This window comes from Bacillus sp. JJ1562, assembly GCF_036962705.1.
Classification (GTDB): domain Bacteria; phylum Bacillota; class Bacilli; order Bacillales; family Bacillaceae_L; genus Ferdinandcohnia.
The window spans coordinates 1-53,992 of sequence record NZ_JBALOQ010000016.1 but is presented as its reverse complement, the minus strand read 5'-3'; the positions used below and the strand labels follow the sequence as shown (position 1 = coordinate 53,992).

General features: G+C 37.8%; 59 protein-coding genes and 2 pseudogenes. 48 read left to right on the top strand and 13 right to left on the bottom strand.

Features of this window, described 5'->3' with window-relative positions; all coding sequences use genetic code 11:
• Positions 1–460: 460 nt before the first annotated feature.
• From V7097_RS10055 to V7097_RS10025, 7 genes are all read left to right on the top strand, one after another.
• On the top strand, positions 461–1,540 hold the full coding sequence (locus V7097_RS10055) for a PRK06851 family protein (protein WP_335703477.1): 1,080 nt from the start codon (positions 461–463) through the stop codon (positions 1,538–1,540).
• A gap of 451 nt (positions 1,541–1,991) precedes the next feature.
• Entirely contained in the window at positions 1,992–3,080 is a 1,089-nt protein-coding gene (locus V7097_RS10050; RefSeq protein WP_335703476.1) for a type III polyketide synthase, read from the top strand.
• A 1-nt stretch (position 3,081) separates the two neighbouring features.
• A complete protein-coding gene (locus V7097_RS10045; protein WP_335703475.1) occupies positions 3,082–3,627 on the top strand; it encodes an isoprenylcysteine carboxyl methyltransferase family protein in 546 nt (181 codons plus the stop codon).
• Positions 3,628–3,748: 121 nt separating this feature from the next.
• Positions 3,749–7,429, top strand: a complete 3,681-nt coding sequence (locus V7097_RS10040) for a dynamin family protein (RefSeq protein ID WP_335703474.1) — start codon at positions 3,749–3,751, stop codon at positions 7,427–7,429.
• Positions 7,430–7,435: 6 nt separating this feature from the next.
• Positions 7,436–7,627, top strand: a complete 192-nt coding sequence (locus tag V7097_RS10035) for a hypothetical protein (protein WP_335703473.1) — start codon at positions 7,436–7,438, stop codon at positions 7,625–7,627.
• Positions 7,628–7,629: 2 nt separating this feature from the next.
• Positions 7,630–7,887: a YpbS family protein gene (locus V7097_RS10030; RefSeq protein WP_335703472.1), complete on the top strand. Its 258-nt coding sequence runs from the start codon at positions 7,630–7,632 to the stop codon at positions 7,885–7,887.
• A 297-nt stretch (positions 7,888–8,184) separates the two neighbouring features.
• Positions 8,185–9,048 (top strand): 5'-3' exonuclease, encoded by an 864-nt coding sequence (locus tag V7097_RS10025; RefSeq protein ID WP_335703471.1) that lies wholly within the window; start codon positions 8,185–8,187, stop codon positions 9,046–9,048.
• A 198-nt stretch (positions 9,049–9,246) separates the two neighbouring features.
• On the opposite strand, the gene sspL is transcribed toward V7097_RS10025, so the two are convergent.
• Positions 9,247–9,384: a small, acid-soluble spore protein L gene (gene sspL, locus V7097_RS10020; RefSeq protein ID WP_335703470.1), complete on the bottom strand. Its 138-nt coding sequence runs from the start codon at positions 9,382–9,384 to the stop codon at positions 9,247–9,249.
• A gap of 99 nt (positions 9,385–9,483) precedes the next feature.
• On the opposite strand from sspL, the gene V7097_RS10015 reads away from it, so the two are divergent.
• Entirely contained in the window at positions 9,484–9,945 is a 462-nt protein-coding gene (locus V7097_RS10015) for a divergent PAP2 family protein (protein WP_335703469.1), read from the top strand.
• A gap of 64 nt (positions 9,946–10,009) precedes the next feature.
• On the top strand, positions 10,010–10,285 hold the full coding sequence (locus tag V7097_RS10010; RefSeq protein ID WP_438824222.1) for a DUF6123 family protein: 276 nt from the start codon (positions 10,010–10,012) through the stop codon (positions 10,283–10,285).
• A gap of 36 nt (positions 10,286–10,321) precedes the next feature.
• Here the strand turns inward: V7097_RS10010 and V7097_RS10005 are convergent, their stop codons facing one another.
• A complete protein-coding gene (locus V7097_RS10005) occupies positions 10,322–10,714 on the bottom strand; it encodes a reverse transcriptase-like protein (protein WP_335703468.1) in 393 nt (130 codons plus the stop codon).
• A gap of 172 nt (positions 10,715–10,886) precedes the next feature.
• Here V7097_RS10005 and V7097_RS10000 point away from each other — a divergent pair, with 172 nt between their 5' ends.
• Positions 10,887–11,546 carry a ribonuclease H family protein gene (locus V7097_RS10000; protein ID WP_335703467.1) on the top strand — a complete coding sequence of 220 codons (660 nt, stop codon included), beginning with the start codon at positions 10,887–10,889 and terminating at the stop codon, positions 11,544–11,546.
• A gap of 108 nt (positions 11,547–11,654) precedes the next feature.
• Entirely contained in the window at positions 11,655–11,831 is a 177-nt protein-coding gene (locus V7097_RS09995; protein WP_335703466.1) for a zinc-finger domain-containing protein, read from the top strand.
• 91 nt (positions 11,832–11,922) lie between these two features.
• On the opposite strand, the gene cspD is transcribed toward V7097_RS09995, so the two are convergent.
• Positions 11,923–12,123 carry a cold-shock protein CspD gene (gene cspD / locus V7097_RS09990; protein ID WP_335703465.1) on the bottom strand — a complete coding sequence of 67 codons (201 nt, stop codon included), beginning with the start codon at positions 12,121–12,123 and terminating at the stop codon, positions 11,923–11,925.
• Positions 12,124–12,447: 324 nt separating this feature from the next.
• Between cspD and V7097_RS09985 the strand changes: the two genes are divergently transcribed.
• From V7097_RS09985 to V7097_RS09955, 7 genes are all read left to right on the top strand, one after another.
• A complete protein-coding gene (locus V7097_RS09985; protein WP_335703464.1) occupies positions 12,448–13,401 on the top strand; it encodes an HD-GYP domain-containing protein in 954 nt (317 codons plus the stop codon).
• A gap of 15 nt (positions 13,402–13,416) precedes the next feature.
• A complete protein-coding gene (locus V7097_RS09980; RefSeq protein ID WP_335703463.1) occupies positions 13,417–13,698 on the top strand; it encodes a hypothetical protein in 282 nt (93 codons plus the stop codon).
• A gap of 124 nt (positions 13,699–13,822) precedes the next feature.
• Positions 13,823–16,003: a DNA topoisomerase III gene (locus tag V7097_RS09975; protein ID WP_335703462.1), complete on the top strand. Its 2,181-nt coding sequence runs from the start codon at positions 13,823–13,825 to the stop codon at positions 16,001–16,003.
• Between the two features lie 134 nt (positions 16,004–16,137).
• Positions 16,138–16,749, top strand: coding sequence for a TetR/AcrR family transcriptional regulator (locus V7097_RS09970; protein ID WP_335703461.1), 612 nt, complete (start codon positions 16,138–16,140; stop codon positions 16,747–16,749).
• An 89-nt stretch (positions 16,750–16,838) separates the two neighbouring features.
• On the top strand, positions 16,839–17,201 hold the full coding sequence (locus tag V7097_RS09965; protein WP_335703460.1) for an SCP2 sterol-binding domain-containing protein: 363 nt from the start codon (positions 16,839–16,841) through the stop codon (positions 17,199–17,201).
• A gap of 52 nt (positions 17,202–17,253) precedes the next feature.
• Positions 17,254–18,315 (top strand): SDR family oxidoreductase, encoded by a 1,062-nt coding sequence (locus V7097_RS09960; protein ID WP_335703459.1) that lies wholly within the window; start codon positions 17,254–17,256, stop codon positions 18,313–18,315.
• Between the two features lie 72 nt (positions 18,316–18,387).
• Positions 18,388–19,068 (top strand): class I SAM-dependent methyltransferase, encoded by a 681-nt coding sequence (locus V7097_RS09955; RefSeq protein ID WP_335703458.1) that lies wholly within the window; start codon positions 18,388–18,390, stop codon positions 19,066–19,068.
• A gap of 38 nt (positions 19,069–19,106) precedes the next feature.
• On the opposite strand, the gene metA is transcribed toward V7097_RS09955, so the two are convergent.
• On the bottom strand, positions 19,107–20,012 hold the full coding sequence (gene metA / locus V7097_RS09950) for a homoserine O-acetyltransferase MetA (RefSeq protein ID WP_335703457.1): 906 nt from the start codon (positions 20,010–20,012) through the stop codon (positions 19,107–19,109).
• Between the two features lie 334 nt (positions 20,013–20,346).
• Between metA and V7097_RS09945 the strand changes: the two genes are divergently transcribed.
• The 3 genes from V7097_RS09945 (at position 20,347) to V7097_RS09935 (ending at position 23,611) form a co-directional block, all read left to right on the top strand.
• Positions 20,347–22,035: a formate--tetrahydrofolate ligase gene (locus tag V7097_RS09945; protein ID WP_335703455.1), complete on the top strand. Its 1,689-nt coding sequence runs from the start codon at positions 20,347–20,349 to the stop codon at positions 22,033–22,035.
• Between the two features lie 95 nt (positions 22,036–22,130).
• Complete coding sequence (locus V7097_RS09940; RefSeq protein ID WP_335703453.1) at positions 22,131–22,640, top strand: hypothetical protein; 510 nt, start codon at positions 22,131–22,133, stop codon at positions 22,638–22,640.
• Between the two features lie 125 nt (positions 22,641–22,765).
• On the top strand, positions 22,766–23,611 hold the full coding sequence (locus tag V7097_RS09935; RefSeq protein WP_335703452.1) for a DegV family protein: 846 nt from the start codon (positions 22,766–22,768) through the stop codon (positions 23,609–23,611).
• A 1-nt stretch (position 23,612) separates the two neighbouring features.
• Here the strand turns inward: V7097_RS09935 and V7097_RS09930 are convergent, their stop codons facing one another.
• A complete protein-coding gene (locus V7097_RS09930) occupies positions 23,613–23,858 on the bottom strand; it encodes a hypothetical protein (RefSeq protein WP_335703451.1) in 246 nt (81 codons plus the stop codon).
• A gap of 139 nt (positions 23,859–23,997) precedes the next feature.
• Between V7097_RS09930 and V7097_RS09925 the strand changes: the two genes are divergently transcribed.
• Both V7097_RS09925 and V7097_RS09920 read left to right on the top strand, forming a co-directional pair.
• Complete coding sequence (locus tag V7097_RS09925) at positions 23,998–24,645, top strand: HD domain-containing protein (protein ID WP_335703450.1); 648 nt, start codon at positions 23,998–24,000, stop codon at positions 24,643–24,645.
• Positions 24,642–26,528 (top strand): ABC-F family ATP-binding cassette domain-containing protein, encoded by a 1,887-nt coding sequence (locus V7097_RS09920; RefSeq protein WP_335703448.1) that lies wholly within the window; start codon positions 24,642–24,644, stop codon positions 26,526–26,528. The genes V7097_RS09925 and V7097_RS09920 overlap by 4 nt, the downstream gene beginning before the upstream one ends.
• 144 nt (positions 26,529–26,672) lie before the next feature.
• Here V7097_RS09920 and V7097_RS09915 read toward each other — a convergent pair whose 3' ends face one another.
• A complete protein-coding gene (locus V7097_RS09915) occupies positions 26,673–27,707 on the bottom strand; it encodes a C40 family peptidase (RefSeq protein ID WP_335703447.1) in 1,035 nt (344 codons plus the stop codon).
• 597 nt (positions 27,708–28,304) lie between these two features.
• Here V7097_RS09915 and V7097_RS09910 point away from each other — a divergent pair.
• The 9 genes and pseudogenes from V7097_RS09910 to V7097_RS09870 all read left to right on the top strand — a co-directional run bounded on the left by V7097_RS09910 (position 28,305) and on the right by V7097_RS09870 (position 34,698).
• Complete coding sequence (locus V7097_RS09910; RefSeq protein ID WP_335703446.1) at positions 28,305–29,429, top strand: conserved virulence factor C family protein; 1,125 nt, start codon at positions 28,305–28,307, stop codon at positions 29,427–29,429.
• Between the two features lie 114 nt (positions 29,430–29,543).
• Entirely contained in the window at positions 29,544–29,978 is a 435-nt protein-coding gene (locus tag V7097_RS09905; protein ID WP_335703444.1) for a BrxA/BrxB family bacilliredoxin, read from the top strand.
• Positions 29,979–30,023: 45 nt separating this feature from the next.
• Positions 30,024–30,800, top strand: a complete 777-nt coding sequence (locus V7097_RS09900) for a class I SAM-dependent methyltransferase (RefSeq protein WP_335703443.1) — start codon at positions 30,024–30,026, stop codon at positions 30,798–30,800.
• A 52-nt stretch (positions 30,801–30,852) separates the two neighbouring features.
• Positions 30,853–30,984 carry a YuzL family protein gene (locus V7097_RS09895; protein ID WP_335703441.1) on the top strand — a complete coding sequence of 44 codons (132 nt, stop codon included), beginning with the start codon at positions 30,853–30,855 and terminating at the stop codon, positions 30,982–30,984.
• Between the two features lie 364 nt (positions 30,985–31,348).
• Positions 31,349–31,942, top strand: coding sequence for a YpjP family protein (locus V7097_RS09890; protein WP_335703440.1), 594 nt, complete (start codon positions 31,349–31,351; stop codon positions 31,940–31,942).
• A gap of 203 nt (positions 31,943–32,145) precedes the next feature.
• Positions 32,146–32,862: an anthrax toxin lethal factor-related metalloendopeptidase gene (locus V7097_RS09885; protein ID WP_335703439.1), complete on the top strand. Its 717-nt coding sequence runs from the start codon at positions 32,146–32,148 to the stop codon at positions 32,860–32,862.
• Between the two features lie 57 nt (positions 32,863–32,919).
• A pseudogene (locus tag V7097_RS09880) lies at positions 32,920–33,579 on the top strand (thymidylate synthase); the annotation flags it as partial.
• A 256-nt stretch (positions 33,580–33,835) separates the two neighbouring features.
• On the top strand, positions 33,836–34,135 hold the full coding sequence (gene thyA / locus V7097_RS09875) for a thymidylate synthase (protein WP_438824221.1): 300 nt from the start codon (positions 33,836–33,838) through the stop codon (positions 34,133–34,135).
• A 68-nt stretch (positions 34,136–34,203) separates the two neighbouring features.
• Positions 34,204–34,698, top strand: a complete 495-nt coding sequence (locus V7097_RS09870; RefSeq protein WP_335703438.1) for a dihydrofolate reductase — start codon at positions 34,204–34,206, stop codon at positions 34,696–34,698.
• Between the two features lie 19 nt (positions 34,699–34,717).
• Here V7097_RS09870 and trhA read toward each other — a convergent pair whose 3' ends face one another.
• Positions 34,718–35,392, bottom strand: a complete 675-nt coding sequence (gene trhA / locus V7097_RS09865; RefSeq protein ID WP_335703437.1) for a PAQR family membrane homeostasis protein TrhA — start codon at positions 35,390–35,392, stop codon at positions 34,718–34,720.
• A 205-nt stretch (positions 35,393–35,597) separates the two neighbouring features.
• Between trhA and ilvA the strand changes: the two genes are divergently transcribed.
• The 3 genes from ilvA (at position 35,598) to V7097_RS09850 (ending at position 38,492) form a co-directional block, all read left to right on the top strand.
• Positions 35,598–36,869 (top strand): threonine ammonia-lyase IlvA, encoded by a 1,272-nt coding sequence (ilvA, locus tag V7097_RS09860; protein WP_335703435.1) that lies wholly within the window; start codon positions 35,598–35,600, stop codon positions 36,867–36,869.
• 389 nt (positions 36,870–37,258) lie between these two features.
• Entirely contained in the window at positions 37,259–37,510 is a 252-nt protein-coding gene (locus V7097_RS09855) for a DUF2535 family protein (protein ID WP_335703434.1), read from the top strand.
• 139 nt (positions 37,511–37,649) lie between these two features.
• On the top strand, positions 37,650–38,492 hold the full coding sequence (locus tag V7097_RS09850) for a DegV family protein (protein ID WP_335703433.1): 843 nt from the start codon (positions 37,650–37,652) through the stop codon (positions 38,490–38,492).
• 439 nt (positions 38,493–38,931) lie between these two features.
• Here the strand turns inward: V7097_RS09850 and V7097_RS09845 are convergent, their stop codons facing one another.
• The 3 genes from V7097_RS09845 to V7097_RS09835 all read right to left on the bottom strand — a co-directional run bounded on the left by V7097_RS09845 (position 38,932) and on the right by V7097_RS09835 (position 41,170).
• Positions 38,932–39,411, bottom strand: coding sequence for a PCYCGC motif-containing (lipo)protein (locus V7097_RS09845; protein ID WP_335703431.1), 480 nt, complete (start codon positions 39,409–39,411; stop codon positions 38,932–38,934).
• A 233-nt stretch (positions 39,412–39,644) separates the two neighbouring features.
• A complete protein-coding gene (locus V7097_RS09840; RefSeq protein ID WP_335703430.1) occupies positions 39,645–39,932 on the bottom strand; it encodes a hypothetical protein in 288 nt (95 codons plus the stop codon).
• Between the two features lie 14 nt (positions 39,933–39,946).
• The gene (locus tag V7097_RS09835; RefSeq protein WP_335703569.1) at positions 39,947–41,170 is read right to left on the bottom strand and encodes an MFS transporter; all 1,224 of its coding nucleotides are present in this window, start codon (positions 41,168–41,170) and stop codon (positions 39,947–39,949) included.
• 268 nt (positions 41,171–41,438) lie between these two features.
• On the opposite strand from V7097_RS09835, the gene V7097_RS09830 reads away from it, so the two are divergent.
• From V7097_RS09830 to cysC, 5 genes are read left to right on the top strand one after another with little or no spacing between them, the layout of a single operon-like run.
• Positions 41,439–42,206: a phosphosulfolactate synthase gene (locus V7097_RS09830; RefSeq protein ID WP_335703429.1), complete on the top strand. Its 768-nt coding sequence runs from the start codon at positions 41,439–41,441 to the stop codon at positions 42,204–42,206.
• Positions 42,191–42,751 carry a histidine phosphatase family protein gene (locus V7097_RS09825; protein ID WP_335703428.1) on the top strand — a complete coding sequence of 187 codons (561 nt, stop codon included), beginning with the start codon at positions 42,191–42,193 and terminating at the stop codon, positions 42,749–42,751. Before V7097_RS09830 ends, V7097_RS09825 begins: the two co-directional genes overlap by 16 nt.
• Positions 42,732–43,439, top strand: coding sequence for a phosphoadenylyl-sulfate reductase (locus tag V7097_RS09820; RefSeq protein ID WP_438824220.1), 708 nt, complete (start codon positions 42,732–42,734; stop codon positions 43,437–43,439). Before V7097_RS09825 ends, V7097_RS09820 begins: the two co-directional genes overlap by 20 nt.
• Before the next feature lie 25 nt (positions 43,440–43,464).
• The gene (gene sat, locus V7097_RS09815) at positions 43,465–44,613 is read left to right on the top strand and encodes a sulfate adenylyltransferase (RefSeq protein ID WP_335703427.1); all 1,149 of its coding nucleotides are present in this window, start codon (positions 43,465–43,467) and stop codon (positions 44,611–44,613) included.
• A 10-nt stretch (positions 44,614–44,623) separates the two neighbouring features.
• Complete coding sequence (cysC, locus tag V7097_RS09810; protein WP_335703426.1) at positions 44,624–45,223, top strand: adenylyl-sulfate kinase; 600 nt, start codon at positions 44,624–44,626, stop codon at positions 45,221–45,223.
• Between the two features lie 30 nt (positions 45,224–45,253).
• Here the strand turns inward: cysC and V7097_RS09805 are convergent, their stop codons facing one another.
• On the bottom strand, positions 45,254–45,874 hold the full coding sequence (locus V7097_RS09805; protein ID WP_335703425.1) for a YitT family protein: 621 nt from the start codon (positions 45,872–45,874) through the stop codon (positions 45,254–45,256).
• 179 nt (positions 45,875–46,053) lie between these two features.
• Here V7097_RS09805 and V7097_RS09800 point away from each other — a divergent pair, with 179 nt between their 5' ends.
• The gene (locus V7097_RS09800) at positions 46,054–46,644 is read left to right on the top strand and encodes an SCO family protein (protein ID WP_335703567.1); all 591 of its coding nucleotides are present in this window, start codon (positions 46,054–46,056) and stop codon (positions 46,642–46,644) included.
• A 46-nt stretch (positions 46,645–46,690) separates the two neighbouring features.
• Here V7097_RS09800 and V7097_RS09795 read toward each other — a convergent pair whose 3' ends face one another.
• A complete protein-coding gene (locus V7097_RS09795; RefSeq protein WP_335703423.1) occupies positions 46,691–46,840 on the bottom strand; it encodes a hypothetical protein in 150 nt (49 codons plus the stop codon).
• A gap of 144 nt (positions 46,841–46,984) precedes the next feature.
• On the opposite strand from V7097_RS09795, the gene V7097_RS09790 reads away from it, so the two are divergent.
• The 6 genes from V7097_RS09790 (at position 46,985) to V7097_RS09765 (ending at position 51,925) form a co-directional block, all read left to right on the top strand.
• Entirely contained in the window at positions 46,985–47,536 is a 552-nt protein-coding gene (locus V7097_RS09790) for a YkoP family protein (RefSeq protein ID WP_335703422.1), read from the top strand.
• 73 nt (positions 47,537–47,609) lie between these two features.
• The gene (locus V7097_RS09785; protein WP_335703421.1) at positions 47,610–48,455 is read left to right on the top strand and encodes a metallophosphoesterase; all 846 of its coding nucleotides are present in this window, start codon (positions 47,610–47,612) and stop codon (positions 48,453–48,455) included.
• 188 nt (positions 48,456–48,643) lie between these two features.
• On the top strand, positions 48,644–49,426 hold the full coding sequence (locus V7097_RS09780) for an SGNH/GDSL hydrolase family protein (protein ID WP_335703420.1): 783 nt from the start codon (positions 48,644–48,646) through the stop codon (positions 49,424–49,426).
• A 24-nt stretch (positions 49,427–49,450) separates the two neighbouring features.
• Entirely contained in the window at positions 49,451–50,032 is a 582-nt protein-coding gene (locus V7097_RS09775; protein ID WP_335703419.1) for a YpmS family protein, read from the top strand.
• A 97-nt stretch (positions 50,033–50,129) separates the two neighbouring features.
• The gene (locus tag V7097_RS09770; protein WP_438824219.1) at positions 50,130–50,621 is read left to right on the top strand and encodes an SRPBCC family protein; all 492 of its coding nucleotides are present in this window, start codon (positions 50,130–50,132) and stop codon (positions 50,619–50,621) included.
• A 59-nt stretch (positions 50,622–50,680) separates the two neighbouring features.
• Entirely contained in the window at positions 50,681–51,925 is a 1,245-nt protein-coding gene (locus V7097_RS09765; protein ID WP_335703418.1) for an aminopeptidase, read from the top strand.
• A gap of 107 nt (positions 51,926–52,032) precedes the next feature.
• Here the strand turns inward: V7097_RS09765 and V7097_RS09760 are convergent.
• Positions 52,033–52,551 (bottom strand): annotated as a pseudogene (locus tag V7097_RS09760) (HD domain-containing protein).
• A 151-nt stretch (positions 52,552–52,702) separates the two neighbouring features.
• On the opposite strand from V7097_RS09760, the gene V7097_RS09755 reads away from it, so the two are divergent.
• A complete protein-coding gene (locus V7097_RS09755; RefSeq protein ID WP_335703417.1) occupies positions 52,703–53,449 on the top strand; it encodes an AAA family ATPase in 747 nt (248 codons plus the stop codon).
• Positions 53,450–53,992: the final 543 nt, after the last annotated feature.

The window sequence follows — 53,992 nt, the reverse complement described above, 5'->3', positions numbered from 1 at the left end:
AAAATTTCCTTTGAAAAATCGTGGCATCCGCCGGAGGCTTTGACTTTATTCAGTCGGGGTTGAACCTCAACTGAATTGTTTAAACTTATAGCTTAATTTCCACCACTTTAAGAAGTGGAGGCAATTGCTGAATAAAGTTAAAAAGGATGTGTGCAAATGATAAGATACTATTGTTCAAGATGTCATACGCTTCTCCTAAACAACAAAGAAAGATGTTTTAAATGTGGGAGCGGTGTAATTACTCAAATTGATATTAATGTTCAAAAGAACGATCAGAAGTCCTCTTAATCACTATTTTTTAATAGTGATTTTTTAATAGAAATGATAAAAGCGATTATTATATTAAGAAATCAACTTCCTATGTGGAAGGAGTGTGAAAATTTACGTTTTTATTCACACTGATTGCATCTTCGCCATAGTCTAAGATAGGCGAATGTCTACAAGGAGGTATACAGTTTATATGGCAAAAATAAAAAATTATTATGCAGGTACCAATTCTAGTGTAGGTTTTTACTCGTTGTATGATGAGGCATTGGAGGGTTTGGAAACACTTTATATTTTAAAAGGGGGACCTGGTACAGGTAAATCCACCTTCATGAGAAAAATCGGCCTTGTATTCATGGATAAAGGATATAATCTTGAATACTTACACTGTTCTTCAGATAATCACTCTATAGATGGAATCGTAATTCCTGAACGAAAATTAGGTTTTGTAGACGGCACGGCACCACATGTTATTGAGCCTAGATACCCTGGAATTGTCGAGAAGGTAATCGATTTAGGTCAATACCGCAATGATGAATACTTAAAGCAATATAAGAATGAAATAATCGAACTAACTGATGATATTTCGAAGAGCTTTGAAAATGCCTATAGAACCTTTGCAGAAGCGAAGAAAGTTCATTTAAAGCGCGAAGATATTTATGTCTCTTCCATGAGCTTTAAAAAGGCTGATGCAGTCCTTCAAAATTTAATTGATACGATTTTTAGTAAGCCTTTTGAAGCGGAAGAAAATCCAACAAAACGGAAGAGATTCTTTGGAGCTGCTACACCAAAGGGAGCGGTAAATTTTATCGATAATATTACTGAAGAGTATGAGAAGCGTTTTATTATAAAAGGAAGACCAGGGAGCGGCAAGTCAACATTAATGAAAAAGGTTGCAAAGCACGCAGAACAGCATGGTCTATCGGTTGAATATTTCCATTGTGCATTTGATCCGAAAAGTATTGACATGATTATTATTCCAAAACTAAGCGTGTCACTCGTTGATGGCACGGCTCCACATGTTGTCGACCCATTTCGGGAGCATGATGAAGTCGTCGATATGTTTGCATTATGTATGGATCCGAAAATCGAAAACACCTTCAAAAACGAAATAGAAGAGTTAAACCTTGAATATAAAAATAAGATGACGATCGGAACGAACTTTTTAAGTGAAGCAAAACGACTTCACGACAAGCTTGAAGAATACTACAAAGCTGCGATGGACTTCGAAGCAATCGATAAAAAACGAGATGAACTTGTGAAAAAATTGTTATAGAAAGAAGAGGATTTATCAAATACGCCTTGGCGTATTTGCGCACGATTTTTTTAGGCCCACACGAGGTGGGTCACAAAGCCGAAGACATCAGGAAGTGGCGTTCTTAGTCTTTGTTCATTTGATCAGACTTTTACTGGTAATTTGCCCTCCATGAGGGCTTAGTGCCAGTTAATGCATGAAAAATTTCCTTTGAAAAATCGTGGCATTCGCTGGAGGCTTTAAATTTATTCAGGACTACACCTGAATAAATTTAAACCATAATTTTACTAGTGAATGTTTGAAATGTTTGAGTTATACTATAAATGCACAACAACAAAACAACTCCTTTGAAACGTGAGCTTTCCCGTAAGTGGGAAGGCTTTTTTTGTACCCATTTTTCGACATTTGCATACTTATTCTAAAACTGGAAAAAGTAACCTTAATATTCCTTTAAGAGAAAGGTTGAACTTCCATGCCTAAAGTGATTTCGGTTGGTATTTGCAACCCACCAAATAAAATCAATCAAATGAAAACAACCGAATTTATTAGAGACCTCTTTTATGAGCATTTTCCTGATATCGATCGGCTGATAAAGGTATTTGCTAACAGTGAAATTGAGGAGCGTTATTTCAGTGAATCATTGGAATGGTATGGTAAAGAGCATAGCTTTGAGGAAAAAAATAATACATATATTAAAAAAGCTGTTACATATGGTAAAGAAGCGATTCGCAATTGTTTGGGAAACCAAAATCTGCTTACACAAAAGATGAATCCGGGTGAAATCGATGCGATTTTCTTTATTTCAAGCTCAGGAATCTCAACACCGAGTATTGAAGCGAGAATTATGAATAAAATGGACTTCGGTCCACATACGAAGCGAATTCCGATTTGGGGGCTAGGGTGTGCCGGAGGAGCTTCTGGCTTAGCAAGGGCATTTGATTATTGTAGAGCTTATCCGAAAGCAAAAGTACTTGTCTTAGCGGTGGAACTATGTAGCTTAACCTTTCAAAAAAATGATTTCTCAAAGAGCAATTTAATCGGGACCTCATTGTTTGCTGATGGTACGGCATGTGTTTGTATAGCTGGGGATGAGGTCGAGCATCAATCGATTAGCAATGTTTTACCGACCTTTGTATCATCCCAATCGACATTAATGGAGGATTCAGAGGATGTTATGGGCTGGGATATTAAAAATACTGGCCTGCACGTTATCTTTTCAAAAGATATTCCGAGCATTGTGAAATCATGGTTAAAGAGCAATGTGGATGAATTTTTACATGCAAAAAAGCTTGAAATGAACGATACAAAGCATTTTATCGCCCATCCTGGTGGGAAAAAGGTGTTGGATGCCTACGAGGCTGCACTTGAAATTCCAAGTTCGATGACAGACATTGCAAGAGAAGTGTTGCGTAAGCAGGGAAATATGTCTTCGGCTACAGTGCTTTATGTATTGAAGGAGTTTATGGAGAAACAGATAGGAAAAGAAGGAGATTATGGGCTAGTAACAGCTTTGGGGCCCGGATTTAGCTCTGAATTAGTTCTATTACAATGGAGGGAATAGGATGATATTTTGGATTTTTATAGCATTGGTAATCGCCCAAAGACTGATTGAGCTTAGTATTGCGAAGCGAAACGAAAAATGGATTTTATCAAAAGGCGGGTATGAGGTTGGTCACGGCCATTACAAATACATAGTGCTCATCCATTTTTTGTTTTTTGTATCACTAATTGTAGAGGTCGTTTACCGTGGAAAAGAATTATCGGTGTTATATCCGATTTTATTTTTTTTATTTGCATTAACCCAGCTTGGCAGAGTGTGGGCACTTCATTCACTTGGGATGTTTTGGAATACGAAAATCATGATATTACCAAAAAGTCAGGTGCAGGTTAAAGGGCCCTATAAATATTTCAAGCATCCGAACTATTTAATTGTTACTCTGGAATTCATTTTAATACCAATGTTATTTCAGGCATATTTCACTGGAATGATCTTTTCATTGCTGAATTACGTAATGATGTCTATTCGCATTCCAGTTGAAGAGCGGGCATTAAGTGTACATGAGGAATATCAACAAATTGGAATGATTCGCAGCCGACTGACCAGGTAAATACCTGGTTATTTTTATGATGAAAATTAGTTTCTTAATATTCTGCTTTGTCAAAAGCAAGGGTGTAGAGTAAAATACATATATATTCACAATTATGCATTGCTCAATAAGGGGATTAGACATGATTCAAACACAACAAATTAAACACATGACAAAGGAAGACTTAGAAAAGAGACTTTCTTCCTTATATGATGTCTTTGAAAAAAACAATGACACAGAAAGCAGCTCAAAAATCATCCAGCTGCTAAAAAAACTAAAAACTTTAGAATATATGATTGGCTTTTCGGGCCATTTCTCAGCCGGAAAATCGAGCATGATCAACGAACTCATTGGGGAGAGTCTGTTACCATCAAGCCCGATTCCCACAAGCGCAAACCTAGTAAAAGTAAAACAGGGGCGTGATTATGCACGAGTCTATTATCGTGACGGTAAAATCATCGAATACCCTGCACCGTATGATTATGATGTCATCAAGTCATATGCTAAAGACGGGGAAGCAATCGAATCGATCGAAATCAGTCATGACAATATGAAACTACCGGAGCAAGTGATCGTCATGGATACGCCAGGGATTGACTCCACTGATGATGCCCATCGCGTATCAACGGAATCAGCTTTGCATTTAGCAGATTTACTCTTTTATGTGATGGACTATAATCATGTCCTATCCGAGCTAAATTTCCAATTTACAAAGGAATTGACTGATCGAAATAAATCGGTTTACTTAATCATAAACCAAGTCGATAAACATAAAGAATCTGAATTAAGCTTTTCATCCTTCAAACAGGGGGTGGAGGAGGCATTCCAAAATTGGAATGTTGCATACTCTAACATTTTTTATACAACACTGAAAGACCCAGATCATGAACATAATCAGTTCAAACAGGTTCAGCAATTGCTTCATGATAAAATTGCCAACAAAGATCAGCTTCTAGTAGAAGGCGTTTTTCATTCAGCAAGACAAATCATTCTTGAGCATATTGCATATTTAGACGATCAAAATGCACCGGAGCTTGAAACTACAAAGGAAAAGCTTCATTCATTAACATTGTCTGAGCGGGAAACAATACCAGCTAGAATTGAAAAATTGAACCGTCGATTAGCGAGTTTTGCAAAAGAACGAGAAAAAATTGAAACAGAGTTTATGGAAGAAATCGAAACGATTTTATCAAATGCGATTCTTATGCCGTTCCAAACGCGTGATCTTGCAAAGTTTTTTGTTGAATCCGTTCAACCGGATTTTAAAGTGGGATTATTATTTTCTAAAAATAAAACGGAAAAAGAACGTGAGGAGCGCTTGCAAGCCTTCTTCAATGATGTAAAAGAGAAAATGTCCACTCAATTAGAATGGCATTTGAAAGACTTTGTTGGGAAATTTGTGGAAGGCATACGTCTTTCAACACAGCTAACTGGAAATGAATTAGTAACTGAACTGTCTTCAGATGAGCTGAAAAATTTAGTCAAGCCCGGTGCCCGGGTAACAGGGGAGTATATTTTAACCTATACAAATGATGTTGCAAATTATATTAAGAGAAAATACAAACAAAAAGCGGTTGCATCCTTACAAGACATTCTTGAACAATTGAAGTCGGCTACTGCCAAAGATGAAATCGAAATAAAAGCTGAATTAGACAAATATAGAGTTTTTCAAGAAGCGTTTACAACTTTAAAGAAATTTGAAGAAAAACGTGCTGAAATTCGAAGTATGCTTGACGACATCATGAATGGCAATTATGTAATCAATCGTGTCGATTCAGCTGAAACCTTACTTTCACGATTTACTGAGCATGTGGAGATTTCCTCAACTGAAGAAATCCTACAAGAGATAGAGAATCAAAAGAAAGTAGTACAAAAAACTGAAAATAAACCCGTTCTTAATCAAAAAGAAAGGCAGGGCTCGTCTGAACAGACGATTATTCATTTAGAAAAAGCCCATGAACTGATTAAACCAATCACCGGTCTTTCGGTGCTTGCAAAGGATATCCAAGCTAAGGCATATCGTTTAAAGCATAAACATTTTACCGTTGCGTTATTTGGTGCTTTTAGTGCTGGAAAGTCGTCATTTGCTAATGCATTGATGGGAAAACATGCATTACCGGTTTCACCAAATCCAACTACAGCAACAATTAACAAAATTACATTTCCTACAGATGAGCATAAACACGGGACTGTACTTGTAAAGATTAAGTCACCAAATCAGTTATTAGATGATATCAACCATTCCTTACACATTTTTGGTGAAAAAGCGGGGAATCTTGAAGCAAGTATAGAGATTATTAACTCGAAAATTAGCAATATCGAAAAAGTCGAAGCGAAAGAAAAGCCACATTTTTCATTCTTAAAAGCGGTTGTAGCTGGTTTTGAAAACATGCCTGCTCATTTAGATCAAATTTTAAAAACAGATATGGATGGTTTTAATGATTATGTCGCGAAAGAAGAAAAGGCATGCTTTGTGGAATGGATTGAGCTCTATTATGATTGTCCATTAACACAGCAAGGCATTACTTTAGTCGATACACCGGGGGCCGATTCAATCAACGCCCGCCACACAGGAGTTGCTTTTGAATATATCAAAAATGCCGATGCAATTCTGTTTGTGACATATTATAATCATGCTTTTTCAAAAGCAGACCGTGAGTTTTTAATTCAGCTTGGACGTGTCAAGGACACGTTCAGTATGGATAAAATGTTCTTTGTTATAAATGCGGCAGATCTGGCGAATACGACTGATGAGTTGGAAGATGTTAAAGAATATGTAGAATCACAGCTTGTAAGCTACGGAATTCGTTTTCCGCGACTATATACTGTATCAAGTCGAGCTGCTCTGCTTGAGAAGCTTAATGAAGTAAGTGACAAGGATCTCGGTATCCTTCAAACATCTGGAATTGAACGATTTGAAACAGATTTTCATTCATTTGTCATTGATGAACTGACAGAGGTTGCTGTGAATGAAGGATATGTAGATATTCAGCGTGCGGTGGCAATTATTAATTCCTATATTCAGTCAGCTAAGGAAGATAAGGATATTAAGCGTTCTAAGCTTGAAGAAGCGAAAGTGCAGCATACTAATATGAAGTCGGTTGTATCGACTTTTGATGAGATGGCCGCATTTGGAGTCGTAGAGCAGGAGATTAAGGAACTTACTTTTTATATTAAGCAAAGAGTCTTCCTTCGTGTATCTGATATGTTTAAGGAAGCCTTTAACCCGTCATCGCTTAGAGATGATGGTCGGGATTTGAAAAATGCACTAAGATCATGTTTGGCTGAATTTTTGGAATCAGTTGGCTTTGATTTAGCCCAAGAAATGCGTGCGACTTCATTGCGAATTGAATCCTTTATTTCGAAGCGGCTCTATGGTCAGCTCAGTAGTTTTAATGAACAAATAAAAACTATCAATCCAAATATGAGTATTTCGGAGTCCATTGAACTAGAATTTGAATCGATTGAATTTAAGAATGGTCTTGAGAATGAAGAAACCGATCGTTATAAAAAGGCACTAAGTTTGTTTAAAAATCCAAAATCATTTTTCGAGAAAAATGAAAAAAAGCAAATGCAGGATGAGCTTGAAGTATTGTTGGATGCACCTGTAAATTCTTACCTTGAAGAAAATCGAGTTAATCTTGTTGCCTTTTACAAACAAGAATTTAATAAAGGGCTACAAGCACTACAAGAAAATGCAATGCAGGAAATTCATGAGTATTTTGATGGGGTCAAGAAGATCTTATCTGAAGATATTGATATTGAAAGCTTAGAAAAGGTACATGATACGTTAAATGACTACTATACCGAACATATGGGGTGACCGATTTTGACGGACTCAAAATCAAAGTATCATGCATGTGCAACCTGTGTGAATTTCGTTGCCGAACGAAAAGATGGTATAATGACATACAGATGTGTTCGCTTAGGCTACGATACAAAGCCGGAATATCGATTTAATTGCTGGGAACCTAAACCCCATATTGTAAAGCTAATTACAAAAGAAACATCGGAGGAATAAAAATGAGTAATGTCCATGAAGCAATCACAAAACATTCAAATTCACAGCACGAGGTGGTCAAAACTTTCGTGGGACTTGAACAAAAACGAGAACTATTTATTGACGAGGCAGTAGCTTTAGCGAAGCAAAATCAGGAATTCACCGTTGATAAAATTAACAAAGTGACAAGCGAAATGAATAAGCTTGCCAAAAAAGGAATTGTTCCTTTACGAAGGTTAGTAACAGTTGATATGGTGAAGGAATACGCTTTTCGCAAATAATGAAAACATGCCTGTTAGGTAATACTAACCACAAATCTCTCACAAAGGAGACATGCATGTTGAAAAAGGATAAATCTCAAGCTTCGAAGAAAAAAGGGTCGGAAGGGAATGTAACGACACCACGTAAATTTCCTTCCTATGCCGAGGTTGAAACAGAAAAAATGAAGAGCAATTAATTTTGAGCCCTCTTTTATAAGAGGGCATTTTTGCGCGCTTGGAAGGAAGATACCAACAAATGCATGATGAATATATGGTATAATTCTTTTTATGATGAGTTTGTGACAGGAGGAAATGCTGATGAAAAATCAGATTATGTTAATAGACGGAATGGCGTTATTGTTTCGCTCATTTTATGCGACAGCTATGAGTGGGTATTTTATGGTAAATAGTAAAGGGATCCCAACAAATGGAATTCACGGTTTCGTTAAGCATATGATGACAGCAGTCAATAAGTACAAGCCTTCCCATGTTATATGCTGCTGGGATATGGGAAGCTCTACATTCCGTACTGAACTGTATAACGAATATAAAGGAAATCGCGGTGCACCACCAGAAGAGTTAATTCCGCAATTTGATCTTGTTAAGGATGTAGTTGAATCGTTTGATATCCCGAATGTTGGGTTATCTGGTTATGAGGCCGACGATTGCATCGGTACGCTTGCAAGGGAATTTAGCCAAGACTCTGATGTGATCATTCTGACAGGTGACCAAGACATTCTACAACTACTGGATAAGAACATCACGGTTCTCATTATGAAAAAAGGTATCGGAAATTATGCGGAGTACACGAGTGAAAGCTTTTTAGAGGAAAAAGGGATTCGACCACAGCAAATGGTCGATCTAAAAGCATTAATGGGTGACTCAAGTGACAATTATCCAGGTGTTCGAGGGATTGGGGAGAAGACTGCTCTGAAACTTCTTCAGCAGTTTGATTCAATCGAAGGTATTCTTGAAAATGTGGAGAATTTAACAAAAGGTCAAAAGACTAAGATAAAAGAAGATTTGGACATGCTTCATTTATCCCGAAAATTGGCGAGAATTCATTGTGAGGTACCAATTAGCTGCTCTCTTGAAGATGCATTAATCCAAATTAATCGTGAAAAAGTGCATGAAAAGTTTACGGAGCTTGAATTTAAGGGCTTGGATCAATTTATTAGTTAATTGAGTACTCGAATGAGTGCTCTTTTTTTATTGTGTGAGGAATTTAAAGCATTTACTGTTGTTATTTTTAATATACTGTTTTTAATCTCGAGATACTGTTTTTATTTTTAAAACACTGCTTATAATCTTGATTAACTGTTTTTAGCAAAATTCAATCCAGGATGCCCCACGCATTAAAGGGGCACCCCACTAAAACCCTTAAATCTTCGTATTCTTTTTCTTTGCTCTATTTTCAAGCTCGCTTTTTGGTTCCATCCCGAATTCTGTATCTTCATTATAGCCTTGTGGATTCACGCCCTTTGGAGCTTTCCCGCGGTTGTTTGCTTTTTTCGCCATGACATGTCACCTCCATTTCGTATTATTTCCATCCTATTTTGGATTATGTCTTGAATAGAAAAGGAGGGGAACTAGGAAACTAACCATGAGGTGAGAATCGTGAACAAAGGAATCTATACCGCATTACTTACAATAGGACTTGCTCAATTTTTAAAAATTCCAATTAAAAAATTGAAAACGGGAAAATGGGATTGGGGTACTTTTTTTGAAACAGGTGGAATGCCAAGCTCTCACTCTGCGGGTGTTTCGTCACTAGCTACTTTTATTGCGTTAAAAAGAGGGATTCCAACCATTGATTTTGCGCTGTCCACCGTATTTGGATTAATTGTGATGTATGATGCACAAGGAATCCGCCGGCAATCCGGTGAACTAACAATAAAAGTGAACGAACTTGATGAAGAGATCGAACGAATAGCAGGACAAAAGGACCATCACTATCATGATAATAAGGAAGAAAAATTAAAAGAAAGACTTGGTCATCAGCCAGAAGAAGTACTTGGTGGTGCGCTATTTGGAATGGTTACAGGAACATTAGCCTATTTTTTAACCAGAAAGTCGTAGAATTTCGACAAAAAATACGGTACTATTAGGATAGAATCAGTATTTTTTGTTGGGGATGGGACTATTGTTTAAATTAGAAAATCGGGTAGAAGAGTATCTGCAGTTTTTAGCTCAAAAAGGCTTTAATCTCGGAGAAGACGCAGTTGGCTTCATTTCATTTGGACAGCATTATACGGCAGCAGCAGACGAAATTGTCAATGTTGCAATCGAAATTACATTAAAAGTACAGAAGGAATTTGACGGTAGCTTTTTCATCTCTTTATTAGAGATGCTTAAGGAAAATCAAATTCAAAATCGCGCACAAGCCTATCGATTTGTGGAAGAACGAAATATCATGTAAGGAAAACCCTTGGACCTATCTAGTCCAAGGGTTTCCTTACATTTCGTTTTTGCGGATGCCTTGTCTTGCTAATTCATCAGCGACTTTATTCTGAGCACTTGGGATCCATTTCAGGAAAAAGAGATCCAATTCATTTGACAGCTGTAATGCTTTTTCGAGCAAGGGGACGAATTTTTTATTTTTAACATATTCCTTTGCAATGGCTCGATCAACAAGCTGTGAATCAGTTCGAAAGGAAACAACTTTGTAGTCATTTTTAATACAAATTTCAAGTCCTTTAAGTAGAGCGTAATATTCAGCTTCATGGTTTGTCATGTTACCAAGCGGAATAGAATGCTTTTCGACAATACCATTACCTTTAATAAAAATACCTGCACCAGAAGGACCAGGATCTCCAGCACTCGCACCATCTATATACACTTCAATCATAAAATGCCTCCATACATATTTCATATATTGGATTTTATCACTAAACCAGCATTATAGTGAAGTGAAATTCGCTCTTAAAATAATGTGAGAGTACATATCCAATTGAAAGAGTGTATAATGAGTAAAAAATTAGGAAAAATGAAGATACGGTTCATTAGAGAGGATGAGCGTGATGAAACTTAGGCTAGAATGGACATATAAAACGCCCAAAAATCAAGTTATCACCTTGATGTCTGAGGAAGTTTCTGCAGAAAACGCTTTGCTTTTAGCAGAAGACTTTGAGCGAACTGGACGTACGAAGGAACTTGTTTTTTATGATGAGCGGCAAACAAAATGGACGAAAAAAGAACTCATTAAGCTGATCAAAGAAATTGAAACCGAACCTCAGGATATCACGGCTTTTTTCGATGGGGGATATGATATACAATCAGGTAATGCCGGTTTAGGCGTTGCCATTTATTATACGCAAAATAAAAAACCATTTCGGGTTAGAGTCAATGAAATGTTTGAAGAAATGGAATCAAATAATGAAGCGGAGTATGCAGCATTTTGGTTGATGTTAAACACATTGGAGGAGTTAGGTGTACACCATTCCACAGTGACTTTTAAAGGGGATTCCCATGTTGTGTTGAACCAGCTTTCTGGAGAGTGGCCATGCTTTGAGGAAAACCTCAATAGGTGGTTGGATCGAATCGAGGAGAAAATACAAAAATTAGGAATTCATGCAATCTACAATCCGATTGGACGTAAGCAAAATACAGAAACAGATCGACTGGCTACACAGGCGCTGGAAGGAACGCTCGTTTCCAGTAAATTTGAAATAAAAGGTTAAGTAATTAAGCCTACCCATCATACTCTTTAATTAAGTGAAATTGCTTGGTATGGATGATTGTTCGAATGGAGAGACGCGAAACCGATTAAAATAGGAGTTGATTTTTTTATGAACCGTAAGGGACTTATTTTGGAAGTTGGTGAAATGCTTGACACTTATTGCGAAGAATGTTTTGTAAGAGAGCATTTTCGGAAGGAAAATGGAAAGCGCTATGCCCAAAACTTTTGTATTAAAAATTGTACAGTGGGACAAAAACTAAAGGAATATGGGGAAAAGTTATCTTAATAAGTCGGGCTCTTTTCAAGTAAAAAGAGCCTCAAAAAAGGCTGATAATAAATCAGCCTTGGTTTCACATTTTTAAAATAAAATGTAAGAATTATAGCTTTACAACGTTAGCAGCTTGAGGTCCGCGATTTCCTTCAACAACTTCGAAAGAAACTTCTTGACCTTCTTCTAAAGATTTGTAACCGTCACCTTCGATAGCTGTGAAGTGTACGAATACATCGTCTCCACCTTCAACTTCGATGAAGCCAAATCCTTTTTCGTTGTTAAACCATTTTACTTTACCGTTTTGCATTATGCTTTCCTCCTAAACCTTCGGCACAACCGTGCAACGTAAAAATTTTTATCAAATAGCCAATCATTTATGTATCTTTAAAAATAAAAATATAATAAAAAAAATACTAAACTTCTAGCTAAATGATGATTTTAATATACAACCTAAATCGTGTAAAGTCAAGGGAATAAAGGGTTTTTTACGTATTCTTGGAAAAAAATTGAGCTATTTATAAAAACGGTTACAATTATCGCGTGATATTTTCGTATATTCAATTAATTATTGTAGAAATTCCATCTTTTGATATAATAATAGAAACAAGGCTTAGTGGGGAGTCCATACAAAATGAAGAACGATCGAACAAAAATCACTATTATTCAGCCTAATGAACTTGATAGAATTATCGATGGCTTTGATAGCGATTACAGTGGTGGGAATTCAAATAAACCACCCGTATCAGTCATTACTGAGAAACTTGAGGAAGCGATTGACCAGGTAGAAGATATTTTTTATTTTGTAAGGCGTCATACGAAGCTACCGCTTGCTGAAATTAAACGAACGGTTATCCCAATTATTCAAACCGCATCGGAAATCCCACAATTTTTTCATTTGTTTTATCAGCTTCAGTCTGCAGATGATTATACATATCGACATAATATCGGAGTAGGCGTGATTGCTACGTTAATTGGCAAATGGCTTTCATTGTCTGATAAGGATTTGTCAGCACTCACTATCGCAGCGACCTTGCATGACATTGGTAAAACAAAAATTCCCACAGAAATCTTAAATAAACCTGGTAAATTAACTAAAGCAGAATATGAAATTGTAAAAAAGCATACGATTTATGGCTATGAAATTTTAAAAAATACGGATGGAATTAATCATGAAATAAGCCTTGTTGCTCTCCAGCACCATGAAAGGGAGGATGGGAAAGGATATCCGTTTGGTTTAAAGGGCTCCAAAATTAGTTATTTATCCAAAATTGTTGCTGTGGCAGATGTCTTTCATGCCATGTCATCAAACCGCGTCTATCATGATGCAACACCTTTCTATCAAGTGATCAAACAAATGAATGACGATATGTTTGGGAAGCTCGAACCAACCATATTAGTACCATTTTTACAGCATATTATGAATGCATTAATTGGTCATCGTGTTTTGCTAACAGACAGCAAAATAGGAAGCATTAAGTACATAAATCCATATGATTTACTAAATCCATTAGTTGAGGTATCGAATACGATTATCGATTTATCTGTTCAAAAATCAATCCAAATTGAACGCGTTTTATCTGATTAGATGGAGGCTGTTATGATGTTCAGATACAATATTAATGGAAAAGAAATCATTATCCGGTTTACATCACATACAAAAAATATGAATGTGAATAAAGATTTTTTGTATATTAAAATCATTTCCATTTGTGATAATATAATGGATGCTGATCATGGAACTTCGTTTATCGTGGAGGATGACGATGGTCGCTTTGCTGTAGGAACTGTCCAACACGGGGAATTAACAGTCATATCCATCCATCATCTTGTCGAACATACGCAAATGTATCTTGAGAACAGGGAAGCTAAAGAACCATCTTGAATGGTTTTTTAGCCCCAATGGTACTACATTCTATCTCCGCATTTTCCTACTAAAAACAGTATCCCAATAAACAAGAAAATTTTGATACAATGAATTGATTAGTGATATTGAAAAGAGGATTAATATGAAAGTGATAATCGCGGAAAAACCAGACCAAGCGATGAAGCTTGCGGCTCCCTTTAGGAGTAAGAAATCTCAAGGATTTATTGAGGTTGCGCCAAATCCATATTTTCCGAATGGGGCCTATTTTACATGGGCAGTTGGCCATATCTGTGAGTTGTTACCCCCAGAAGAATATAACCCTGCCTGGAAAAGCTGGCGAATTGAAACCCTCCCTATCATTCCAGACCATTTCTTATATCGGGTCATGAAATCAAAATCAAAGCAATTTACGATTATCAAGAACCTTCTTCGAAAATCAGAAGTATCAGAAATCATTCATGCGGGTGATGCTGGTCGTGAAGGGGAATTGATTATACGAAACATTATTGAGATGGCTAAGGTGACAAAACCGTTGAAACGATTATGGATTTCTTCTCTAACGGAAAAGGCAGTGAGGGAAGGTTTTCAGAATCTCTTATTAGAGCAGGACACTAGAAATCTCTATTATGAAGCAAAGGCACGTGCATGTGCCGATTGGATTGTCGGTATGAACGCCTCAAGAGTTTATACGTTATTGTTAAAGCAAAAAGGAATTTCCGACGTGTTTTCCGCAGGAAGAGTTCAAACTCCCACGTTGGCACTGATCGTAAAACGTGAAAATGAAATTGAGAATTTTAAATCGCAAGCCTTTTGGGAGGTTTTTGCGAACTTTCAAATCAACGGAAAACAATATGAAGGAAAGTGGATGAAGGATAACGAATCACGAGTTTCTTCAAAGGAAATGGCAGAGAAAATTGCTGCGTTTTGTCAGGGTAAGCCTGCTGAAATTGCTGAAGTGGAAATTGAAAAGAAAGAATATCAACCACCATTATTATTTAATTTGTCAAGTCTTCAGGCAACGGCAAACAAGGCCTTTAAATTTTCACCGAAAAAGACATTAGATGTTGCACAGAGCCTTTACACAAAAGGAATTATTTCTTATCCACGTTCCGATTCGAGCTATATCACAAAAGAAGAGGCTGGGACCATCCCTGATATATTTTCAAAGCTTCAAAAACTGGTAGACTATCAAACTTATTTTCCAACTCAAGTAACATCCATTTACAATAATTCTCGTTATGTGAATGAGAAGAAGGTAACCGATCACTATGCGATTATTCCAACCGAGCAGGTACCAAATCCTGCAAAGCTTTCAGGTGATGAAAAGAAAATCTATGACTTGATTGTAAAACGATTAATTGCGGCCCATTATAAGCCAGCCATTTTTAACTATACAACTGTTAAGACTTTAGTGGACAAGCGGGCTGAGTTCATCACAAAAGGGAAGGTGATGCTCCAGGAAGGTTGGAGAAAGGTCCTCTTTCAAGAAGAATCAAAGGACAACGATGTCATCCTGCCTCCCCTTGAAAAAGGCGAATCTGGTGTTGTAGAAAAAAGCTATACAAAAGAAGGTAAAACTCAACCACCTAAGCGTTATACGGAAGGGCAGCTCATTACGCTAATGAAAACGGCTGGTAAACATATTGAGAATGATGAACTTGAGAAGATTCTAGCTAAAACGGAAGGACTTGGTACGGAAGCAACACGAGCTGGCATCATTACGATGTTAAAAGACCGGAACTATATTAAGGTAGAGAAAAACCAAGTATTTGCAACGGAAAAAGGAATTCTTTTAATTGATGTGATTGGTGATAAAATCCTTGCGTCTCCTGAAATGACAGCGAAATGGGAACAGCGACTACATGAAATTGGACAGGGACAAGCCTCACCAGCATCCTTTATGATGCAGACAAAAAAGCTTTCCCAAAAAATTATCGACGATGCAAAGGAGCATAGTGGGACCTGGGATCTTACAAATGTCAATGTGGAGAATATGAGCTCCGGGAAAAGCAATTACAATAAAAAAGAAATCGGAACAGTGGTAGGGACCTGTAAGAAATGTGGCGGCAATGTGATTAATAAAGGTAAATTTTATGGCTGTGCAAACTATAAAACAAACGGCTGCCAATTCACGATATCAGGGAAGATTTTAGGGAAAACAATTTCGAAAACAAATGCTGGGAAGCTTCTCACAGGAAATAAGACAAATCTAATCAAAGGCTTTAAAAAAGACAACAGAACCTTTGATGCTTACCTTAAATGGAATGACCAAACGCAGAAAATAGAATTTGAATTTCCAGCAAAAGTACCAACTGGGAACTAAACGAAAGGAAGAAAAGATACACATTCTTTTCTTCCTTTTTATAATTTTCAAAAAATAGATTGAATCAATGAATATCGGGCTGTATAATGAAAAATGAGATACTGATACGTACGCGTACAAGATTGGATGGATTAATGTTGTTATTTGTTACAGAAATGCCAATTAAGGCAAGAGAAAAACTTTTATATGCGGGTCTAAAGCTTTTTACCGAAGTGGGATACCAAAAGACATCAGTGCTAGAAATTGTGGAAATGGCAAGGGTTTCAAAGACAACCTACTATCAGCAATTTAAAAGTAAAGAGGATCTTATGATTGCCTTGTTTGAACAACTTGGCGATGAAATGGCCGAGGAAGTAAAGCATGCGATTTTACAGGAAGAAAGAATAACATACAAGGCATTTGCAGGGATTAATCGTTATATCCAAATATGCTTTGAAAATAAAAACGTTGCCCAAATTTTATTAGTCGAATCAGTTGGCGTGTCTCGAAATGTTGAATTAGTAAGGCAGCGGTCACATCAAGTGTTTGCTACTATCATTCTGCAGACAGTAGAAGCTGAACTTCCAACAACTGTTACGCAAAAAGAAATGCGAATTGTTGCTCAGGCTATGGTTGGGGCGATCAATGAAGTTATCATGCAACTTTTTTTCGATACGAAAGAAGAAGTGCTCAATTTTGAGGAGATTTCTCGTTTGCTCAATCGCATCGTAATTTCAGCATTCGTAAATCTCGGATTGCAGGAATAAGTTTTTTTGTTTATTGGATACGAAGGCGTACTCTTTTGTTTTTCTAGTATTTTACTAGGTTTATATATTTTTTAAAGGAGGATAGTAGCATGGCAAATGAAATTGAAAATTATACTTTATCAGAAATGATGCAAAAAATTGAAGAGGTTATTAACCAAAAACCAGGTCCGATTGAAGGAGCGAATGTTATTTACCAGTTCAATATTAAAGGGGATGAAGAGGGGGCATACCAGCTTCAATTAGCAGAAGGTAAAGCGAGAGTATCTGAAGTCACGGAAGTAGCAAATTGTACATTGGTTTTATCACTCGATAACTTTAGAAAGTTTTTATTAGGAAAGCTAAATGGGACTACTGCTTTTATGACAGGAAAATTAAAAATAAAAGGTGATATCGGCAAAGCTATTAAACTAGAGGGAATTTTACGTGAATATAATTTGAATGATTATTTATAAGCTTATTCACTTTAGTGCTGTCACTGGCTTTATATTTGATAGGGGTGAAAGTATGGAGTATATTTTAATGACAGGTTTTCCGGGTTTTTTAGCAACAAGGCTACTACATGCATTGATTTTAAAAAACAATGGTGTTCATTTTATATTATTAGTTCATCCAAGCCAATTTGAATTGGCAAATGGCAAAATTAAAGGTTTAGACAATGTTGAAGTGAAAATAGGGGATATTACCGATGAATCACTTGGTTTTTCAGAGGTTGATAGAGAACTCCTTCGAGAAAAAATAACCCATGTCTTTCATTTAGCAGCTATATATGATTTGGCGGTACCACAACCGATCGCTGAAAAAGTAAATGTTGAGGGAACAAAAAATATAAATAAATTTGTTCAAACGATACCGAATTTGAAAAGATATGTGTATTTCAGTACGGCATATGTATCGGGAAACCGCACAGGCCTTGTTATGGAAAATGAACTTCAAATGGGGCAGCAATTTAAAAATCATTATGAGGAAACAAAATATAAGGCAGAGGTACTTGTTCAGAAGCTTGAGGATGTTCCTTTCACCATTATTCGACCTGGTATTACTGTAGGAAACTCTGAATCTGGTGAGACGTCGAAATTTGATGGACCGTATTTTATCATGAGGATTTTAGACAGGATTAAATTTATACCAATTCCTTACTTAGGGAAGGGGGATGTTTTATTTAATGTTGTACCGCATGATTATTTGATTAATGCAACCGTTTACTTGTCGGGGGCTGAAACAGCTATACGTAAAACCTTTCATCTTACAGATCCGAGTCCCCATCAAGCAAGAGATTTATATCGTATGATTTGTGAGGAATTACTTGGAAAAAAGCCAACATGGACGATTTCTCCCAAACTAGTGGAGCTTGGTCTCTCTTTTTCCTTTATGAGGAAATTCTTTGGGGTGGAGAAGGAAGCTGTTGAATATTTTAAATGTCCATCCCAATATGATGCAAGGGAGGCGAAAAAAGTACTTGAAGAGGGTGGATTGACTTGCCCCGATTTCAAAGATTATGTCGGGAATATGGTAGCCTATTATAAACAACATCGTCATGATCAAGATAAAAAAATACATATTACGTAATCACAATGAGGCTAGTGTCTCATTGTTTCTCTTTGCTATAATAATTGGTAGATGTTGGAGAGGGTGAGTGAGATGACCGATTTCAAATGGCATGAAGAAGCGGAAAAGCAATGGGATGGTCGAGCGGATTTTTGGAGCAAGCAAAGCCAAGCGATGTGGAATTCGGGGAGCCGTTCCTCAATTATTCCGTTTTTTACAAAGTTTCTAGAGAATGACGCTTTTATTTTAGATGCAGGCTGTGGCGACGGCTATGGGTCATTTTTACTTGCTGAGCGTGGCTATCAGGTGGTAGGTGCTGATATTTCAGCTGAAATGATTGAAAAAGCAAATAAACGAAGCCGATCTGATGGTCTTTCATTTATACAAGGTGATTTGACTGCTCTCCCTTTTGAGGATGAAACTTTTTCAGGCATTATGGCGATCAACTCAATTGAGTGGACAGAGGTACCTTTACAGGCGATCAATGAAATCAAGCGAGTGACAAAGTCAGGTGGTATTTTCTGTGTTGGATTATTAGGGCCAACGGCAGGTCCTCGGCAAAATGCGTATCAACGCTTGTATGGTAAAAAAGTCATCCAAAACACGATGATGCCGTGGGAATTTGAACAATTGGTTACAGAAAATGGCTGGACTTGTGTTGACGGTCAACCGGTTTATAAGGATGCTGTAAATAGAGAAATGACAAAGTGGCTTCCAAGGGAGCTAAAACAGGCTTTATCATTTATGTGGCTGTTTATTTTAAAGAAAAATTAACGAAAAAGAAAGGTATCTCGTCCACGAGATACCTTTTGTTATTCCCAATCATATGGTGTTTCTTGATATACATAATAATTGAGCCAGTTCGCAAACAGCAGATAAGAATGCGATCTCCAGCTCTGTACTGGTGGATTTGCTGGGTCATTATTAGGAAAATAGTTAACAGGGATTATCTTCCTTCCTTTTGCAAGGTCGCGTTCATATTCCTCTTTTAACGTATTGATGTCATATTCAGGGTGGCCTGTTAAGTAAATTTGTTTACCATCATTTGAAGCAACTAGACACACACCTGCATCATCAGAAACTGACAATAACGTTAAACCTTCAGTATTTTCAATTTCCTCAAGTGTTACCTCTGTAAAACGAGAATGTGGTACAAAATAGAAATCATCAAAGCCGCGAACAAGATTAACATCCTTATTTACTACGCGGTGGTGAAACACACCGGTACATTTTTCAGGCAGTGGATATTTGTTGACTCCATAATGATAGAAAAGTCCGGCTTGTGCGCCCCAGCAAATATGTAAGGTCGAGGTTACGTTTGTTTTCGTCCATTCCATGATTTCTTTGAGTTCCTCCCAATAATTCACATCCTCAAAAGAGAGATGCTCGATGGGAGCGCCTGTAATGATCATTCCATCAAATTTTCTGTGCTTAATGTCAGAAAATGTTGTGTAAAATTTATCAAGATGATTCTTTCCCGTATTTTTTGCGACATGGGTTTCTGGGAATAAAAGTGTAATATTCAGCTGCAATGGGGAATTTCCTAGAAGTCTAAGGAGCTGAGTTTCTGTTCGTTCTTTTTCAGGCATAATGTTTAAGATTACTATATTAAGTGGACGAATGTCCTGGCTATAGGCACGATCCTCATCCATCACAAATATATTCTCAGATTCTAATACTTCTTTTGCTGGTAGGTCATGAGGTATATTAATTGGCAATCCTATCATCCCCCTATTTCTTGTATAATGTCTAGCTCCAGCGACTAGCCCCTCGAGGTCATAAGCCAATCCGTCAAGAAGGATAAAAGGCATCCTTCTCGCCGGCTTATCTTATGCTTGTCGGGGCTGATCAAGTCGCTTGCGCTTTTCTACTATAATTGAAATTTTACAACAATTCACATATGAATATCAATTAAAAAATCTTTACTTTGATTTAAGCGGTAAAGAAAATGGACAAAAAAATAGTGGTTTCACTTTAAACCATTAGGCTGGATAGGGTAAGATATAAAATGTAAGAAATGTATTTAATAATAGATTCTTGGGGGAAATGTGCATGGAATTATCAACGAAATATAAGTCTGATATTGAAATTGCTCAAGAGGCTGAATTAAAGCCAATCAATGAGATTGTGCAGCAGCTTGATTTACTAGATGAAGAAGTCGAACCCTATGGTCATTACAAAGCAAAAATTTCCTTGAATGTGATGAAGCGCCTTGGAAAGAAAAAGGATGGCAAAGTCATTCTCGTAACATCCATAAATCCAACGCCAGCTGGTGAGGGTAAGTCGACTGTTACGGTGGGACTTGGACAAGGCCTTTCGAAACTTGGGAAAAATGCGATGATCGCGATGAGAGAACCATCACTTGGGCCAACAATGGGAATTAAAGGCGGTGCAACAGGTGGCGGGTATTCACAGGTAATTCCAATGGAGGAAATCAACCTACATTTCACCGGTGATTTTCACGCGATTACAACAGCGAATAACACGTTGTCTGCTTTGATTGATAACCATATCCATCAAGGAAATGAGCTTCAAATTGATGTAAGACGTGTTACCTGGAAACGGGTTGTGGATTTAAATGACCGTGCTCTACGAAATGTGATTGTTGGACTTGGAGGTCCGATTCAAGGTGTTCCCCGTGAGGACGGCTTTGATATTACCGTTGCATCTGAGATTATGGCGATTTTCTGCCTTGCAACGGATATACAGGATTTGAAGAAAAGATTAGCTAAAATTGTAGTAGGTTATGATATACATAAACAACCTGTCACTGCTAGCGACCTTGGTGCAGAAGGGGCTCTAACGCTTTTATTAAAGGATGCGCTTAAACCAAATCTAGTTCAAACACTTGAACACACACCTGCATTAATTCACGGTGGACCATTTGCCAATATCGCCCATGGCTGTAATTCTGTTATTGCCACTAAAATGGCGGCGAAATTAGCCGATTATGTGCTAACTGAGGGTGGATTTGGTGCAGACCTAGGGGCTGAAAAATTTCTTGATATAAAAGCAAGGTATGCTGATATTAAGCCAGAGGCGGTAGTCATTGTCGCGACAATTCGTGCTTTAAAAATGCACGGTGGTGTGGCAAAGGAAAATCTCAAAGAAGAGAATGTCGAGGCTTTAACTAAAGGTTTAGAGAATTTGCAAAAGCATATTGAAACGGTCCAGGCTTTTGGCTTACCGTTTGTAGTAGCAATCAATCGATTTGTTACAGATACCCAAAAAGAAGTAGAGAAAATTGAATCATGGTGTACGGAACATTCGTATCCAGTAGCCCTCACAGAAGTTTGGGAAAAGGGTGGCGATGGTGGCATCGAGCTTGCTGAGAAGGTGCTTGAAGTCATCGAAACAGGAAAAAATCAATTTGCACCGCTTTACGATTTATCTGATTCAATTGAAGAAAAAGTAAAAACGATCGCTAAAACGGTTTACGGAGCGAAGGGTGTTGAGTTTTCTGGGAAGGCGAAAAAGCAAATGCGCGATTTCGAGCAATTCGGCTGGGCTAATTTGCCAATCTGTATGGCGAAAACCCAATACTCGCTATCAGATGACCCAACCTTACTAGGGCGACCAACTGATTTTACAATTACAATCCGTGAATTCAGACCATCTATCGGTGCTGGTTTTATCGTAGCTTTAACAGGTGATGTTATGACCATGCCAGGACTTCCGAAAAAGCCAGCTGCACTCAATATGGGTGTGACAGAAGACGGAAAAGCAGTCGGATTGTTTTAACTTTAGTGCTGGGGGACTTATTCCTTATAGCATATTGGTAATTACATTTACTAAGGGGGCTAGCCTCCCTTTTTTCGATAAAGGAAGGTATGAACATGTTTGATCCAACTGTATTTGAAAATTTGAAGGTCGTCTTCGAAGGGGCTCTTTATGATTTAGACTTAGAAGGTCAAATCCTAATTATAGATCGTCAGGATCAAGTCGATATGGCAAAGATGGGCAGGCATTATCATATTACCTTCAAAGACAAAACAATTGAGCAAATCCATGCATATATCGATTTGAAAATTGACCTTGATAATCTGATCACAGAGCTAAGAAATAAGGACGGAAATCCAGGCTGTGTCCTTGAAATTGGTTTTGTTTTTAAAATGAATTCATTGGATGGTTGTCCGATGGTCGAACAAGTACTGTCCACCATCTGGGGTGAAACAAGAGAAATTCAACAGGAAATTTCGTATCAATATGGTTTGAAAAATCAATATACAAACAATAGTAAAATTATTTTTCACCGATTAATACATGAAGATAATATTGATGACTTACTCGAAATGATTGACTATATCATTGATTCCATTCATCAACTACATAAAGCTATAAAATAAGGGGCAATCATGCCTCTTTTTCTACATCTAAAGAATTAAATTTTCAGATAATTTAACGATTTCTATAATATTGTTATGCGATATATAGTAAAATAGTTATAGCGCATTTATAAGGAGGCGAATTTATGGGAAAGATAGCATGGGTTACAGATAGCACAGGATTTTTAGATGAGGAGCTTTCAAATCATGAGGATATTTATGTCATCCCAATGACAATCTTTTTTGATGAGGAAGAATACCTTGATGGTGTCACAATCACACCTGCTCAGTTTTTTGAAAGGTTAAAAACCGCTAAGACAAATCCAAAGACATCACAGCCTTCCATTGGAAGCTTTGTAGAATTATACAATAGTCTTGAAGATAAATATGATGAAATCATTTCTGTTCATATTTCTGAAAAATTAAGTGGAACTGTTTCGTCAGCGAGACAAGCTGCAGAATTGGTTAATATCCCTGTAACGATCATTGATTCAAAGATCCTAACCTATCCGATGACAAAGTTAATGAAGGAAGGCATGAAGATTATCGAAAGGGGTGGGACTTCATCTGACGTAGAAAAGCAAATTGTCGAGTTAGCTGAGAAACTAGAAACTTACGTGATCATTGGTAGCTTAGAGCAATTGCATCGAAGTGGTCGAATGAACGCTGCACAATATTTTCTTGGCAGTATGCTTCAAATAAAGCCAGTAATACAGATTGTGGATGGAGCCCTGTCGGTAAAAGAAAAGGTACGTTCGGAAAATAAAGCAACAAATAAAATACACGGGTTTTTGAAGGATGCAATCGCGAACAATCAAATTGAAGAGGTCTATATTTTATATGGCTTGGACGATTCTAAGACAAAGGAATGGGAAGAGCAGATTAGAAAATTTGCACCAGACACAATTTCAATAAAAGCGTGCCCTCTTGGGGTAGCGATTGGTGTTCATGCTGGTGAAAATACAATCGGACTTAGCTGGATGAATAAATAATTCATTTAACTAGCACATATTGCACCTCGTTATGGGATAGGGGGGCAATGGCCGCAACTTTATACCCAATGCTTAAGAATTGGGAGAGTGCTTCCGCACAATTTGGATTGGGCGGCTCGGTCGGAGCATGAAGGCTTTTATGAAGCTGTAGAAATTGATTTGTAATGGGATTACAAGTAATCAATACGACGTGACGTCCATACCAGGCTGTTCCAATTTCCCGATTTATACTATGTGGATAATACATATATGTTATACCACCTTTCACCAAAGCTGGAGTTCCTCTAGCTTTTTTATTTTATGCAAGGTTTTAATTGAGTGCGACAGTTTAGTTAGTGCTGTTGTATGATACAATGGTTACGATATTGAAGTCGGTGGAGGATAAAATGGAGCAACAACAATCTATTGAATCAACAACAACTTTTGTAAAAAACATTTTGCAACATGATAGCGGTGGCCATGACTGGTGGCATATCGATCGCGTTAGAAAGGCTGCCATACAACTTGGTGTAAAAGAAAAAGCCAATTTATTCATCATTGAAATGGCAGCATTATTACATGATGTAGCCGATGAAAAATTAAATGACTCGGAAGAAGAAGGACTCCGGAAAGTGCGTGATTGGCTAACTTCCATACAAATAGCCGAATCTGAACAAGAGGAGATCCTAGAAATCATTTCAACAATGTCTTTTAAGGGCGGTAATCGACCTCCAATGAAAACAATTGAAGGACAAATTGTTCAGGATGCTGACCGTTTGGATGCGATTGGTGCAATAGGTATTGCAAGAACTTTTGCCTATGCGGGCGCACATGGTGATTTAATGTATGACCCAGACCTTCCTTATCGTGAAAATTTGACAAAGGAAGAATATCGAAACGGAAAATCTACAGCAGTCAATCATTTTTATGAAAAATTATTAAAATTAAAAGATACACTTAATACGAACGCAGCAAAAGAAGTAGCCCAAGAACGCCATGATTTTATGTTAGCGTTTCTTGATCAATTTTACAAAGAATGGAATGGACAGTTATGAGGCTTTTAACGGTTGATAATCTAGCAAAAAGTTATGCCGAAAAAATATTGTTTGAGGATATCTCCTTTAGCATTACGGATAATGAACGGATTGGCATAATCGGTGTTAATGGAACCGGAAAATCAACGCTTTTAAAAATCATTGCTGGTGTGGAAGAGGAGGACCGTGGGGAAATCACTCATTCAAAGGGATACACAATCAGCTATTTACCACAGCAGCCAGGTTTTTCAAAGGGTAATACCGTTCTTGATCAGGTCTTCCAAGGCAATACACCACTTCTTCGTTTATTAAAAGAATACGAGGAAGCGATGATTAAAATCGAAAAAGATCCGATGAACACAGCGAATCAGGAGAAACTATATGACCTCCAACAAAAAATGGATGCTGCTAATGCATGGGAAGCAAATTCAAACGCAAAGGCTGTATTATCCAGGCTAGGAATTACAGACTTTTCTCAAGATGTAATGGAACTATCTGGGGGACAAAAGAAGCGTGTGGCACTTGCCCAAAGCTTAATTGAGGTTCCAGACTTACTGATTTTGGATGAACCGACAAACCATTTAGATTACGACACAATTAATTGGCTTGAGGATTATCTTGCTAAATACAACGGAGCTTTATTAATTGTCACCCATGATCGCTATTTTTTAGATCGAGTGACAAACCGAATCATCGAGCTTGATGAGGGTAATCTCTATACCTATACCGGTAACTATAGTAGCTTTTTAGAAGCAAAAGCGCTTCGCCTTGAACAGGAACAAGCCACTGAATTAAAGCGTCAAAATTTATATAGACGTGAACTGGCATGGATTCGTCGTGGTGCCAAGGCTAGAACAACAAAGCAAAAGGCACGGATTCAACGTTTTGACGAAATCGAAAATGCAAAAAAGACTGTCAATAGCGAAAAGCTTGATATATCTGTTGGCGGCAGTAGGCTAGGTAAAAAGGTGATTGAGTTAAAAAATGTTTCAAAGAGCTTTAGTGGAACGAAAATTTTAGAGGATGTGAATTTGCTCGTTAAACCAGGTGACCGAATTGGAATAGTGGGTCGAAATGGAAGTGGTAAATCCACATTATTAAATATCATCGCTGGTAGAGTGCCAGTGGATGCGGGAGAAATTGAGATTGGTCAAACAGTAAAGCTTGCATATTATACACAGGAAAGCATTGATTTGGACATTAATAAACGAATGATTGAGTACATCAAGGAAACGGCCGAAATGATTCATACCCTTGATGGAAAAATGATTTCAGCAGCTCAAATGCTTGAGCGCTTTTTGTTCCCAATGCATACGCATGGGACACCGATTCGAAAGTTATCTGGTGGAGAAAGAAGACGGTTGTATTTATTGAAAATAATCATGGGTGAGCCGAATGTTTTATTATTGGATGAGCCCACAAATGATTTAGATACTCAAACTTTAACAGTATTAGAGGATTATTTAGAGGACTTCCCAGGAGTTGTAATTACTGTCTCACATGATCGTTACTTCTTGGATAAGGTAACAGACCAGCTTCTGGTTTTTGAAGAAGGGCATAAGATTACAACGTATTTTGGAGATTACTCAGACTACCTCGACAAAAATTCAGCTGAAGCTGCACAAGCTGTACAAAAGGTAAAAGTAGAAAAGGTATCAACAGGGGAGGCACAGAAGCCTAAGAAAAAGAAGCTATCCTATAAGGATCAGCTGGAATGGGATGAAATTGAAGGAAAAATAGAAGCCCAAGAGGAAAAGGTTGCTGCACTTGTTAAAGAAATTGAAGCAGCTGGAAGTGATTACCAGAAGGCACAACAGGCAATGGATGACCATGCGAAGGAATCCGAGGTACTTGATCAATTACTCGAAAGATGGGCAGAGCTATCAGAACTTGTAAGTGATTAGAGAATCGCAAGGCTCTCAGCTTTAGGCGACAAACATATGACGAGTCCAACCTTTCCGAAGCGATTAGCTTAGACCATAGATCCGATGGATTCTTGAGCTGGACATAAAAAAGAGAGGCCCGGCAGTGGAACCGGGCTTTTTCCTTTATAGTCGTTTCGCGCCTAAGTATCGTGATTGCCAGTAGTTAATCGTCATATCATCAATGCTTACACCATCCGTAGAGTCTGCGTGGATGAATTTATTGTTTCCGAGGTAAATTCCAGCATGTGACGGACCTGGCTTATATGTTTGAAAAAAGACAATATCACCAACACTTGGTGCAGATACACTGGCCCCTTGACCCCAAATTCCTGAAACCGTTCGTGAAAGGTTAACTCCTTTTTGAGCAAAAACAAATTGTAGAAAGCCACTGCAATCAAAGCCATTTGGTGAAGTCCCACCCCAGACATAGGGAACTCCAATATAATTCATCGCTATTGAAATCACACTAGCATCCACAGGTGGCGCTTCGATAGTTTGAATTGGTTCCTCGGCAGTTTCGGTACCGGAATATGACTTAGTCTGAGCCGTCACAACCGTTGCTTTTTTGATAGTTAGACCTCTTACATTTTTGTTTTTCATAATGTGGTCAATCGTTTCTTCAGTTGCAAGCCCATTTGCTTCCAAATTGAACTTCTTTTGGTAAGCCTTCACACTTGCCTCCGTGACTGCTTCAAATTTCCCATCTATCAATCCACTATAAAATCTTAGTTTTTGTAACTTGGATTGAAGTTGTTTTACCGCAGGACCCTCGTCGCCAACTGTGTAGAAAGCGGGCTTTGGCTGTAGGATGACTTCGTTTAATTTTTCTAGAGTTGTCTCTCCAGCGATTCCATCGACCTGAAGTTCATATAATTCTTGGAATCTCTTAACAGCTTCTTGAGTCGATGTGCCATAGTTTCCATCAATTTTTTCATAGTAAAAATTTAATTTATGTAATTCAAATTGAAGAAAGCGAACTGGATAACCAGTGTGGCCGTAGCGTAATTCCTGTTTTGTATCAAATTGATAGTTTTTGTCTAGTAATGGGTCTAAGTTATGCTTTTCTGATGCATCAGCTGCAAGTGGGGCGCCAAAGAAAAATCCAGCTGCAAGAGACGACACGACAATAGCCTCACGTGTTCCATAGCGTCTTTTCATTGAGGTTCCTCCTTGATGTTTGCAAAAGCAAAAATAGTCTAGTTTTCGAAAGGTTTGTTGGATAAAAAGGCTATGGAAGAGATGGTGTACTTTAACTAGAGAGAGGCGTAATTCGATTTCAATCCTTATCACAACAAAAGCGAAAACAGCAATCAAATGCGCCTTGGCGTATTTGCGCCCGATTTTTTTCGAGCACGCTCGAAAAATTACCTTTGAAAAATCGTGGCATCCGCCGGAGGCTTTAACTTTATTCAACCAGTGTCTGAGCTCTTTTTACTTTTATAACACTTTTAAATTATCCCATCCTTTAGAAATTCGGTAGGGTTGCTGAATAAAGTTAATATGAACACACATTTATGATATTTTGTTAAATAAGCTATTATGACAAAAATGCTGATTTTTAGTACCTAAGTGCTAAAATAAGACAAGTTTGATGATTAGCAAAAACGTGGTGTCATAGGGTCTTGCAGAAAATTTGTGAATTTATATAAAAGTAGGAAATGGATTGATCCTACCCTAAGGTCCCGTAATGGATAATTGGATATTGCGTGTGCTACAATTACGGTAGTTGATTTCGCAGGAGAAGGAGCGGTAGATATGAAAATTAAATCAATTGAACCAACACCAAGTCCGAATACAATGAAGATTATATTAGACGAGGAACTACCAAAGGGAAAGAGCAATAACTATAAAAAGGAAAACATAGATCAAGCACCACCACTTATTAAAGAAATTATGACAATCGAAGGCATAAAAGGAGTTTATCATGTTGCCGATTTCTTAGCAGTTGAAAGAAATGCAAGATATGGCTGGCAGGAGCTTTTACCAAATGTACGTAAAGTCTTTGGGGAAGATGTAACTGAAGGAGAAAACGAAAGACCAAAGCTTGACGAACATTTTGGAGAAGTGAAGGTTTTTGTGCAAATGTATAAAGGCCTTCCAATGCAGGTTAAGCTTCATGATGGTGAACAAGAGTTCCGCTTTGGATTACCAGAAGTGTTCAAAGAAAGCTTGCTACGTGCCCAAGAGGTTTCAGGAAACGTTGTCTTGGAACGGGAATGGAAGGAACAAGGTGTTCGCTATGGCACTCATGAAGAAATCGGAAAAGAGGTCGTTGATGAGCTTGCTGCAGCCTATACTAAGGAACGACTGGACCGTATTGTGAAGCAAATTTCGGAGCAAAAATCAGCTCCAGCAATACAAAAACGACAATCCTATAAGGTGACATTGGAAATGCTGGATGATCCTGATTGGACAAAACGCTATGCAAGCTTAGAGCAAATGGATCCGGAGGAAGAAGATGTTCCAGTACTGGCGAAAGCCTTGAAAGATGAAAAACCTTCAATTCGTCGGTTAGCGACTGTTTATTTAGGTATGATTGAAAAGCCTACTGTATTGCCATACCTGTACGAGGCATTAAAAGATAAATCGGTTACTGTTAGAAGAACTGCTGGTGACTGTTTATCAGATATCGGCGACCCAACTGCTATTGATGCAATGTGTGAGGCACTTAATGATTCAAGTAAGCTAGTGAGATGGCGAGCTGCTATGTTTTTATATGAGGTAGGCGATGAAACAGCAATAGATGCACTTAAAGCAGCAGAAAACGATCCGGAATTTGAAGTGAAAATGCAAATCAAGCTGGCTATCGAAAGAATCGAGGGTGGCGAGGAAGCGAAGGGTTCTGTTTGGAAGCAAATGACAGAAAGCAGGAATAACTAAACGACAAATTTCTTCACTTAGAATATTTAATTGGTATTTGATGTTGTTAGAAAATTGATTTTGCTAGTTCAAAATAGTATGCTTATTTTATTGAAATATGAGGGAGGGATTTATATGTCAATGGCATATGATGAATATATGAAGCAAATCGTTAAGCCGATGCGCCAAGAGCTTGTAGTAGCCGGCTTTGACGAACTTCAAACAGAGGAAGAAGTAGAAAACTTCATGGAGAAGGCAGAAGGTACAACTCTAGTTGTTGTGAACTCTGTATGTGGATGTGCTGCGGGACTTGCAAGACCTGCTGTAACGCAATCTGTTCTAAATAACGAGAAAAAGCCAAATCATCTTGTAACAGTTTTTGCTGGTCAAGATAAAGATGCAACTGCAAAAATGAGAGAGTACTTCGAAGGCTATGAGCCATCATCTCCATCAATGGCTTTATTAAAAGGCAAGGAAGTTGTACACTTCATTCCAAGACATGATATTGAAGCAAATTCAATGGAAGCCATCATGGAAAACCTTATTTCCGCATTAAATAAACATTGCTAAAAAGATGTCATTACGACATCTTTTTTTGTCCATATAGGTGATTGTATGATTATAACAACTGCAGGAAGAACGAATGATGAAATGGTGAAATTGGCTAAAACAGTCGCTGCTGAACTTGATGCTCCGTATATACAGAGGAATAAACGTTCCATTTCCAATCTTCAAGAACTAAACCATGAAGATATTCTCGTTGTTGGAAAAAATCGAATTGAAATTCAACCTAGGCATGGAGGCGAGGCCCTCTTCTTTCACCCGAATTCTGCTATGTTTCGCATGAAGCGGATCATGAAGGGCGAAAATGACCCATTTATTCATGCTTCAGGTTTGGCGGAAGGGAACACCATTTTAGATTGCACTTTAGGCTTAGGGTCCGACAGTATTGTCGCAAGCTTTGTCGTTGGCGAGACTGGAAAAATTGTGTCACTAGAAGGCAACAAGTACTTGTATTATCTTTTAAAAGGCGGGTTGAAAAGCTGGGATACCGGATACCCATTGATGAATAAGGCTATGACCCGGATTGAAGTGCAGCATGATACCTATGAGAGTTATTTAGCTACTTGTCCTCCAAAGAGCTTTGATGTCGTGTATTTTGACCCAATGTTTGAAGAAACAATCGAAGAATCGGAAGGGATCAAGGGACTTCGTAATTTCGCGATTTATTCCACATTAACTCCTAAAGCGATCGAACAAGCAAAACGAGTGGCAATACAAAAAGTGGTGCTAAAGGACCACTGGAAAAGCGAACAATTTGAGAGATATGGATTCACTGTTTTTAAACGAAAATCAGCTAAATTCCATTTCGGAGTGATTGACATAGTGTGATCCTGATAATTTACCACATCTTTGGTTATTTTAAATAACGGAGGTGATGATCATGGGAAAACGTAAAAAAGATCCTACTACAATCGGTTTAGGCTCAGCAGATGTGGAAGGACAAGGTACGACAAATCGTGAAACAGGGCAAAAGGAAATGGATTCATCTAGACGGAAGAAAAAGAAGAATTAGAAATTGTATTACATATGGCAACAAAAATAAAGCCCGCTTTGAAAGCGGGTTTTATTAATCAGTCACACAACAATAAATAAAATATACTAATGTTACTGCACTTGCGATCCCAAAAATCCAATCCATTTCAATGCATCCACCTTTCAAATATGTACTTTACCTCTATTTTATCAAACAATGAAGATATTATGAACTTTATTTTTTCAAAATAATTCCTGATGTTCCTTGATTTAGAAATTTTATTTTTTCCCTTAATAAGCATTTATCCTTATTTTTTTGTATTTTGTTATTTTTATAGTAAAATTTTTTGTTATATTGTGTTAAAATGGGCGTAAGGTAATTGTTTTGAAAGGGCGTTGCGGTTATGAAAAAATGGTTGCGGAAAGCATTAGTTGTTTCATTTTCCATTATAACGCTTGGATTGGTAGCGCCTCCACCTGCTCTCACAATGGAGCAAGCAGACGCGAATAAGCCAAGTAAGTTAAATGCGATAAATGAACAAAATGCTGAGTCGAAGCTATATTCTGAATTTGAATCGGATTATGGTTATGATAGCAGAAGCTTTGTTACATATGCGATGACACAGGCAGAAACTAAGTCTTTCGAGAAATTCGGAAGTAAAATTGGGCCTGTTATTGAAGATGAATTCCGTACTGAAATTTTACCAAGAATTGAAAGTGTCATTGAATTATTGGCAGAGCAATATCCAGCAGAACAGCTTGACGAACTTGAAATTTCAGAGCAACCATCTGGTGGAAATGGGGAAAAGATTTTTCATATTTTCGATAAAGTAAGTGGGAAGGATATAGTCCGCTTTCATGTACGTAAAGACCATCCACCACAGGATGGGTATTGGTTCAACTTCCACTACCACACACACCATGATGGATTCCAAACACATCATGCTTTAGGTGATATTTACTGGGATAAAAATACACCGCCAAAATGGCTAAGTTAATAGAAAGAAAAAGGTAGTTCAAGGTCGCAATTTGCGATCTCTTGGACTGCCTTTTTTGTGCTCTTGTTTCATCTTAGAAGAAGTTTCCACTAAGTGTCTAGCAGACTCATTTTTTAAAACATGTTATACTATTTTTACAATTTACGAGAAGAGTGCGCTTTGTTGCATCTACGAATCAATTGACACTTAGGGAGAGCATTCTTATGAAAAAAACAGCTATTCTTACACTTCTATTTGTACTAGTCGGCTTTACCTATCATCCTGGTGAAGCTTCCCCACATGGAGTTCCACTAAAAGATTATCAATCTCTCACACTTTATACGGAAACATCAAATTTGAAAAACTATGATACATTAAAAGAGATTATTATTTTGCCAGAGACGAAGTTTAATGAATCCGCGGCAGCCAAAATGATTGAACATGTTAATCAAATTGACGATATTATTTTGCAAGGATTAGTTGATGAAGGTGTTGTGCTAAAGCTTTTTACAGGTCTTTTAACGGACGAACCTACGGCATCCTATTTGAAGGGAAAAAAGCCCCGTGGCTATAGTGAAAATGGTCCGACATGGGATGATGTGCCGGGAATCGGTGGCTCTGAGGTCGTGCTAGCAAAGATTGGATATAGTGAACAAGGAAAAGGCCACGGGTCTATCAATTTAGAACTACATGAGCTGGCACATTCAATTGACAAATTTGTATTTGATTCAATCAGCGAGGACCCCTATTTTCTAGCAATTTGGAAAAAGGAGGTTAATCATTTATTCCCGCAGCGTGCCTATTTTAGCGATTATCCTGAGGAATATTTTGCTGAAGCCTTCGCAATGTACTATCTTTCTGAACAAACTAGAAATCAATTAAAACAAACGGCACCCAAGACTTACCAGCTTTTTGTCGAATTAAGTGAAACTCAGCAATGATTTAGGCTTGCTTTTGTAGTAAGATAATAGCATGAAGTTGTGCAAGGAGTGAATCTATTGAAACATGGAGAAAATGCGTATTTAGATCTATTAAAACATGTTCTTAATAACGGGACGAAAAAAATGGATCGCACAGGTACAGGGACTGTCTCGGTTTTCGGGTATCAAATGCGATTTGACTTAAGTGAGGGCTTTCCTTTACTGACAACGAAAAGAGTTCCTTTCCGCTTAATTGCAAGCGAGCTACTCTGGTTTATTAAAGGGGATACGAATATCAGGTATCTTCTTAAAAACAACAATAATATTTGGAATGAGTGGGCTTTTAAAAATTGGGTTGAGAGTAATGAATACGATGGTCCTGATATGACGGATTTCGGTAACAGAAGCCAGAAGGACCCAGACTTTAATAAGCTATATCAAGCTGAGATGGACAAGTTTAAAGCGCGAATTTTAGAGGATGATGAGTTTGCTTCTAAATACGGTGAGCTTGGTCCGGTTTATGGGAAGCAGTGGAGAGCATGGGAGACGTCACGTGGTGAGACCATTGATCAGTTGAAAAATGTGATCAACCAGATAAAAAATAACCCAGATAGCAGACGTCATCTAGTCGTCGGTTACAATCCAGGCGATGTAGAATTCATGGCATTGCCGCCATGCCACAGCCTATTCCAATTCTATGTGGCAGATGGGAAATTGAGTTGCCAGTTGTATCAGCGTTTATAAATGAGCGCCTTTAGGGAGTAATCCCTATAGAAAACCTACCTAAACGGGGAAACTCTTGAAAAGACAATCCCGTGCTAAATTGTTTCTTCATGAAACATAAATGCCTAACGACTATCCCAAATGGGAGTACACCTAAGCGGGTGGAAATGGTAGGGGTCCATAAGTGGATCGTGATATAGTCTCATCTGTATGGAGACATACAGCAGTTCATGGGAGAACGGGCTAGATGTAGCGAACCTAGTCGAAGATCATGTCAGGCGACCTTTTTCTCGGAATTCCTTTTAACATCGCAAGCTATGCGCTGTTAACTCATTTAATCGCATACGAATGTGGTTTAGAGGTAGGGGATTTCATCCATACCATAGGGGATGCCCATATTTACACAAATCATATCGAGCAGGTTAATTTACAGCTTAGTCGTGAACCTCGTCAGTTCCCAACTCTAAAGTTAAATCCGGCTGTAAAATCGGTTTTCGACTTTGAAATGGACGATATTGAAATCGTGGGATATGAACCACATCCAACAATTAAAGCACCAGTTGCCGTTTAAAGCATTTCTATTTCAAAGATCCTAAGGTATAATCGACCTTAGGATCTTTTTTTGTGAGGATGATTAAAATGATTTCATTATTACTAGCAATGGATAAAAAGCAATTAATCGGTAAGGACAATGATCTTCCATGGCGGTTACCAGCAGATTTAGCCTATTTTAAAAGAGTGACAATGGGGCACCCAATCATTATGGGACGAAAAACATATGATTCAATTGGACGACCTCTACCTGGGCGAGAAAACATTATCGTTACACGTGACACTTCATACAAAGCAGAAGGCTGTAAAGTTATTCATTCTATAGATGAGATAGTGAAAATGAATGATGAGACTGATCAGGAGTTATTTGTGATCGGTGGTGCCGAGATTTTTAAAGAAATCCTTCCATATTCAGACCGACTATACATAACCGAGATCGAAGAGGTATTTGAAGGGGATACTTATTTCCCAGAGTTTGATAAAGCCGAGTGGAAGGTCATTTCAAAGGAAAAAGGCATCAAAGACGAGAAAAATCCATATGAGTATACGTTTTTCGTATATGAAAAAAACCCGCAGAACTAAAATCTGCGGGTTTCCTTTTTTAAGATATAAATGGTACATCGACGACATAAAATAGCACGGAGAAAAACATCGCGGCACTTCCTGCTAACACGAACAAATGCCATATCGCATGGTTAAACGGTAGCTTTCTCCATAAATAAAAAACAGCTCCAACTGTGTACAAAATTCCACCTGTGAGTAACAGCATAATGCCATTGAACCCAATGCTTTCATATAATGGCTTGATACCAACCACTATTAACCAACCCATTAGGACGTAGCAAACCGTTGAGAGAATCATAAATTTTTCTACAAAAAATACCTTGAAGACGATACCGATGACAGCTAGTCCCCACACGATTCCGAAGATTGTCCACCCTAACCATCCTCTTAACGAAACTAATACGAATGGTGTATACGTGCCGGCAATTAATAAATAAATCGCTGAGTGATCTAAGATTGCAAACACTTTTTTGGCTTTTGGATGTGTGGTACTATGTAAAAGGGTTGAGAATAGGTAGAGAAGTAACATTGTTGCCCCAAAGATAGAGAAGCTCACAACATGCCAGACATCCCCATATTTAACAGCAAATACGATTAACAAAACGAGAGCAGGGATGCTTAATAAAACACCGAGACCATGTGTAATAGCATTTGCAATTTCTTCTTTTAATGACTCTTGCCGAAATGTCATAACATTCACCTCATACTCCATTTTTCTTCTTCCCATCATACTGCTAACAAACCCATAATTCAAATTATACTTTATTTAAAAAATGGAAGTGTTTTCATTATAGAAAAGTAATAAAATATTTAGAAAACTTCACTACAGATAGTCTAATTCATGTTATAATGAACAAATTGAATCTTCATTACTGTACTGTGTTGTTGTAGAAATACGAGAAAGGGGATATGGGCTGATGGCACAAGAGGTAAAACAAAAACTAGATGGGATCCATGTAGAGGATATCATAAAAGCGAATCAAACATTGAAGGATGTTATAATCCATACACCTTTACAAAGAAACGAATTACTATCTGAACGTTACGAATGTAACTTATTGATAAAACGTGAGGATTTACAAATTGTCCGTTCTTTTAAAATAAGAGGAGCCTATAACCGAATTAAAAATCTTACTGATGAAGAAATTAAAAATGGAGTCGTTTGTGCAAGTGCTGGTAACCATGCTCAAGGAGTAGCTTTTTCCTGCTTTGCGTTAAAAATTAAAGGGAAAATCTTTATGCCTTCTACAACACCAAGACAAAAGGTCTCTCAAGTAGAAGCTTTTGGTCGTGATTATGTTGAGATTGTGTTGACTGGAGACACATTCGATGATTCTTATGTAGAAGCAGTGGCGAGCTGTGAAAGAGAAAAACGCACATTCATTCATCCATTTGATGATGCTGATGTGATGGCAGGACAAGGAACGGTAGCGGTTGAAATTCTAAATGATTGTGCAGAACCCGTTGACTATGTATTTGCAGCAATTGGTGGAGGCGGACTCATTTCAGGTATCTCAACCTATATGAAGAGTATTTCTCCAGAAACAAAGGTGATTGGTGTAGAACCAGAGGGTGCAGCAAGTATGAAGACATCAATTACAAATGGTCTTGTCACCACTTTGGAGAAAATTGATAAGTTCGTTGATGGAGCAGCTGTTAAAACAGTTGGTGAAAAAACATTTGAAATAAGTAAACAGCTTGTGGATGATATTGTTGTTGTACCAGAGGGAAAGGTTTGTACAACGATTTTGGACTTATATAATGAAAATGCAATTGTTGCTGAGCCTGCAGGTGCATTATCTTTAGCGGCTCTTGATTCGTATAAGGATAAATTAAAGGGAAAAACAGTTGTTTGCGTGCTTAGTGGTGGAAATAATGATATCAGCAGAATGCAGGAGATCAAAGAGAGATCGATGTTGTATGAAGGCTTACAATGCTATTTTATTGTGAATTTCCCACAAAGAGCTGGTGCGTTACGTGAATTATTACTTGAAGTATTAGGCCCAACTGACGACATAACTCGATTTGAATACACAAAGAAAAATAACAAGGAAAATGGTCCTGCATTAGTTGGAATTGAGCTAAAGCATAAAGATGACTACGAAGCTTTATTGAACCGAATGGTGAAAAAAGGGTTTCCATTCCGTGAGCTAAATAAAGAAAGTACATTATTTAATTTATTGATTTGACGCCGATAAATTCATTAAATCAAATTAGCCCCGGTGTATTTGCGCCCAGATTTTAGGCCCACACGATGTGGGTCATAAAGACGTTGCCACAGGAAGTGGCGTTTTTAGTCTCTGATCTTATGCGAGATACAGTGAAACTTTAATCGGGGAAATTTATTTTGCCGATTGTTAGTTGAACCAATCGGGCATTTACTGGTAGTTGTCCTCTATGAGGGCTTAGTACCGGTTAATGCGGGGAAAACTTCCTTTGAAAATCGCAAGTCTCCTCGGAAACTTAACTTTGTTTAGTTGGGGGTTCGCCCAAACTAAAAAAAGTTACATATTTAGACAAAGACGAAAGGCTTGTTCTCATGTATAATAAAAGAAACGGGTGAAAAAGGACTGATAGTTTGCTATTCAAAAGCCTAGAGTTCAAAAATAGTTATGGACAGAAGGTTAAAGTAATTGAAATTCCAGTATTGGAGAAAGGCAACACATATCGCTTTATGCTCGATTTTCGTTTACAGGCATTTTTGTCGAAAATCATGACAAAATCAAGTCCAAATCAAATCTATTCGTTTCGTGATTATTTAAAGAACGTACTAAAATGGACTGATTATGAACGCATTTTTCAACTAGATATTTTAAAGCATAATGCATAGTTTTAGAATGAGCCGATTTTAAAACAATTAAATCGGCTCTTTTTTTGCTTTTAGGCATAAATTATGTGCAATTTACCCGTAAAAAAAGGACAAGCTATTTAATAAAAATAGATGTTTGACAGGCGTAGGAAGTGAATGAATGACAAAGGTGAAAATCGTAACAGATTCTACAGCAGATCTTTCAGAGGAGCTAGTAAAAGAATTAGGTATCTCAGTTGTTCCATTATCCATCACGATTGATGGGGAAACTTTTCTTGACAGAGTGGATATTACCCCACATGAATTTTTATTAAAAATGAAGCAATCAATCGAGCTGCCTAAGAGCTCTCAGCCGGCCGTTGGGCATTTCGTCGAGATTTACGAGCAATTAGGTAGCGATGGCAGTGAAATCCTCTCCATCCACATGACTGGTGGAATGAGCGGTACTGTGACATCTGCTGAAAATGCAGCTAAAATAAGTGAATCAAAGGTCACTGTGATTGATTCCATGTTTATATCAAGAGCATTAGCATTTCAGGTTGTGGAAGCCGCGAAAATGGCAAATGCGGGAAACACAAAGGACGAGATCGTTAAACGAATTGAAGAAATCAAAGAAAATTCAACATTATTTGTAACCGTTGACACATTGGAAAACCTTGTAAAAGGCGGCCGAATTGGAAAAGGTAAAGCGCTGATTGGTTCATTATTGAACATTAAACCGATTGCGTCATTGCAGGATGGTGTCTATACACCAGTGTCAAAGGTTAGAAGCCATGCAAAAATCGTGAAATACTTAAGTGAAAAATTTGTAGAGGATGTAAGTAACAAAACGATAAAAGGCGTGGCAATCGCCCAAGTTGATGCATTGGAACTTGCAAAAAATCTAAAAGATGCGATTAGAAAGCTAACCGGATATACCGAAGTCGATATCGTAGAAACCACACCTGTAATCAGTACCCACACTGGCCCAGGAGCGATAGGGTTTATGTATTACGTTGAATAGATTGCATAAGTGTCTTAGAGTTAATGCTCTGAGGCGCTTTTTGTTTATCGTGGAAAATTGGTGAATATAGACTGCTGACTGTTTTTAATGAGGGTCTCAAGGACAAAATAGGTTGACGTTCTATGTAAAGTGTCTCCGACAAGGCTCCTCAAAGACAAATCTCCTCTATTCTATGAATAAAATGTCTCTGACACAGCTCCTCAAGGACAAAACAGGCTGGTGCTATATGGAAAGTGTCTCCGACAAGGTTTCTTAAAGCCAAAATTCTTCAATTCCATAATAAAATTGTTTATGGCAACACCCCTTAAAGACAAATCTTCTTATGATTCTACACAAATTGTCTTTGATACTTAAAGATAATTCCTACCTCAAGTACTTCTATATTGTCTGCGACTAAACACAAAAAATGACGTGTGTGAGCAAATCACACGTCATTTTCTTAGATTTCAGGCATTGGAGTTGGTGTTGGATTAGCATAGCCCTCTTTATATGTTTCGTCAATCATTCCACGAATTTCGCTTGGTGATTTACCCTTGGAATACTCCATTACGGCTGTAGCCGCAATTTCTAGACATACCATACATTTTGTACCGTGATCATCCCATACAATTGCATCGCCTTTGTTTTCATGAACAAAGCAATCATAATTATCACGATGGCCTACAGAATCAGCGCAACCACAATAGCAAGGCATTGATTCTAAAAGATCTTGATGCATAGCAGCAGCTTTATAAATTGTCACCATTTCCTCTGATTTACCATCTAAAAAATCCGGCATTACATCAATTGAGGCAGTTTGCACGCGTTTATCTCCCATTACATGTTCTTGGTCGCTGGACTCATGACCCTCATCGTTTTGAGAGCATCCAATCAATCCAAACACCAGTACAAGCGTAAGAAAGACACATATCTTTTTCATAATAAACAACCTTTCGTTATCTATGTAAGCCCATTTTAACATATAGAAAGTGCACACTGAATGAATTCACCATTTTGTCAAAATAAGAAAGGTGTAAGACACCCGTATTTCGGCGACAAGCACATGATAGGCGCTGATAGTAAGCGCCTTTTGCCTTCAGACGTTTAGATTGTGATCTCTAGCCGATGCCTTCTAAAACTAGACAAGCAAAAAGGACATCGTGACCGATATCCTTACTTACCTTCAGATTCTTCATCTGATAAATCTAATTTTTCTCCTCCGATTGAAATGTAAGAGAGAATATCTAAGTCAGGCTTTGCCTTCGCCATTCCTTGAATGTATGGTGTGATGGTATCTTTGAAATCTTTACTAACACCGGTTTCCTCACAATGCCCATAAACATACATTTTTTTATCATCAAAGAAGAACGCAATATAGCCGAGTGCCTTCTTATCTTGATTGACTATATTTAAAATTTGGCATTCTTCCTTGATCAACTCTGGGGAAACAAATATTTGCAAGACTATTCCTCCTTTTACGTTAACTGTAATTTTTTGAACAGAGAATCATTTGTTTCCTTACTAGGGTTTTTCTTTTTCACTCGTATCAAAATCATACATAACAGTCCAACGACTAGTGTCAACGATGCGGTGGTTAAGAACATACCGGCACGAGACCAGTTCATGAGCCAGCCATAAATAGGGGGACCAATTGCCACACCTAAAAATCGAACAGACCCATAAAGAGATGTAACGAAACCACGCTTTTCGGTTGAAACTGAACCCGTGATAAAGCTATTAATACACGGCAATACCAGACCGGTTCCGATACTGCTAATTGCTAATACGGCAATAAATGGAATCAGACTTTTAAAAAAGACCAATAACGCGAATGACACCGTCATGAGAAATAACCCAATAATGATTAGTTTTTTCATTAAAGGCATCTTTTTACCAATTTTACTTCCGGTAATGTAGGAAGTCGTCGTCATACATAAAAGGGGAATGGCTAAAATCGCTCCTTTAAGAACGCCATCTGTATCATAGGTTTTCTCTAGTACATCGGATAAATAAAAGAGAATCCCAAACAGGGTGAATAAGCAGGTTGCACCAGCCAAATAAGCTGTGAATAACCATCTACCTTCGTTTTTAAAGACGGAAAACAATCCACGAACATATTTTTTAAGAGGTGGTGGTTCTTTCTTTTGCTTTTTTTCTTTGACAAAGAACATTGTAAGAAGCACGGAAATTAAACAAAAAATTGGGAAAGCGAAAAAGGCTGCATACCAAAATAATAGCGCAAGTAATGAGCCAATTATCGGCGAAATAACCTTACCGAATCCGTTTGAGGCTTCAACTAGTCCTAAGACACGGCTTTGTTTTCCACCCTTAAATAAATCACCTGTTAGTGCCATTGCGATAGGTGCTGTTCCTGCTGCCCCTATTCCCTGCATAACCCGACCAGCCATGATCCAATAATATGGACTAGAAAACCAAGCTGCAGCTAGCCCAGCTAGTAGTCCACCTGTACCGTAGAGAATGAGTGCAGGTATGATAACGGCCTTTCTAGAAAATCGATCGGAGAAATAACCAAGCAATGGGATTGAAACCGCTGCTGCAACTGAGAATGTAGTAATGACAAGACTTACCTGGAATTGACTTATATCTAGTTCTTTTTGCATTTGAGGTAAGACAGGAATGAGCATCGAATTACCAAGTACAAGGATAAGTGGAATTGAACTAATCGCAACAATTGTCATTGCTGAATTCTTTTTGCTGGACAAGTTTTTGCATCTCCTTATAGAACGGTTTGAAATTAGAATCAATTAATGCTTTACTATTTTTTCAAATTCTTGTGATACCTATTCTGTTAGTAGTTTCCAGTTGAAAGAAGCATTAGAAAAGCCCATTCTATACACCATTTACCTATTTTTGAATAACATAGCAACTGTAAGAAGATGGGTGTTTGTAACAAAAAAGATTTAAACAAATGGTTAAGCGCCTGTTGATAAAGGAGGAGTTATCCCTATGGACTTTCTAAATGTTCCATTGCGAACAAAGGGAGAACGAAGCTATGGAATTACCTCAATTGCTGATTTTGGGACGCCAGTTGGCCTAGTGGAGGCGTATTTACGTGATTATCATGCGTATATAGATATCGCGAAAATCGGAATTGGCTCCGCTTATGTGACCCCGAACCTACAAGAAAAAATCAATCTTTATAAAAAATATAACGTTATTCCATATTGTGGTGGAACGCTTTTTGAAAAATGCTTTGTCCAGGATAAGCTTGACGAATATGCTGAATGTCTCGGGAAGCTTGGTATTGAATGGATTGAAATTTCAAATGGTACGGTGGATATTCCACTTCATAACAGGCTTTCCCTCATCAAAAAACTTAAAAAGCAATTTAATGTGATTGCTGAAGTAGGATCGAAGGATCAAGACAAGGAAATGCCGTTATCTGAATGGGAGCATGAAATTAACCTGCTATTAGCAACGGGCTGTAAATATGTCATTACGGAAGGAAGAGACTCAGGTACTGCCGGTATTTACAACGCTTCAGGCAATGTAAACATGGATTTGATTGATCAAATTTCGAAAAACATTGACATTCAAAAGTTAATTTTTGAAGCACCGACACCTAAGCAGCAAATGTTTTTCATCAACCAATTTGGCACTAATGTCAATCTTGGAAATGTCAAAATTAATGATGTACTTGTGTTGGAATCACAAAGATTAGGCTTGCGGAGTGAAACCTTTTTCATGGGGGAGAAGACATGGAACTTACCCTAATCAGGCATCTACCCACAGAATGGAACGTGAAAGGTGTTCTACAAGGTATTCGCGACATCCCTATACTAGAAATAAGTAATGCTAACAAAGAGGTTATTGAAAAAAACAAACAACAGCTAAAAAAACAGTACTCCTTGATTTTAACGAGTGCCTTAACCCGAACACAACAAACCGCAAAGGCCTACGGGTATAGGCATTATGAAGTTGAGCCTTTGTTGAATGAACTTCATTTCGGGGAATTTGAGGGGAAAGAAAAAAAGTATCTTATAGAATCACATAAAAATACTTGGTATACAAACCCAAGTGAAATTGTGCTGGGAGAAAAGTTTTCGGACCTAGAATCTCGGATGCTCGCATTTTTAGAAAAATACAAGGAATACGAGTCGATTTTAGTGTTTGGGCATGGGTCCTGGATACGAGCATGCCTATCCTACCACAGATTTGGCAACATCAATAAAATGAATCAGCTCAATATAAAAAATAATCAGTTGCTTACAATCGAGGCTAGAGAGGAGGAATTAGAGATTGGGCGTAATCACTTATGATAACTGGAATGAGGAAAACGTTTCGGATGTTGTGAAATGCAACAAGGACTATTACGGCATTTTAAAGTGGTCATATAACACATATTCAGCTGAAGATATTGTGTATGCATGCAGCTTTGGGGCGGAAGGGATTGTATTAATCGACCTCATTTCAAGGGTTAAAAAGGACGCAAGAATTGTCTTTTTAGATACAGGGCTCCAATTTAAAGAAACATATGAACTCATTGATAAAATTAAAGAAAAATATCCGACTCTCTCTATTGAATTAAAGAAGCCGGCATTAAATCTTACAGAGCAGGCAAAAAAACATGGTGATGAATTGTGGAAGACGAATCCAAATTTATGCTGCCAAATTCGGAAAATAGAGCCTTTAAAAGAGGTTCTTACAGGTACGAAAGCGTGGATATCTGGATTGCGGCGCGAACAGGGACCAACTCGCAGAAATACGGAATACCTAAATAAGGATGAAAAATTTAAAAACATCAAGATTTGTCCACTTATTCATTGGACGTGGGATGATGTTTGGACTTATATCAAGCTAAACAACCTACCTTATAATGAATTGCACGACAAAAGCTACCCGAGCATCGGCTGTGCACCTTGTACGAACCAGGTGTTTAATGGCGACTTGCGCTCAGGCAGATGGGCAAATTCCGATAAAACAGAATGCGGGTTACATGTGAAATAACGATTGGGTAATGGAGGTTTTGAAAGTGGCATTAAGTAAACCGCATGGCGGTACATTGGTTAATCGTTTCAATCCAACAATAAACCATGAGGAAATCGATAAGCAAATTGAACTTAGCAACATGGAGTTAAGTGATTTGGAATTACTTGCTGTAGGGGCATATAGTCCGCTTGAAGGCTTTGTAGGAAAGGCCGACTACGAATCGATTCTTCATTCGATGAGACTTGAAAATGGGCTAGCGTGGTCAATTCCAATCACATTGGCCGTAGACCATACAGCAGCAAAGAAAATATCAATCGGAGAGAAGGTTCGATTGATTCAAAATGGGGAAATTTACGGCATTATCGAGGTAACAGAAAAATATATTCCAGACAAAGAAGTGGAAGCTTTTAAGGTGTACCGGACCACAGACTCGGCTCATCCAGGTGTGAAAAGAGTATATGAAAGACCCAACGTTTATATTGCTGGGCCGATTCACCTTGTAAAACGTCCAAAGAAAAAGAAGTTTGAAACCTTTTATTTGGATCCAATCGAAACAAGAGCGGTATTTGAGCACTTAGGCTGGAAAAAGGTGGTGGGTTTTCAAACAAGAAATCCTGTTCATCGTGCACATGAATACATTCAAAAATCTGCTTTAGAAGTCGTCGATGGGTTATTTTTAAATCCATTAGTTGGAGAAACGAAAGCAGATGACATTTCGAGTGATATTCGGATGGAAAGCTATTTAGTACTCCTTGAAAAATATTACCCAAAAAACAGAGTATTCCTATCTGTATTTCCAGCTGCAATGCGTTATGCTGGTCCAAGAGAAGCGATTTTTCATGCATTAGTTCGGAAAAATTATGGCTGCACACATTTTATCGTAGGACGTGACCATGCGGGTGTTGGAAATTACTATGGTACCTACGATTCACAACATATTTTTAGCAATTTTACGGAAGAGGAATTAGGAATCTCGCCATTATTTTTTGAACATAGCTTTTTCTGTAAAAAGTGCGGGAACATGGCATCCGCCAAAACATGTCCCCACAATAAGGAAGACCATGTGATTCTATCAGGGACAAAGGTACGTGAAATGCTAAAATCTGGAAAAAAACCACCAAAGGAATTTAGCAGACCAGAGGTAGTCGAGGTCCTCATTCGAGGCATGGCTGAACAATATACAAAGATATAAGGTGGCTAATATGGGCGAAGAACAGAATATTATATGGCATCAATCAACAGTAACGAAACATGAGCGACAACGACAAAATCAACATAAAAGCTGTGTGATTTGGTTTACGGGACTTTCAGGGTCTGGTAAATCATCCTTAGCAAATTCCCTTGACCAAGTGCTTTTTTCAAATAAGGTGCAAAGTTATGTCCTTGACGGGGATAATATTCGGCACGGATTAAATGCAGGGCTTGGTTTTAGCAAAGAGGATCGTAAAGAAAATATTCGCCGAATCGGTGAGGTTTCAAAGCTATTTGTAGAAAGTGGGCAAATCGTCTCGACAGCATTCATTTCACCATTTCGAGAAGATCGAGAACAGGTAAGAGAATTGTTTCCTGATGGGGAATTTATTGAGGTTTATGTAAAATGTCCAATCTCCGTTTGTGAAAATCGTGACCCAAAGGGCTTATACAAAAAAGCAAGAAATGGAGAGATCTCCGAATTTACCGGAATAAGCTCCCCATATGAAGAACCGAATCAACCAGAATTGGTAATAGAAACAGACCAATTTACCATCTCGCAATCAGTTGAAACGATTATTGACTATTTAAAACAAAGGGCAATTCTTTAAAGTAAGAAAGTCAAGTCTCGCTTTCTTACTTTATTTTTTTCTCCAACCGAGCTGGTGTGTTGCGATAAAAGACGGTGCTCTAAGGTGATAAATAAAATCGATGATATTCGTTGATATGGTTTGACAAAGAATCGCAAAGAAAACGATTCGAATATCAATGACAGATGCTGTTATTAAGAAAATGAAAAAGTTCATCCAAAGCATAACTTTGCCTGGTGACCAATCATTGTATTTTGCAATCATTAACGTCGGGATGACCATTCCACCGCTAGAAGAGCCACTTCGAATTAAAAGTCCGACACCCACACCAAAAATCATCGCTCCACATAATAGGTCAAGCCAGAAAAAGGGTGTAAGGAAAGAGCCAAGTGTTGACACAAAACTAACAGTTACTGAAGTGATTGTAACTGCAATCATCGTTTTCACAGTCCAGGAGAATCCGAAATATTTTAATGCTAGTATTAAAAAGGAGAAATTGACAATCCAAAGGGACATGCCTAATGGGAATTGTGTCCAATGATTCATCAAGATCGCTAGTCCAGCGGCACCACCGGAAGGAATGTTATGAGGAAATAAGAATAAGGACATACCAAGCCCCTGTAAAACTGCGCCAATAACGATACAAAAATAAGTAATCACCACTTTAGGCATTTATCAACATAACCTTTCTGATGACGATAATAGGACCTCATAAAGCGTAACCTCCTGAAACTCACTCTCCTTGTCCATTTTATGTTGACAGGCTATTCAATATGTTCAAAAATTGTTCACAGCTATTTTAGTTGTAAGTTTGTCACATTTTCTTTAGAATGAGATATTGAATGAGAAAAATGATGAATGCAGGTGAAAACGTGAAAAAAATAAAATTTTTAGTTGTGGTTGCACTTATTCTTGTTTTAACTGCGTGTGGTAGTGGGATTCCCAATGCGTTAAATTATGAGGTTTCCGATTTCTCGTATGTGGATCAGAATGGCGAAGACTTTAGCCTGAAGGATTTAGAAGGGAAAGTTTGGATTGCGGATTTGATTTTTACAAATTGTGAAACAGTTTGTCCGCCAATGTCAGCTCATATGGCTAAGCTTCAAGGCATGGTGAAAGAAGAGGGACTAGATGTTGAATTTGTTTCCTTCTCAGTTGACCCTGAAGTGGACACACCTGAAGTCCTGAAGGAATATGCAGAAGGCTATAGTGATGATTTATCGAACTGGCATCTGTTAACAGGTTATACCATAGATGAGATGACCGTATTTGCAAAAGACAGCTTTAAAACAATAGTTGCTAAACCTGAAGGAGAAGACCAAGTTATACATGGAATCAAGTTTTACCTAGTTGACCAAAATGGTAACGTCTTGAAGGATTACGATGGGGTTTCAAATACGCCGTATGAAGAAATATTAGCCGATATTAAAACAATTCTATAGGTTGGAAAAAGGACTCCGGGCTGGAGTCCTTTTTGCATGACTACACTTATTCTTCCGTCAACTGTGCGCTGTCCACAACTATCGTCTCAAGCTCTTTCCAGAACAGCTCGTGGCTTGTGAAGGTGAGGCAGCCGCTTGAGATTTGTTCTGGAAACTCCTGTTTCGCATCAGGTTGAACATCGCGTTCTTTTTTCATAAGAATACCTCATTTCGTATTATGCTTTGTTGAACATAGTTTTAAAAAAGATTCTCCCTCTTATCCTGCCTTACTTTTCCAAAATAAATTTCACCTGAATTAGAGAAAATGAAAATGTAAATGAATGTTAAAGGGGATTAGTTAATGCTCGCGAGAATGAAGCTGTGTGTGATTACCATTTGGACGATTCTTGATCCGATTTATTATGCATTCACTAGGCTAACATATGTAGAGGATAATGAGATTTTACGGGTGAAAGTGACAAAATACAAAGGTCGGTCATGTGTTCTTGCAGATGGAACTGAAATTAAGAAAAACGATTTATTAATTAAAATCCACCTGCATAATGTGATCTTGCTAAGGGAGCTACTTCGTCTAAAAAGTGAAACATCAAAGGCAAGGCTCGTTTATAAGCAAGTTAAGCAAGCATTGCCAGGTGTTGCTGACTATCTCCATAATCATCCAAAGAAGAATGACATAAAAGGAATCATTGGCATTACTGCGTTAAACAAGGGTAGTAGGAGATTAGGATTTGAAACGATAAAGATATCAAACAAAATCTATCTCTGGTTTAAACTAATTGTGTTTCTTCCAATGTATTATATGGCTGTTTCGAATATTTCAACGCAAAGTCTCCGTAGACATCCAATGTATTTATTTATGTCTAAAGATACACTATTTGAATTGTATCGATAAGGTATCCATTCATTACCACTAACTTTTCGAATTCTATTATTTATAATGGAAGGAGAAAAGGTGGTGTTTTTTTATGAAAATTTTTATCGTTCTTATTACTATTATGATTGTTTTCTATTTTCTTAGAAAAGCAAATAAAAACACATACAACGTGAATTTGAATAAAATTGATGTTAATCCAACCCAAGGATTTGTGAATCCATTGCAAATTAATGTTCTCCACCTATCAGACTTACATCTTGAAAACCTATCAATTACTCCTGGAGAATTATATAATAAAGTCAAAAATGAAAAGATTGATTTAATTGCGATTACAGGTGATTTTTTAGATCGCAAACGAAGTATTCCGAAGCTAATTCCGTATCTTGATGTTTTTAATAGACTAGCCCCGATACATGGTGTGCATGCGGTGTTTGGTAATCATGATTATTTCCTAAAAAAGAAGAACTTTGAAAAATTAAAGGAACTCTTAGAGGAATATGGAGTTAAAACATTTCAAAATGATAATGAGTCACTCCTGATTAATGGACATCGTTTAAATATTATTGGGATCGATGATTATAGTACGAAACGAAGTAACTTGAAAGAATCCTATGCGTCATTAAAGGCCGGCTATAATCTTGTGTTAACCCATGATCCAAACCTTGTATTGCATATGAAGGATTATCATTTTGATTACTTGTTATCGGGTCATTTTCATGGTGGACAAATTTGTTATCCAAAGCCCTATCACTTGGTGAAAATGGGGAAACTTGTTAGAATGAATATGATAAAAGGTTTCCATACTCATGATGGAAAGCCATTTTACATTAATGAAGGTTTAGGACAGACGGGAGTTAATATTCGTGTAAGAAGCACCCCCGAAATTACTATTCATACTTTAACGCTTGGAGCAGAAAGTGCTAGTAAAGCTATTTAAAGCAAAGACGTCCATCCCGACGTCTTTTTCGGCATCTTTTTGAATTGGACAAATTTTTTAGACGATTAAAAATATTACTTTGAGTTCATAATTTTTTGTAGAAACTGGAATCGTTAAAGGTTTTTTTACGTATGCTATAATACTATACTTGTAGACAAAAGTTACAAATGGAAATGGAGGTGACCAGATTGAACAATCCATTTTTGGCCATTATTATTACTAGCTTATTGATTAGTGGATGTTCTGGGGGGATGACTGCAACAACAGGTATTGCCACCAGTAACCATGATACTGGTCTAACTCCGAAACGGGAAATCCCGGATGATTTTATCCCGAAAGATCTTCATATTGCCTCAATCGGCGATTCTCTTACAAAGGGTGTTGGTGATGAAAAGAAGCTTGGGGGCTATACTTCCTTACTAGAGGAAAAGCTGCTTGGTGAAAAAGATGTTAAATCAGTTACTTTAGAGAATTTCGGTGTAAAAGGGCATAGAACATCAGACCTTTTAAACCGTTTGAAGAATGAGAAAGTACAAGAAGGGATTGCCAATGCGGACATCATTATCATTACTATTGGTGGTAATGATATAATGAAAATTGTAAAAGAAAATCTCTTTGATTTATCATTAAATGTGTTCCAAAAAGAACAAGAAAAATATGAAGTTCGCCTCCATAAAGTGCTTGAAACGATCCGGAACAATAATAGAGATGCAGAAATTGTACTTGTTGGTCTGTACAATCCGTTTGGTTGGTTTATTGATCTTTCTACTGAAACTAATACAATTGTTGACAATTGGAACGAAGGAAGTAAAAACATTCTTTCTGAATTTGGCCATACTAAATTTGTATATGTGGATGATGTATTTAGCCAATCAAGTGATAATCTATTAGCAGAAGATGAGTTTCATCCAAACTCAAAAGGGTATGAATTGATGAGTGAGAGGATTTTTGAAGCAATCCTGTTGGAGTGATTTCCTTCGTAGAGGAGGTCTTTGATGAAAATAAAAAATAAATGGAAGGTTTTCTTTTTTACACTGCTTGCGATTAATCTCGTCTGTGTGCTCGTTTTTTTGGGGTTAATTTTTGCACCGAATAAAGAAGTGACTCCAAATAAAAAAGTTGTTTCGAAGGATCATGTGAATCTATCTGTTGAAACGAATAAAGAGGACCTTACCAGGGTTATCAATAACTTTTTGAAAAAAGAGGCTAAAGATAATCCGCTAAAGTATAAGGTGCTGTTGACGGAGCGGGTGATGCTGCTCGGGCAGATAACGGTATTCGGTAAAGAGATTGATATGGTGATGACGTTTAAGCCTGAGGTGCTTGAGAACGGGGATTTGCTACTTCAGCAGGAAGCCTTTACTGTTGGTCAAGTGAGCCTACCGGTAACGTTTGTGCTACGTTACATTAATGACTATTACAATCTACCGGAGTGGGTTCTGATTGATCCGAATAAACAAGAAATCTATGTCTATTTGTCTGAGATGAAAATGAAAAGCGACACGAAGGTTGAGGTTGATACCTTTAATTTAAGTAAGGACGAGTTAAGGTTCAAATTACAGGTTCCAATAGACTAGTGAGCAAATCAATGATTGGTTTGCTTTTTTTTATTATTGTTCACGTCAAATTATAAAAAATGGTTTTTATAATTGGTTTTTTAGGGTTATGATTTTAATGGGATCCAAAATCAATAAAAAGAAGATTATTGAAAGTGAGTTGTGTAGGATGATATCTGAAATAACCTCAAAAATGCGAATAGAAAAGCCGGTAAATGAGGTGTTTGACGCATTAGTGAATCCGGAAAAAATCGGGAACTATTGGTTTTCATCTGGGTCTGGTCGATTGGAAGAAGGAAAGAAGATTACATGGCGTTATCAGGAATATAATGCTGAATTAATGATTAAAGTAGTAGAGGTAGAAGAAAATCAAAAAATTGTGTACAAGTGGGGGGAAGGTGAGCATGAAACTACGGTGACTTTATTACTAACTGTAGAGCAGAGTGGAACCACAGTGTTAGCTGTAACGGAATCAGGTTTTAACACTGATGACCCTGAAATCATAAACATTTTACTAGGTCAAAAAGAGGGCTGGATGTATATGCTCACCTGTTTAAAGGGATATTTGGAAAATGGCATTTCTACGCTAAGAGGTTCTTTAATTCATTAGTATTTTCAAAACGAGTTATGCTAGTATAATGATGTACATATGTTATTGGGGGTAATATTATGGTTCTACCGAATTTTGAAGAGAATTTACAAAAGTATGCGAGGCTTTTAGTAGCAAATGGACTAAATGTGCAAAAAGGTGATTGGGTAAAAATGACAATTACAGTTGATCAAGCACCACTTGCTCGCCTTGTGACAAAAGAGGCTTATGCCTTAGGAGCTGAAAAAGTCATCATAAAATGGTCTGATGACGAAATTTCAAAAGAGCATTATCTACACCAGCCAGAAGAGGTGTTAACAGATATACCTGAGTACGAAATTCAGGAATCTGAGGATCATGTTCTAAATCATAACGTTTGTCGACTATCCATTGTTTCAAGTGACCCAGGTTTTTTAAGTGGAGTTGATTCTGCTAAAATTTCTGCTTTCCAAAATAAGGCGGCGAAAGCCTTCAAAGTACAGCGTGTCGCTACACAAAACAATGATTTAAAATGGACAGTCGCAGGTGCAGCTGGGGCAGGCTGGGCTGCAAAAGTATTCCCGGATTTAGCAACATCTGAGGAACAGGTAGATGCACTTTGGGATCAAATTTTTAAAACATGCCGAGTGTATGACGACGATCCAGTTGCAGCCTGGGAAGAGCATACAAAAGCTTTAAATGAAAAGGCGGCAAAATTAAATGAAATCCAGTTTGATGCACTTCATTTTCGTGCACCAGGAACAGATTTGAAACTTGGCTTACCTAAAAACCATATTTGGGATAGTGCAAGAAGCTATAATCCAAATGAAGAAGAATTTATTGCAAACATGCCTACTGAAGAAGTGTATACGGCTCCAGATACACACCGAATGGACGGAGTAGTTCGCAGCACGAAGCCATTAAGCTATGCGGGTACATTAATTGAGGGCATCGAAGTTCATTTTAAAGATGGAAAAATTGTTGACATCTCTGCGGAAGCTGGAGATGAGATCATGAAGAAATTAGTATTTGATAATGAAGGTGGAACGGGTCTTGGTGAGGTAGCGTTAGTGCCAGATCCATCGCCAATATCACAGTCTGGTATCACGTTCTTCAATACATTATTCGATGAAAACGCGTCAAATCACCTTGCTATTGGTGCCGCATATCCAACGAACCTTCAAGGTGGAACGAAAATGGATGAAGATGAGTTAAAAGAAAATGGCTTGAATGTTTCAACAGTTCATGTTGATTTCATGATAGGCTCAAGCGAAATGGACATTGACGGCATTAAAGAAGATGGCACTGTTGTTCCGATTTTCCGAAAAGGAGATTGGGCGATTTAATGATGGAGTCCAAGGAAAGGCTTTTATAAAGCTATTTCTTGGGCTTTTTTGCTTGTCTGAAAATTTGTCAATGGAGTTTGATGCTATTGATGGATTGTTAATTTGCATTACTGGTTATTCATTTCTTCCTCAACGAAAGCATCTAATTTGGCAATCATTTTCTTTGCTTTGTCCTCATCAATTTGACGATAATGATGAAGACCTCCTTCTTCTTCATCCATCTCATCAGCAAGCTTTGTGATTGCTTGAAGAGGTGTACGCTTGATAAAGCCTTCCTCGATGTAAGAGTCCGTGTGGAATAATATCGCATAGGCAATTTCCTTTGCATATTTCGGATTTTCACCTAATCGAATCAATAATTTATGGGCACGTTCCGCACCTTTGATGGCGTGAATGTCATTTTCCTTGTACAGACGATAATCCTATTTTCCATTTTTATACCATGTGTAATGCCCCATATCATGAAGCAATGCGGCCTTCGTTGCTAGATCCACTGAAACATTTCGCTCCTTGGCCATTTTAAACGCATGATAAGCGCAAGCGATAGCATGAGCCTTCCCCGAACGAGACAGGTACTTTTGTGCAATCCGATGATTAAAGATCTCTGTTAATGTAACATATCTCATTTGTATGGCCTCCTAAAAAAAGAAATTTTTTGAATTTTATCATGGATAAGAGATATTATCAAGATATAATAATCCAATTTGGTTGGAAATGGGTGGAAGAATTTAGCGAGCGTGTTAAAATGGTTGTAATAAGCTAGTGTGGTGATTTGATATGTTTTTACGAAGTGTGAAAGTAATGGAGGAAAAAATACAAAATTGGCGAGAATATCCTTTTTCAATTCCAAGTATTAGGGGGCTTAATACACTCGATTTTCATGAGTCAGTGACGTTTTTTGTAGGTGAAAATGGGTCTGGAAAGTCCACTTTGCTTGAGGCAATCGCTTATAAGTGTGGTTTTAATACCGGAGGCGGCGGAAGGAATAATTCCTACACATTTGAAGATGCGACTCCAGCTTTAAGTGAGTATATTCGTCTTTCGTGGATGCCGAAAATCAACCAGGGTTTCTTTTTGCGTGCAGAAAGCTTTTTTCAGTTTGCCTCGTATTTGGATCAGTTGGCCGATGAGGATCCTACTTTTAATTATGAGGGGTATGGTGGTAAGTCGTTGCACGTGCAGTCCCATGGCGAGTCATTTTTGTCTTTATTTTTGAACCGGTTTGGCAATCAAAGCATTTATCTTCTGGATGAACCTGAGGCGGCTTTATCTCCAGCACGGCAGCTTGCGTTTTTGCGAGTGATTCACGACCTGGCAAGAGGGGGAGAAGCTCAATTTATTATTGCGACGCATTCCCCGATTTTACTGGGGTATCCTGGAGCTCAGATTTACAATTTTGATGCATCACCGATTGAGGAAATAGAGTATCAGGATACTGAGCACTATCAAATCACTATGGGCTTTTTAAATCGACCTGAACGTTATTTGGAGGAATTATTTCGCGAGGATGAAGAGGAAGAGTAGAATGTGGGTGAGTGATTTAGGGGGCTAACGTACCATCTGTATGCTATTCTTGAAGGGGAGAGTGTACGATAAAGCGTTATGCATACCCTCAGTTTGGTAATTTCGAAGAGTGGGGGTATGATTAGGAGATATTCGTGCCTTCAGTTTGGTATTATCGAAGAGTGAGGGTACGATTAGGAGATATTTGTGCCATCAGTTTAGTATTATCGAAGAGTGAGGGTACGATTAGGAGATATTTGTGCCCTCTTTTTGGTATTTTCAATGAGTGAGGGTATGATTAGTTGTTCTTCGTGCCCTCGTTTTGGTATTATCAGAGCTTGTGGGTATGATTAGCCACTATTCATTCCAGTAGCCTATTACTTTATCAAAGATTAGGTTAATATAAAAAATAGACTACCAAAGGGGTAGTCTCAGAGTGTCGACAAAAGGCATTTGGGAATTCTCTTATTCCCAAATGCCTTTTATTTTTTTCTTTTTTATCATAAATGGTCATTATTTTTGGTATATACCGTCCCAGCTTGCATATCATTTATGCAAGCTCTG

Bases quoted from the DNA above. Each gene is read 5' to 3' on its own strand.
- V7097_RS10055 (WP_335703477.1), top strand. From the start codon at position 461: ATGGCAAAAATAAAAAATTATTATGCAGGTACCAATTCTAGTGTAGGT.
- V7097_RS10050 (WP_335703476.1), top strand. From the start codon at position 1,992: ATGCCTAAAGTGATTTCGGTTGGTATTTGCAACCCACCAAATAAAATC.
- V7097_RS10045 (WP_335703475.1), top strand. From the start codon at position 3,082: ATGATATTTTGGATTTTTATAGCATTGGTAATCGCCCAAAGACTGATT.
- V7097_RS10040 (WP_335703474.1), top strand. From the start codon at position 3,749: ATGATTCAAACACAACAAATTAAACACATGACAAAGGAAGACTTAGAA.
- V7097_RS10030 (WP_335703472.1), top strand. From the start codon at position 7,630: ATGAGTAATGTCCATGAAGCAATCACAAAACATTCAAATTCACAGCAC.
- V7097_RS10025 (WP_335703471.1), top strand. From the start codon at position 8,185: ATGAAAAATCAGATTATGTTAATAGACGGAATGGCGTTATTGTTTCGC.
- sspL (WP_335703470.1), bottom strand. From the start codon at position 9,384: ATGGCGAAAAAAGCAAACAACCGCGGGAAAGCTCCAAAGGGCGTGAAT.
- V7097_RS10005 (WP_335703468.1), bottom strand. From the start codon at position 10,714: ATGATTGAAGTGTATATAGATGGTGCGAGTGCTGGAGATCCTGGTCCT.
- V7097_RS10000 (WP_335703467.1), top strand. From the start codon at position 10,887: ATGAAACTTAGGCTAGAATGGACATATAAAACGCCCAAAAATCAAGTT.
- V7097_RS09995 (WP_335703466.1), top strand. From the start codon at position 11,655: ATGAACCGTAAGGGACTTATTTTGGAAGTTGGTGAAATGCTTGACACT.
- cspD (WP_335703465.1), bottom strand. From the start codon at position 12,123: ATGCAAAACGGTAAAGTAAAATGGTTTAACAACGAAAAAGGATTTGGC.
- V7097_RS09985 (WP_335703464.1), top strand. From the start codon at position 12,448: ATGAAGAACGATCGAACAAAAATCACTATTATTCAGCCTAATGAACTT.
- V7097_RS09980 (WP_335703463.1), top strand. From the start codon at position 13,417: ATGTTCAGATACAATATTAATGGAAAAGAAATCATTATCCGGTTTACA.
- V7097_RS09975 (WP_335703462.1), top strand. From the start codon at position 13,823: ATGAAAGTGATAATCGCGGAAAAACCAGACCAAGCGATGAAGCTTGCG.
- V7097_RS09970 (WP_335703461.1), top strand. From the start codon at position 16,138: ATGTTGTTATTTGTTACAGAAATGCCAATTAAGGCAAGAGAAAAACTT.
- V7097_RS09965 (WP_335703460.1), top strand. From the start codon at position 16,839: ATGGCAAATGAAATTGAAAATTATACTTTATCAGAAATGATGCAAAAA.
- V7097_RS09960 (WP_335703459.1), top strand. From the start codon at position 17,254: ATGGAGTATATTTTAATGACAGGTTTTCCGGGTTTTTTAGCAACAAGG.
- V7097_RS09955 (WP_335703458.1), top strand. From the start codon at position 18,388: ATGACCGATTTCAAATGGCATGAAGAAGCGGAAAAGCAATGGGATGGT.
- V7097_RS09945 (WP_335703455.1), top strand. From the start codon at position 20,347: ATGGAATTATCAACGAAATATAAGTCTGATATTGAAATTGCTCAAGAG.
- V7097_RS09940 (WP_335703453.1), top strand. From the start codon at position 22,131: ATGTTTGATCCAACTGTATTTGAAAATTTGAAGGTCGTCTTCGAAGGG.
- V7097_RS09935 (WP_335703452.1), top strand. From the start codon at position 22,766: ATGGGAAAGATAGCATGGGTTACAGATAGCACAGGATTTTTAGATGAG.
- V7097_RS09930 (WP_335703451.1), bottom strand. From the start codon at position 23,858: ATGTATTATCCACATAGTATAAATCGGGAAATTGGAACAGCCTGGTAT.
- V7097_RS09925 (WP_335703450.1), top strand. From the start codon at position 23,998: ATGGAGCAACAACAATCTATTGAATCAACAACAACTTTTGTAAAAAAC.
- V7097_RS09920 (WP_335703448.1), top strand. From the start codon at position 24,642: ATGAGGCTTTTAACGGTTGATAATCTAGCAAAAAGTTATGCCGAAAAA.
- V7097_RS09915 (WP_335703447.1), bottom strand. From the start codon at position 27,707: ATGAAAAGACGCTATGGAACACGTGAGGCTATTGTCGTGTCGTCTCTT.
- V7097_RS09910 (WP_335703446.1), top strand. From the start codon at position 28,305: ATGAAAATTAAATCAATTGAACCAACACCAAGTCCGAATACAATGAAG.
- V7097_RS09905 (WP_335703444.1), top strand. From the start codon at position 29,544: ATGTCAATGGCATATGATGAATATATGAAGCAAATCGTTAAGCCGATG.
- V7097_RS09900 (WP_335703443.1), top strand. From the start codon at position 30,024: ATGATTATAACAACTGCAGGAAGAACGAATGATGAAATGGTGAAATTG.
- V7097_RS09895 (WP_335703441.1), top strand. From the start codon at position 30,853: ATGGGAAAACGTAAAAAAGATCCTACTACAATCGGTTTAGGCTCAGCA.
- V7097_RS09890 (WP_335703440.1), top strand. From the start codon at position 31,349: ATGAAAAAATGGTTGCGGAAAGCATTAGTTGTTTCATTTTCCATTATA.
- V7097_RS09885 (WP_335703439.1), top strand. From the start codon at position 32,146: ATGAAAAAAACAGCTATTCTTACACTTCTATTTGTACTAGTCGGCTTT.
- thyA (WP_438824221.1), top strand. From the start codon at position 33,836: ATGTCAGGCGACCTTTTTCTCGGAATTCCTTTTAACATCGCAAGCTAT.
- V7097_RS09870 (WP_335703438.1), top strand. From the start codon at position 34,204: ATGATTTCATTATTACTAGCAATGGATAAAAAGCAATTAATCGGTAAG.
- trhA (WP_335703437.1), bottom strand. From the start codon at position 35,392: ATGGAGTATGAGGTGAATGTTATGACATTTCGGCAAGAGTCATTAAAA.
- ilvA (WP_335703435.1), top strand. From the start codon at position 35,598: ATGGCACAAGAGGTAAAACAAAAACTAGATGGGATCCATGTAGAGGAT.
- V7097_RS09850 (WP_335703433.1), top strand. From the start codon at position 37,650: ATGACAAAGGTGAAAATCGTAACAGATTCTACAGCAGATCTTTCAGAG.
- V7097_RS09845 (WP_335703431.1), bottom strand. From the start codon at position 39,411: ATGAAAAAGATATGTGTCTTTCTTACGCTTGTACTGGTGTTTGGATTG.
- V7097_RS09835 (WP_335703569.1), bottom strand. From the start codon at position 41,170: ATGACAATTGTTGCGATTAGTTCAATTCCACTTATCCTTGTACTTGGT.
- V7097_RS09830 (WP_335703429.1), top strand. From the start codon at position 41,439: ATGGACTTTCTAAATGTTCCATTGCGAACAAAGGGAGAACGAAGCTAT.
- V7097_RS09825 (WP_335703428.1), top strand. From the start codon at position 42,191: ATGGAACTTACCCTAATCAGGCATCTACCCACAGAATGGAACGTGAAA.
- cysC (WP_335703426.1), top strand. From the start codon at position 44,624: ATGGGCGAAGAACAGAATATTATATGGCATCAATCAACAGTAACGAAA.
- V7097_RS09805 (WP_335703425.1), bottom strand. From the start codon at position 45,874: ATGCCTAAAGTGGTGATTACTTATTTTTGTATCGTTATTGGCGCAGTT.
- V7097_RS09800 (WP_335703567.1), top strand. From the start codon at position 46,054: ATGATGAATGCAGGTGAAAACGTGAAAAAAATAAAATTTTTAGTTGTG.
- V7097_RS09795 (WP_335703423.1), bottom strand. From the start codon at position 46,840: ATGAAAAAAGAACGCGATGTTCAACCTGATGCGAAACAGGAGTTTCCA.
- V7097_RS09790 (WP_335703422.1), top strand. From the start codon at position 46,985: ATGCTCGCGAGAATGAAGCTGTGTGTGATTACCATTTGGACGATTCTT.
- V7097_RS09785 (WP_335703421.1), top strand. From the start codon at position 47,610: ATGAAAATTTTTATCGTTCTTATTACTATTATGATTGTTTTCTATTTT.
- V7097_RS09775 (WP_335703419.1), top strand. From the start codon at position 49,451: ATGAAAATAAAAAATAAATGGAAGGTTTTCTTTTTTACACTGCTTGCG.
- V7097_RS09770 (WP_438824219.1), top strand. From the start codon at position 50,130: ATGGGATCCAAAATCAATAAAAAGAAGATTATTGAAAGTGAGTTGTGT.
- V7097_RS09765 (WP_335703418.1), top strand. From the start codon at position 50,681: ATGGTTCTACCGAATTTTGAAGAGAATTTACAAAAGTATGCGAGGCTT.
- V7097_RS09755 (WP_335703417.1), top strand. From the start codon at position 52,703: ATGTTTTTACGAAGTGTGAAAGTAATGGAGGAAAAAATACAAAATTGG.